General features: G+C 65.3%; 40 protein-coding genes and 1 tRNA gene. 19 read left to right on the top strand and 22 right to left on the bottom strand.

All coding sequences use genetic code 11. The features are described 5' to 3' along the window. Positions 1 to 19 precede the first annotated feature (19 nt). Positions 20 to 1,279, bottom strand: coding sequence for an HD domain-containing protein (locus tag DESFRDRAFT_RS05075; protein ID WP_005991801.1), 1,260 nt, complete (start codon positions 1,277 to 1,279; stop codon positions 20 to 22). Positions 1,280 to 1,436: 157 nt separating this feature from the next. Here DESFRDRAFT_RS05075 and rplM point away from each other — a divergent pair, with 157 nt between their 5' ends. From rplM to DESFRDRAFT_RS05055, 4 genes are all read left to right on the top strand, one after another. Beyond that, entirely contained in the window at positions 1,437 to 1,865 is a 429-nt protein-coding gene (rplM, locus tag DESFRDRAFT_RS05070) for a 50S ribosomal protein L13 (protein WP_005991800.1), read from the top strand. 20 nt (positions 1,866 to 1,885) lie between these two features. Continuing rightward, positions 1,886 to 2,278, top strand: a complete 393-nt coding sequence (rpsI, locus tag DESFRDRAFT_RS05065) for a 30S ribosomal protein S9 (RefSeq protein WP_005991798.1) — start codon at positions 1,886 to 1,888, stop codon at positions 2,276 to 2,278. A 183-nt stretch (positions 2,279 to 2,461) separates the two neighbouring features. Further along, positions 2,462 to 2,893 (top strand): C-GCAxxG-C-C family protein, encoded by a 432-nt coding sequence (locus tag DESFRDRAFT_RS20655; RefSeq protein WP_005991796.1) that lies wholly within the window; start codon positions 2,462 to 2,464, stop codon positions 2,891 to 2,893. Positions 2,894 to 3,048: 155 nt separating this feature from the next. Continuing rightward, the gene (locus tag DESFRDRAFT_RS05055) at positions 3,049 to 4,344 is read left to right on the top strand and encodes a radical SAM protein (protein WP_005991794.1); all 1,296 of its coding nucleotides are present in this window, start codon (positions 3,049 to 3,051) and stop codon (positions 4,342 to 4,344) included. Positions 4,345 to 4,686: 342 nt separating this feature from the next. Here the strand turns inward: DESFRDRAFT_RS05055 and purM are convergent, their stop codons facing one another. Further along, positions 4,687 to 5,748 (bottom strand): phosphoribosylformylglycinamidine cyclo-ligase, encoded by a 1,062-nt coding sequence (gene purM / locus DESFRDRAFT_RS05050; RefSeq protein ID WP_005991783.1) that lies wholly within the window; start codon positions 5,746 to 5,748, stop codon positions 4,687 to 4,689. A gap of 99 nt (positions 5,749 to 5,847) precedes the next feature. On the opposite strand from purM, the gene DESFRDRAFT_RS22650 reads away from it, so the two are divergent. From DESFRDRAFT_RS22650 to DESFRDRAFT_RS05035, 3 genes are all read left to right on the top strand, one after another. Further along, positions 5,848 to 6,354, top strand: a complete 507-nt coding sequence (locus DESFRDRAFT_RS22650; RefSeq protein WP_005991781.1) for a hypothetical protein — start codon at positions 5,848 to 5,850, stop codon at positions 6,352 to 6,354. Between the two features lie 84 nt (positions 6,355 to 6,438). After that, positions 6,439 to 7,455, top strand: a complete 1,017-nt coding sequence (gene amrS / locus DESFRDRAFT_RS05040) for an AmmeMemoRadiSam system radical SAM enzyme (RefSeq protein WP_005991779.1) — start codon at positions 6,439 to 6,441, stop codon at positions 7,453 to 7,455. Between the two features lie 51 nt (positions 7,456 to 7,506). Continuing rightward, positions 7,507 to 7,583: transfer RNA gene (locus DESFRDRAFT_RS05035), tRNA-Pro, on the top strand. A gap of 194 nt (positions 7,584 to 7,777) precedes the next feature. On the opposite strand, the gene DESFRDRAFT_RS05030 is transcribed toward DESFRDRAFT_RS05035, so the two are convergent. From DESFRDRAFT_RS05030 to DESFRDRAFT_RS05020, 3 genes are all read right to left on the bottom strand, one after another. Continuing rightward, positions 7,778 to 8,887: a pyridoxal phosphate-dependent aminotransferase gene (locus tag DESFRDRAFT_RS05030; RefSeq protein WP_005991777.1), complete on the bottom strand. Its 1,110-nt coding sequence runs from the start codon at positions 8,885 to 8,887 to the stop codon at positions 7,778 to 7,780. After that, positions 8,871 to 10,187, bottom strand: coding sequence for a hypothetical protein (locus tag DESFRDRAFT_RS05025; RefSeq protein ID WP_005991774.1), 1,317 nt, complete (start codon positions 10,185 to 10,187; stop codon positions 8,871 to 8,873). Before DESFRDRAFT_RS05025 ends, DESFRDRAFT_RS05030 begins: the two co-directional genes overlap by 17 nt. A gap of 139 nt (positions 10,188 to 10,326) precedes the next feature. After that, a complete protein-coding gene (locus DESFRDRAFT_RS05020; RefSeq protein WP_005991772.1) occupies positions 10,327 to 11,559 on the bottom strand; it encodes a hypothetical protein in 1,233 nt (410 codons plus the stop codon). A 506-nt stretch (positions 11,560 to 12,065) separates the two neighbouring features. Between DESFRDRAFT_RS05020 and DESFRDRAFT_RS05015 the strand changes: the two genes are divergently transcribed. Genes DESFRDRAFT_RS05015 through DESFRDRAFT_RS05005 form a run of 3 tightly spaced genes read left to right on the top strand, consistent with a single transcriptional unit; the run spans position 12,066 to position 15,486 of the window. Further along, positions 12,066 to 13,538: an adenine nucleotide alpha hydrolase family protein gene (locus DESFRDRAFT_RS05015; RefSeq protein WP_005991770.1), complete on the top strand. Its 1,473-nt coding sequence runs from the start codon at positions 12,066 to 12,068 to the stop codon at positions 13,536 to 13,538. Positions 13,539 to 13,540: 2 nt separating this feature from the next. Next, a complete protein-coding gene (locus DESFRDRAFT_RS05010; RefSeq protein WP_005991767.1) occupies positions 13,541 to 14,344 on the top strand; it encodes a ThiF family adenylyltransferase in 804 nt (267 codons plus the stop codon). Between the two features lie 56 nt (positions 14,345 to 14,400). Then, entirely contained in the window at positions 14,401 to 15,486 is a 1,086-nt protein-coding gene (locus DESFRDRAFT_RS05005) for a GNAT family N-acetyltransferase (protein WP_005991765.1), read from the top strand. 346 nt (positions 15,487 to 15,832) lie between these two features. Here DESFRDRAFT_RS05005 and DESFRDRAFT_RS05000 read toward each other — a convergent pair whose 3' ends face one another. From DESFRDRAFT_RS05000 to DESFRDRAFT_RS04985, 4 genes are all read right to left on the bottom strand, one after another. Then, positions 15,833 to 16,099, bottom strand: coding sequence for a hypothetical protein (locus DESFRDRAFT_RS05000; protein WP_005991763.1), 267 nt, complete (start codon positions 16,097 to 16,099; stop codon positions 15,833 to 15,835). A gap of 104 nt (positions 16,100 to 16,203) precedes the next feature. Beyond that, a complete protein-coding gene (locus DESFRDRAFT_RS22000) occupies positions 16,204 to 17,178 on the bottom strand; it encodes a hypothetical protein (protein WP_005991762.1) in 975 nt (324 codons plus the stop codon). Continuing rightward, on the bottom strand, positions 17,162 to 17,827 hold the full coding sequence (locus DESFRDRAFT_RS04990) for a glycogen-binding domain-containing protein (protein ID WP_005991761.1): 666 nt from the start codon (positions 17,825 to 17,827) through the stop codon (positions 17,162 to 17,164). Before DESFRDRAFT_RS04990 ends, DESFRDRAFT_RS22000 begins: the two co-directional genes overlap by 17 nt. Then, positions 17,824 to 18,390 carry an RNA polymerase sigma factor gene (locus DESFRDRAFT_RS04985; RefSeq protein ID WP_005991760.1) on the bottom strand — a complete coding sequence of 189 codons (567 nt, stop codon included), beginning with the start codon at positions 18,388 to 18,390 and terminating at the stop codon, positions 17,824 to 17,826. Before DESFRDRAFT_RS04985 ends, DESFRDRAFT_RS04990 begins: the two co-directional genes overlap by 4 nt. Before the next feature lie 392 nt (positions 18,391 to 18,782). Between DESFRDRAFT_RS04985 and DESFRDRAFT_RS21995 the strand changes: the two genes are divergently transcribed. From DESFRDRAFT_RS21995 to DESFRDRAFT_RS04965, 6 genes are all read left to right on the top strand, one after another. Continuing rightward, a complete protein-coding gene (locus DESFRDRAFT_RS21995; protein ID WP_144004938.1) occupies positions 18,783 to 19,070 on the top strand; it encodes a hypothetical protein in 288 nt (95 codons plus the stop codon). A gap of 8 nt (positions 19,071 to 19,078) precedes the next feature. Beyond that, positions 19,079 to 19,327 (top strand): hypothetical protein, encoded by a 249-nt coding sequence (locus tag DESFRDRAFT_RS04980; protein WP_043793938.1) that lies wholly within the window; start codon positions 19,079 to 19,081, stop codon positions 19,325 to 19,327. 93 nt (positions 19,328 to 19,420) lie between these two features. Then, entirely contained in the window at positions 19,421 to 19,594 is a 174-nt protein-coding gene (locus DESFRDRAFT_RS22645; protein WP_005991758.1) for a hypothetical protein, read from the top strand. A 724-nt stretch (positions 19,595 to 20,318) separates the two neighbouring features. Beyond that, on the top strand, positions 20,319 to 21,407 hold the full coding sequence (locus DESFRDRAFT_RS04975) for an HlyD family secretion protein (RefSeq protein ID WP_005991757.1): 1,089 nt from the start codon (positions 20,319 to 20,321) through the stop codon (positions 21,405 to 21,407). Beyond that, positions 21,404 to 24,148, top strand: coding sequence for a ribosome-associated ATPase/putative transporter RbbA (rbbA, locus tag DESFRDRAFT_RS04970; RefSeq protein WP_005991755.1), 2,745 nt, complete (start codon positions 21,404 to 21,406; stop codon positions 24,146 to 24,148). Before DESFRDRAFT_RS04975 ends, rbbA begins: the two co-directional genes overlap by 4 nt. A 2-nt stretch (positions 24,149 to 24,150) precedes the next feature. Further along, positions 24,151 to 25,275 carry an ABC transporter permease gene (locus DESFRDRAFT_RS04965; protein WP_005991754.1) on the top strand — a complete coding sequence of 375 codons (1,125 nt, stop codon included), beginning with the start codon at positions 24,151 to 24,153 and terminating at the stop codon, positions 25,273 to 25,275. Between the two features lie 39 nt (positions 25,276 to 25,314). Here DESFRDRAFT_RS04965 and DESFRDRAFT_RS20650 read toward each other — a convergent pair whose 3' ends face one another. Genes DESFRDRAFT_RS20650 through DESFRDRAFT_RS04930 form a run of 7 tightly spaced genes read right to left on the bottom strand, consistent with a single transcriptional unit; the run spans position 25,315 to position 31,867 of the window. Next, positions 25,315 to 26,079 (bottom strand): class I SAM-dependent methyltransferase, encoded by a 765-nt coding sequence (locus tag DESFRDRAFT_RS20650; protein ID WP_005991753.1) that lies wholly within the window; start codon positions 26,077 to 26,079, stop codon positions 25,315 to 25,317. 28 nt (positions 26,080 to 26,107) lie between these two features. Next, the gene (locus tag DESFRDRAFT_RS04955) at positions 26,108 to 27,280 is read right to left on the bottom strand and encodes a radical SAM protein (RefSeq protein ID WP_005991752.1); all 1,173 of its coding nucleotides are present in this window, start codon (positions 27,278 to 27,280) and stop codon (positions 26,108 to 26,110) included. Further along, entirely contained in the window at positions 27,277 to 28,170 is an 894-nt protein-coding gene (locus DESFRDRAFT_RS04950; RefSeq protein ID WP_005991751.1) for a radical SAM protein, read from the bottom strand. Before DESFRDRAFT_RS04950 ends, DESFRDRAFT_RS04955 begins: the two co-directional genes overlap by 4 nt. After that, positions 28,167 to 29,312, bottom strand: a complete 1,146-nt coding sequence (locus DESFRDRAFT_RS04945) for a glycosyltransferase family 2 protein (RefSeq protein WP_005991750.1) — start codon at positions 29,310 to 29,312, stop codon at positions 28,167 to 28,169. Before DESFRDRAFT_RS04945 ends, DESFRDRAFT_RS04950 begins: the two co-directional genes overlap by 4 nt. Then, positions 29,309 to 30,019: a hypothetical protein gene (locus tag DESFRDRAFT_RS04940; protein ID WP_005991749.1), complete on the bottom strand. Its 711-nt coding sequence runs from the start codon at positions 30,017 to 30,019 to the stop codon at positions 29,309 to 29,311. Before DESFRDRAFT_RS04940 ends, DESFRDRAFT_RS04945 begins: the two co-directional genes overlap by 4 nt. Next, on the bottom strand, positions 30,016 to 30,723 hold the full coding sequence (locus DESFRDRAFT_RS20645) for a cytidylyltransferase domain-containing protein (protein WP_005991747.1): 708 nt from the start codon (positions 30,721 to 30,723) through the stop codon (positions 30,016 to 30,018). Before DESFRDRAFT_RS20645 ends, DESFRDRAFT_RS04940 begins: the two co-directional genes overlap by 4 nt. Continuing rightward, the gene (locus DESFRDRAFT_RS04930) at positions 30,713 to 31,867 is read right to left on the bottom strand and encodes a glycosyltransferase (protein ID WP_005991745.1); all 1,155 of its coding nucleotides are present in this window, start codon (positions 31,865 to 31,867) and stop codon (positions 30,713 to 30,715) included. The genes DESFRDRAFT_RS20645 and DESFRDRAFT_RS04930 overlap by 11 nt, the downstream gene beginning before the upstream one ends. Before the next feature lie 242 nt (positions 31,868 to 32,109). Between DESFRDRAFT_RS04930 and DESFRDRAFT_RS04925 the strand changes: the two genes are divergently transcribed. Both DESFRDRAFT_RS04925 and DESFRDRAFT_RS04920 read left to right on the top strand, forming a co-directional pair. Further along, entirely contained in the window at positions 32,110 to 32,940 is an 831-nt protein-coding gene (locus tag DESFRDRAFT_RS04925; RefSeq protein ID WP_005991744.1) for a glycosyltransferase family 2 protein, read from the top strand. Beyond that, positions 32,937 to 34,163 (top strand): radical SAM protein, encoded by a 1,227-nt coding sequence (locus DESFRDRAFT_RS04920; protein WP_005991743.1) that lies wholly within the window; start codon positions 32,937 to 32,939, stop codon positions 34,161 to 34,163. The genes DESFRDRAFT_RS04925 and DESFRDRAFT_RS04920 overlap by 4 nt, the downstream gene beginning before the upstream one ends. 156 nt (positions 34,164 to 34,319) lie before the next feature. On the opposite strand, the gene DESFRDRAFT_RS04915 is transcribed toward DESFRDRAFT_RS04920, so the two are convergent. The 6 genes from DESFRDRAFT_RS04915 to DESFRDRAFT_RS20640 all read right to left on the bottom strand — a co-directional run bounded on the left by DESFRDRAFT_RS04915 (position 34,320) and on the right by DESFRDRAFT_RS20640 (position 54,925). After that, entirely contained in the window at positions 34,320 to 36,350 is a 2,031-nt protein-coding gene (locus DESFRDRAFT_RS04915; RefSeq protein WP_005991742.1) for an O-linked N-acetylglucosamine transferase, SPINDLY family protein, read from the bottom strand. Between the two features lie 104 nt (positions 36,351 to 36,454). After that, entirely contained in the window at positions 36,455 to 45,643 is a 9,189-nt protein-coding gene (locus tag DESFRDRAFT_RS04910) for a beta strand repeat-containing protein (protein ID WP_005991740.1), read from the bottom strand. 367 nt (positions 45,644 to 46,010) lie between these two features. Next, on the bottom strand, positions 46,011 to 47,201 hold the full coding sequence (locus DESFRDRAFT_RS04905) for a hybrid sensor histidine kinase/response regulator (protein WP_005991737.1): 1,191 nt from the start codon (positions 47,199 to 47,201) through the stop codon (positions 46,011 to 46,013). Positions 47,202 to 47,212: 11 nt separating this feature from the next. Next, a complete protein-coding gene (locus DESFRDRAFT_RS04900) occupies positions 47,213 to 48,313 on the bottom strand; it encodes a response regulator (protein WP_005991735.1) in 1,101 nt (366 codons plus the stop codon). Beyond that, positions 48,306 to 51,284, bottom strand: coding sequence for a response regulator (locus DESFRDRAFT_RS04895; protein ID WP_005991733.1), 2,979 nt, complete (start codon positions 51,282 to 51,284; stop codon positions 48,306 to 48,308). Before DESFRDRAFT_RS04895 ends, DESFRDRAFT_RS04900 begins: the two co-directional genes overlap by 8 nt. Before the next feature lie 161 nt (positions 51,285 to 51,445). Then, a complete protein-coding gene (locus DESFRDRAFT_RS20640) occupies positions 51,446 to 54,925 on the bottom strand; it encodes a response regulator (RefSeq protein ID WP_456242865.1) in 3,480 nt (1,159 codons plus the stop codon). A gap of 591 nt (positions 54,926 to 55,516) precedes the next feature. Here DESFRDRAFT_RS20640 and DESFRDRAFT_RS04885 point away from each other — a divergent pair. Then, entirely contained in the window at positions 55,517 to 57,481 is a 1,965-nt protein-coding gene (locus DESFRDRAFT_RS04885) for a sigma-54-dependent Fis family transcriptional regulator (protein ID WP_005991728.1), read from the top strand. Positions 57,482 to 57,671 lie beyond the last annotated feature (190 nt).

Here is a 57,671-nt window from a genome sequence, read left to right as displayed (position 1 = left end):
CCCGGGCGTGCCCGGCAGTTCAGTCGAAATCGGCCAGAAGCGCCCCGATGTGCACCCGGTTAAACAGCGTCGTGCCGGAGTACTTGTTGCGCAGCCGCCAGACCGCCTGCTGGAGCTGGTCGGAGGTGATGCCGTTTCGCAGCGCCGTATAGGCCTCGATGAAAGCGGCCAACGAATCGCAGACCTTGAGCAGCTCCCCGTCCTTGGGGTCGAAGCTGTCCAGGTTGCACGCGCCGCCAAGCTCCACGGGCGAAACGCGCCGCGCCCTCCCCGCCTCGTCCCGCACGGACTCGTAGAATTCCGAGCCCACCTCGATGCCGAGCAGATAGGCCAGCCGGTCGGCCAACCCGGCATAACCGCCCCGTTTGAGCACGGAAAACACCCGGCGCTCCAGCTCCTCCCGCTCGTACTCCTTGATCATGCCGCCAAGCTGCACCACCGACTGCTTGACCGGGGAGATGATGTCGCGGGTGAGCAGTTCCGGCATGTCGTGGACCAGGCCGGCGAAAAAGTTGTTGAGCCGCCGGGCCGGGCAGGCGTCGACGGCCAGGCTGAAGAAATAGGCATAGGCCGCGACCAGGAACATATGGCCGAGCACGGACGTTTCCGGGATGCGCGGGGTCTGGGACCAGCGCGTCTGGAAACGCAGTTGGCCGAGCAACCGGCCGAAATGCCCAAGCGGCGTTTTTTGGCCCTCGAAAAGTCCCGCGGCAAGCTCCTTGACCCCGTGCAGATCGGAAAACCGGGCCAGACCGTCGGTAAACGACGATTCGATCTCGAGCAGCTCGTCGTCCCAGGGATTGTCGCGCTTTATAAGGGAATATTCCCAACCGCTGGCATACAGGTGGGCCGCGTCCAGGATGCGCCGGGCCGGCGCGTCCGACTCGGGTACGGCGACATAGGCCGTCAGCCGCGACCAGAAATCCTCGCCCAACTCGCGCACGCGCGGTTCGAGCTGCTCCAGCACCCAGGCCGTAAGCTTTTGGTAATGCTCGGGCTTCGCCTTGATCTTATAGAAGACGGGGGGCTTGATATCGGTGATGATAAGCCGGTACAGGTACTCGAACAGCCCGCCTTCGACGATCTCGAGGCCCAGGGCCAACCGTTCGGGTTCGGCAAGGTGGGTGCCGTTGAGTTCGTAGAGCATCCAGGCCACCATCATCTTGTGGGCCTGCTTGTCGACCTCCACCAGCTCCATGCCGCGATGCTTGTCGTTCCAGCGCTTCATGAACGAACCGGCGAAAAGCAGTTGAAGCAGACTCTTGCGGACGCTGACCATGAAGACTCCTTGGGATTGCGATCGTCGCGAACAGCCTAGCCCGGGGTCGCGCCCAGGGCAAGCCGGCGCCGTCATGGGCGCAGACGAAAAAGGGTGTTGACAAATACATTTTGTCCGCTTACACAATCCGTCTTTCGAGCAACTCAGAGGAGCCGTCATGAAAACGTTTAGCCCGACGCCCAAAGATATCAACCGGAACTGGTTCGTGGTCGATGCCTCGGACAAGATTCTCGGCCGCCTGGCGTCCGCCGTGGCCGTGCGCCTGCGCGGCAAGCACAAGGCGGAATTCGCCCCCCATATGGACACCGGCGATTTCATCGTCGTGGTCAACGCCGCCAAGGTCAAGACCACCGGCCGCAAGCTGGACCAAAAAATGTACTATCGCCATTCCGGCTGGATTGGCGGCCTCAAGGAAACCTCCCTGCGCGACATGCTGGACAAGAAGCCCGAAGAGGTCATCCGCAAGGCCGTGCGGGGCATGCTGCCCAAAAATCGCCTTGGTCGGGCGATGCTGAAAAAACTCAAGGTTTACGCCGGCGAGGCCCATCCCCACGAGGCCCAGAAGCCCGAAACCCTCGACGTGTAAACCGCCTGCGGAGATCAAGCATGAGCGACGAATTCTTCTACGGCACCGGCCGCCGCAAGTCCGCCGTGGCCCGTACCCGCCTGTACAAGGGCAACGGACGCATCCTGGTCAACGACCGTCCTTTCGAGGAATATTTTCCCCGCCCCACCCTGGCGGCCATCGTGCGCCAGGCACTGCTTTTGACCAAGCTCGACGGCCGTGTCGACGTGAAGGTCAATGTGGCCGGCGGCGGCATGACCGGCCAAGCCGAAGCCGTGCGCCACGGCATCTCCCGGGCGCTGTGCACGCTTGATCCCGAACTGCGCGGCGTGCTGAAAAAAGCCGGCCTGCTCACCCGCGATTCCCGCGAGAAGGAACGTAAAAAGTACGGCCAGCGCGGCGCCCGCGCCCGGTTCCAGTACTCGAAGCGTTAATCGCGCGGCGATTACGAGACGATCCGAGGCGGAATCGCGCAAGCGGTTCCGCCTTTTGTCGTTGCCGCAATCCCCTGTTACACAGGCGCTCCCCTTTCCGGCCCGAACATTCTTGCCGTCTTGGCAGGGGGGGCGCGAATCGGAGTGTCAGATACGATCTGCCCCTCGGGCAAGGAGCGACGCATGACACGGCAGGAAGTCGAACAGACCGCGGTTTCAGTCATGTCCACGGGCTACAACTGCGCCGAAACCATCCTGCGCCTGGCAACCGACCACCTCGGCATCCCCGGGGACGGGGCATCCACGCGCATCGCCACCTGCTTCGGCGGCGGCGTGGGACGTTCCCATGCCGAAATCTGCGGGGCGTTGTCCGGCGCGGTCATGGCCCTAGGCCTCGCCTACGGCCGCGACGCGTCCGATATCTCCTGCACCCAGGCCCACGCCCTGGCCTCCGCTTTCCGGCAGCGCTTCATCGAACAATTCGGCTCGAGCTGCTGCGCGACGTTGCGGGAAAGCCTCGGCCGTCATGAGGCCGATCCGGACTGCAAGCGCCTCGTCGCCGATACCGCCGGCCTGCTGCACGAATTCCTCATGGAGCAACGCCAGTCGCATTAGAAAGACCGGCGGCTTGCGGCCCTCACCCAGCCGGGGGGCCGCCCCTTCCCTTGGGGAAAGACACCCCGTATACTCGCCGCTTTGCAACATCCTCCCGGGTGGGCCCCTGCCCCGCAGGCGTCCACCCGGGTTCGCGTTCCCTTCGGAGGTGCCGCGTGGCCGAATACAAACCCCGCCCCATGCTTGTCTTTGCCGACGAGTCCGGCAACATCTACGACCATCCCGAGCTGGAGATGCTGGTGCGCCGGGGCGACCGGCTGGAGCCGCCGCGCCCGGACGAGCTGATCCCCCTGCCGCCGGAGAGCGAGCTGTTCCTGCTGCCCGGCCGGGACGCCCTGGGCTTCGATCCGGATTCCGGGGAGATCGAACGCCTGGAAGAGCGGGCCGTGGCCGCCTTCGTCTGCCCGGGACATACCCTTTCGGCAACGGCCGCCTATGCCGCCCGGCCCGACGCGCCGGTGCTGCCGCTTTTCGCCTACGGCGCGGTGGGATTTTCCGGGGACCGGTTCTTCGTGGCCGCGTCCCGGGTGGATCAGGACCGGCGGCAGGTCTTTTCCGGCATCCCCCAGGAACGCATCGTCAAGGGAGCCAAGGCGCTTCGGAAAAAATACCCCAAGAACAGGCTGATCGAGCACTTAAGCGGCTGCGCCTTGACCTTCTGCTGTCCGGCGGCGCGCAACCTGGCTCTGGGACGCTTCGAAGCCCCCCTGCCCACGGCCCGGGCCTGCAATGCCCGCTGCATCGGCTGCCTGTCGCTCCAGCCGCCGGATTCGGGTTTTCCCTCCACCCAGAACCGCATCGCCTTCGCCCCCGATCCGACCGAGATCGTGGAAATCATGACCGAACACAGCCGCCACGAGCGCCGGCCGATCTATTCCTTCGGCCAGGGCTGCGAAGGCGAACCGCTGACGGAAATCGAGGCCATAAGCGAGGCCGTCAAGCGGTTTCGCGCGGCCGGCGGGCGGGGCACGGTCAACGTCAACACCAACGCCAGCCTGCCGGATGCCGTGGAACGCTTCGCCGCATCCGGCGGTTCTTCGATACGGGTCAGCCTGTCGAGTGCCGACCCGGCCCTCTACGCGGCCTACTACCGCCCCAAAGGCTACGACTTCGCCGATGTGCGCGAGAGCATCGCCCGGGCCAAAGCCGGCGGACTCTTCGTCTCGCTCAATTTCCTCTTCTTCCCGGGCGTCTCGGACACCGAGGCGGAACTGGCCCAGCTTACGGAGCTGATCACCGCATACAAGGTGGATTTCGTACAGCTGCGAAACCTCAACCTGGACCCGCAACTCTACATGAAGGTGGCGGCGGAAAGCGGCGCGCTGACCAATCCGGCCAGACTCGCCTCCATGGGACTCAAAAACTTCCGCAAACGCCTGCGCAAGGCCTGCCCCTGGCTGGGGTTCGGCTATTTCAACCCGTATCGGGAAGAGGGGGGGAAGGAAGAGTAGGGAACCGGGGGAGGGAACCCCACCCTCCCGAAAAACTTTCAAGGGAGGCAAAGGGGGAAGAGTTGTTCTTTCAAGAACAAGAGGAAATTTCTTATTTCGCCCCGAAGGGGCGACGGCGCGGTGGCGGCGGAATTTGTCCGGGACGCGCTTGCCGCGAAGCGGCATGCACCGTCCCGGCGAATTCCGCCGCCATCTTCACCCAACAGCCTGACCGCTTCCCCCCTGCCCTCCCGTCCCGCCAAAGCACACCGGATGGGGGGTCCGGGGGCGCGCCCGCCCCCCGGTGGGGAGGTCCAGGAGGGGCAAAGCCCCTCCTGGCCGCCGGAGGCACACATACCTCGGCTAGCGCGCGTCGGGAAATTCGACGACCACCTGTTCGGCCTCGTCGCCGCCGCGCATTTCGATGCGGCCGATGATCTGAGCGTATTCGTGTAGGGCTTTGAGGCGCTGCATGACGTCCGGAGCGACCTCCGGGGCCACCACCAGCATGAAGCCGACGCCGCAGTTGAAAATCTGGAGCATCTCCGGCCAGCTCATCTTCCCCTGTTCCCGCAGCCAGTCGAAAACCGGCGGCACGTCCCAGGAGCCGAAGCGGAAATGGGCGGCGACGCCGCGCGGCAGGATGCGGTTGACATTGTCGTAGAAGCCGCCGCCGGTGATGTGGACCATGCCCTTGATTTCGAAATCGCGCAGCAGGTTGAGCACGGTCTTCACGTAGATGCGAGTGGGGGCGCACAGCGCCTCGGCCACGGTCTTGCCGGACTCGGGCATGGGGTCGTCGCCTTTAAGCCCCGAGGCGTCGAGCAGCTTTCGGATCAGCGAATAGCCGTTGGAGTGCGGCCCGGAGGATTCGATGCCGATGACCACGTCGCCGACGCCGATGCTCGAACCGTCGATGATGGCGGCGTTGTCCACGATGCCGACACAAAAGCCGGCCAGGTCGTAGACGCCGTCGGGGTAGAAGCCGGGCATCTCCGCCGTTTCGCCGCCCAGAAGCGCGCAACAGGCTTGCTTGCAGCCTTCGGCGATGCCGGTCACGACCCGTTCGGCCAGATCGACCGAAAGCCGGCCCGTGGCGAAATAATCCAGGAAGAAAAGCGGCTTGGCACCCTGAACGAGAATATCGTTGACACACATGGCCACAAGGTCGATACCCACGGTATCATGGCGGTCAAAGTCATGGGCGAGCTTGAGCTTGGTGCCCACGCCGTCGGTGGAGGATACCAGGACGGGCTCGGCGTAGGCTTCGGGGTCGAGCTTGAACAGCCCGCCGAAGCCGCCGATATCGGACACGACGCCCTTGCCGTAGGTGCCGGCCACAATGGATTTGATGCGCGAAACCAGCGTATTGCCGGCTTCGATGTCAACGCCGGCGGCCTTGTAGGGAGCCGATCTGTCGGCCATGGGTTGCTCCTTGGAGGACTGCGAATGAAAACGCTATTCCATAGTATCTTTGCGCCTCGAATTCAAGGGAAGCCTGGCCGGGCCTTTTGCCGGCGGTGCATGTTGGCCGCTGTCGCCCTGGCTCTCGCCGCCTCTCCCCTGCCCCAGGCCCTGGCCGACGGCGGCTCCTCGGAGTACGCCGCGCCCCCTTCCACGTACGGCCCGCCGCCTGAACTGCCGACGGGTTCCCATGTGGACGACGATCCGCCTCGCCGTGACATCCATATGGGCACCGTGGACCACATGCGCATGGGACGCGACGACGAGGGCAACATCATTATGGAAGTGCGGCCCCGCCCGAAAAAGATCGAGCAACAACCGCAGGTGGGGCCCATTTACGTGTACCCGCAGATCGGCGCGCCGGGTCCCTGGCGGGGACAGCCGGGTGTGGGCGGCCAGCCCGGCATGGGGCGGATGGGCGCTCCCGGTAACGGCGGCAATATGATGTGGCAAGGCGGACAGCCCGGCCAGACGCCTTTCCCTCAAAGCGGGCAGACGAACGGCAGGGTGTGGCCCCAGCCTATGACGCCGGCCACCGGCCAGGGCGGCCAGACCACGCCGCAGTAAGCGCAGTGCCTTCCCGCCTCCGGGCAATCCGAGAAGGGGCGGACGAAACGCGGGGGTTAAAACCTTCCGACCAAGGAGGGAACCATGCATCCGGCGCAACTATGGAAAGCCTTGCCCGACGGGCGCGTGTCGTGCCGGCTGTGCGCGCATTTTTGCCGCATCGCCGACGGCGATAGGGGCCTGTGCGGGGTGCGGGTCAACAAGGGCGGCGCGCTTTACACCCTGGCGTACGAACGCGTGGCGGCGGCCCATCTCGATCCGGTGGAGAAAAAACCGCTCTACCACTTCCAGCCGGGCAGCCTCGCCTTTTCCATCGGCACCATGGGCTGCAATCTGTCGTGCGCCTTCTGTCAGAACTATTCGCTGTCCCAGCCGCCGCGCCAGGGACGCCCGGTGACCGGCGAGCGGACCACCCCGGCGGCGCTTGTGGAGGCGGCCAAGGCATCGGGCGCGTCCTCCATCGCCTACACCTATTCCGAGCCCACGGTCTTTTTCGAGCTCATGCGCGACACGGCGGTTCTGGCCCATGAGGCGGGGCTCAAAAACATCATGGTATCCAACGGATTTCAGAGCCCCAAATGTCTCGAGGCCCTGGACGGGCTGATCGACGCGGCCAACATCGACCTCAAGGCCATGAATCCGGATTTCTACGAGCGCGTGTGCGGCGCCAAACTGCGCCCCGTGCTGCAAAATCTCGCGCATATGCGCAAGCTTGGCTGGTGGCTGGAGGTGACGACGCTGCTTATTCCCGGGGGCAACGACGCCGACGGGGAGCTTAAGGAGCTGGCCGCGTTTCTAGTCAAAGAGCTTGGGGTGGACACGCCGTGGCACATTTCGCGCTTCCACCCGGATTTCAACATGCGCGACGCGCCGACAACGCCGCTTTCACGGCTGGAGCGGGCCTGGGAAATCGGCCGTGAGGCCGGCTTGCGCTACGTCTACGTGGGCAATGTGCTCAGCGAGGCGCATAGCGGCACGATCTGCCCGAGCTGCGGGACGGTCGTGCTGGCGCGATCGGGAATGGGACTGCGGGAAGCGCGCCTCACGCGGGGACACTGCGCCTCCTGCGGCGCGGCCATCGCCGGAGTCGGGTTGCCCTAGACGCGCCGGCTTGCCATGGGGCCGCAGTTGCAGTAACCATTCGCCTCCGTTCGGGGCGTGGCGCAGACTGGTAGCGCGCCTGCTTTGGGAGCAGGATGCCGGGTGTTCAAATCACCTCGCCCCGACCAGATATTTCAAGGGGACAGGACTTCGTTTTCTGTCCCCTTTCGCTTTTGGATAACCTGGCTGGATCACCTTTTGGCCAACCACCCGCTTTTCCTCGTAAAAAATACGATAACATTTGGCAGGGACGCTGCCCGCTTCGCACAGGATGGTCGTTGCTCCACCGCGTCCCCTGTGGGACGGGATCACGTCCGGGCGTTCATGCGTGCTCCAGGACCTTGGGCAGGGCCTTGGCGAAGGCTTCCATGGCCTGCTCCCGGCCCAGGGTGACGCGAATCCAGTTGGGGCAGCGAAAGCCGGTCATGGTGCGCACCATCACGCCCTCGCGCATGAGCTTGCGGTAGAGCATGGTGTCGGAGATCGGCGTGCGGACCATGATGAAGTTGCCGGCCTGGCTCACGTATTCCAGCCCCATGGCGTCAAACAGGTCGCGGAGAAAGCACCTGGCTTCGTCCACCATGCGCCGGGTGGCGGCAATGTGCCCGGCGTCGTCGGCCAAGGCCGCCGCGGCCGCGATCTGGCCCAGGATGTTCACCGAATAGGCGATGTGGGTGCGTCGCACGATATCCACCGCCTCCAGGGAGCCGCACAGGTAGCCGATCCGAAAACCGGCCAGGCCGTACATCTTGGAGAAGGTGCGAAAGACCAGGACGTTGGCGTGGCGCTCCATGACCTCCATGCCGTCGGGGAAGTCCGGATCGTCCAGGAACTCGCGGTAGGCCTCGTCGAGCACCACCAGGGCCCGGCCGTCGAGGGCGGTCAGAAAGCGTTCCAGGGTGGCCCGGTTCCACCAGGACCCGGTGGGATTGTTGGGATTGCACACGAAGAGGACCTTGGTGTGCTCCGTGACGGCCGCCAGCATGGCTGCGGATGACAGGGCCCGACCCGCAAGGGGAACCAGCCGGGTTTCGATTCCGGAAAATTGCGCCACCCACTCGTAGACGGCAAAGGTCTTGTCGGCGGTCACAATGGCGTCGCCAGGCCCGCAGAAGGCCCGGATGACGGAGCTGATGACCTCGCAGGAGCCGTTGCCGACCAGGAACCGGTCCGGGGATTTGCCGAAACGGACGGCCAGGGCCTGGCGCAGGTCATAGGCGTCGCCGCTCGGGTAGATGGCGCCCAGCTCGGGCCGGAAGGCGGCAACGGCCTCTTGGGCCAGGAGCGGCGGCCCCAGGGCGTTTTCGTTGTTGTTGAGCCGAAAAAGGTGCTTCACGCCGAACTGGCGCATGAGCACCGGATCGGGCCGGCTGGGAACGTAGCGCTCGAAAGACCGGACATAGTCCGGCACGAGATCAAGCAAGCCGCGCATACTGCCAGATGACCTTGTCCGCCTGCCCGCCCTGGGGAAGGACGGCCATCGGCGCGAAGCCGGCCTCGATCAGGTCGCCGGCCAGGGCCGCTTCCCAGGGAACGGCAAGGTCCATGGAATAGAGGATGGCGTCGATGCCTTTGCGGCGAAAGGCCGCCACATGGGCCGCCAAATTCGCCGTGAGATCCTCGCCGTCGAGAAACGGCTCCAGCTCGGCGAAATTGCGAACCTGGTCATAGGTGGCGCCGAGCAGGGATTCCCGTCGGGGCCGGCCGGTCGGCACCTCCACGGGCAGGATGTCCCGGGGCAAGGCCAGTCGATCATACGTCTGGCGCAGGAATTCCTCCAGCTGCGGCGCGCACCAGACCGCCAGGCCGTTATCCTCGCGCAGATGGCGAAACACCACCGGGTGGGATTCCAAACGACCGTCCGTCATGGACTGGAGAGCCCCCAGGGGCTCGAAAGAGGCCTGGGGGAGATCGGCGGTGGCCCGAAAACTGAGCACGATGCTGTGCGGTCCTCGGGCCACGGCCGACAGGAAGCCGTCGACCAGAAGCCGGGCCACGCCGGCCGTCATTTCCGGTGGGGTAAACACAAAGGGACCGGAAAAATACAGGGCCTGCCCGCTGCACGGGCTCCAGGGCAACAGGCCGGCGATTTGTCCCGTGGCGTCACAGGCCAGGATGCAAGCCACTTGGCCCTCGGCCACCATGTCGGGAAACTTGCCGGGCGTCCGGAAGCTGCTCGGGCACTGCCAGGGAGGATAGGCGGAGATGGCCAGGGTGGCGGCGTGGCTGAGCTGGGCAGGGCTGGGATTCGGGTGGATGGCGAAGGGCGCGCGCAAGCCCTCGGGAAGGCGGACCGGTGCGACCGGCGGATACGATCTGTCCACAGTGGCTTCGAGGAGGAACCGGTCCGCGCCCTGATGCTTGAGATGGAAACGATCCGCGGCCTTGCCGGCCAGGAACAGGCCGATATCCCCGGCTAACGCGTCGTCGGTCGTGCAAAACGAGGCGCGGGATGTGACGTTCAGCGCGCCCAGGGAAAGGTTGCCCGCCTGGAAGGCAAACGAGGCGCACAACTGGTGCCGTTTGCCGGTGAGGCCAAGGGCGAGGGGCCGGCTGCCCTCGGCGAGGCCGGCGAGGCACAGGCAGAATTCCTCGACGGTCAACTGGAAGCGGTAGCGTTCCCTGCGGCCGAAGCCCGCGCGTTCCGCCAGAACGTTGGCCAGCCCGGCAACGGGACAGGCAAAAACGGTTTCCGCCGGAATCTCCAGCGACACGCGGACGTCCTCGGACATAAGGAACTCCCGGCAACAGGCTTGATGGACCTTTGGTCGCTTACCGGCCACAGACAATATCGGATTCCCCTCCGAGCGGCAAACCGACAATGCCTCTGGGCCAAGGAAGCGGCGTCCTCCTCTAGGATACCGTCCGCGTCTATTTGATCTGAAAGAACTGCTGGCGGGACGCGTCGCGATCCGGTATCGGCACGACTCCAGCCTTGCGCATCTCGCGGATGGAGATGAAGTGCGGCTCTTCGTCCTCATCCTCATCATCCTTGTCGGCTTTTTTTCGCGCCGCTGCCTTGCGTGCCTTTTCGTACGCCTCGGCGACCTGCTCCTCGCCAGACTCCAAAGCTTCCTCGAAGGAGGAATCGTCGAGCATGGTGGTTTCCAGATACAGTTGCCGCTTCCCGCCGGGATCAAGCGAAACGCTGACAAGCATGTGTTCGGGCAATGCAACCAGCGCCGTATCCAGACCTATCTTGTAAAAGACCGAAGCCAGCAGGCAACTGCCCTCCACGCAATTGGCCTTCCGGCTGGCCAGCGCCTCGCTGATGAAGCGTACGTGCTGCACGCCGACATCCTTTGGTTTGACCGACGGGGTTTTGATGCTCGAATAGTGGATGCCGCGCCGGCGCAAAGCCTGCCAGATCGCTTTTACCTGTTTGCGCACACCCTCGGCATCCGTTTGATATCCCGGAAACGACGAGACTTCCCCCGTGGCCAGGGCCTCCCGCAAAATCTGCCGCACCACGGGATGGTTCTCATTGACATAGGCGGCATAAAGCCAGTCCGTGTCGTAATCCTCATCGTCATCCTCGAAGCTGTGCACGCAATCGTTGGCTGAAGCGATGGTAACAGGGACAGTTTGCTCGCCTTGAGGAACGCCATCCAGCCACAACCGGGCCGTCATGGTGATTCCAATCGGCTGTTGCACCAAGGTGATCGGATCAGAGAAGGTGAGAAACGGATAGATGTGATAGGCATTACCCTTGCGGGAAAGAGCCACTTCCGCCCTGCCTGGATTGATCAAGGTCGATGAGGCGCTTATCTCCACAGCAGCTTTTGCCCCGGCGCGCGGAGCGATCACTTTGACGCCGAAAAGGCCGTTGCGATCCCCCAGTTCATCATCGTTATGCTGCATGTCCATCTTCATCTTTGCAATGTTTAGCATCAGTGATGGATACAACACGCCCTTGAGACCGACCTTGTCGAACGCCCATGTGGTCGATTTGGACTGCTGGGCCACTTCGTTGATTGGAGGAGCAGCGAGCACCGGCACGGTCAAGGCGGCAGCCAGCACGAGTATACTCGGCAAACCAACGGCATAGGCGGCAAAACGCAACCATGGGAGAAGTGCGTCCCGAAGGCGCGATGACTGGAGCATGCAGTAACCTCCATGACGAAAAAGCAAGCGGGATGTCGCGGCATCCGGCTTGGAGCCCGGAACAAATTCGCCGCTATGATCTGTCGGTAGCACAGCCATGAACATCCAGACAAGATGATCATGGCGCTGCCATCATGCTTTTTTTTGCTCCCCTCCCCTCTCCAGCGAAAGGCGCATGTCCCCGGGCATGAGGCGCTTCCGTGAAAGGCGTTATGGACCGCCGGCAGCCTCATGAGCCTTCAATGCAATAGCATTTCCTTTATCGTGGCAAACCAAGAATGCCGCCCGGGCGTGGTTTGCGCAAAGGCCGCCCTGGACGTGCACACGGAACATTCCGCTCTCGACGTCATCCCATCCATGGCTTACGAAAGCATGCACGTCCAGGCGTCATATGGAACCGAAGCGACACGTCGCCCCCAAACCGGCCGAGGCCGGCCAACGGGGGAGCGGCACAAACCGGGCGCAGGCCGTTCGACCGGTCTTGCATAATGCGAAGCGAGGTCGCCATGCGTTTGCCATCGCATCCCGCACTTCAATACCGCTGGGCGGTGCGTGACAGTCGGGACGGGAAGGTCCTGGTCTATTACGGCCTGCGCAATCCGCCCCGCCACCAGGAAACGGTCCTGCCCGTGCCGGCTGCCCTGGCCGAGGCCTTGGCCGGGCTTGACGGCGCGACGCCCCTGGACAGCCTGCCGGCGGCCGTACGCGAAAGCGAGACCTTCGGCCGACTGGTCGCGCAGGGGATCGTGGTGGACAAGCAGGACCGGCGGCGGCCGTCCACGGCCGATCACAAGCGGACCTGCACCCGATGCGTGGCCGACGACCACCTGCTGCCGGGGCTGGAGTTCGATGCCCGGGGGGTGTGCGCCTTCTGCCAGTGCTACGAGCGGGCCGAACAAACGGGAGGTTCCGCCGGGCCGCGCAATGTCGTGGACGAGGCCGCCTTGCTGTCGATCGCCAAGGGCAACAAGGACTCCCGCTTCGACGTCATGGTCCTTTGCACCGGCGGCAAGGATTCCACCTTTCTGCTGTGGTATCTGGCGAAACAACTCGGGCTGCGCGTCCTGGCCGCGTCCTGGAACATGCCCTATACCAACGACACCTGCCGCGAGAACATCCGCCGGGCCCTCGAACTGCTGCCGGATGTCGAACTGATGGAACGGACCCTGCCGATAAACGCCGTCCGGGACGCCATGCGCGCCCAGTTCGGCCAAGTGGGAGCGCCGTGTCTCTGCCCGACCGTGGCCCATGTCCTTTTCTTTCCGCTCGCCGCCTCGGAACGGATCCCGGTGGTCATGCAGGGGGTCGAGGAAGTCCAGCTCGCGGTCATGAGCCATGTCATGCGCAGCCTGCAATCCGGCAAGGGACCGGCCCGGCCCGAGCCCCTGTCCATCCGCGAGCAGACCCTCCAATTCCTGGGGATGGCGGCCAGCGCGCCCGAACCGCCCGATCCCTTTTCCCTCATGGCGGACTACATCCGCTACCAGCGGTCCATCCGAAGCAGCCTGGACCAGATCTACGGACCTCTCGACCGCCTCCTTGCGCGGGCCAGGGAGGACGAATCCGTTTTCGTGCCGCAATTCCTCCGCCTGAAGACGAATGCGCTCTACGGCTCCTGGAAGGAGGTCGCGACGTTGATGCAAAAGGAAATGGACTGGAAGATGCCCCCGGGCCAGAAGGGGTTGCTGCATACCAGTTGCCGCATCGAAAAAGTCAAGGACTACTGCCAGTACATGCGCTTTCGCAACATGCGAACCACCGCCTTCCCCCAATCCATCGTGGAAGTGAGCGCCGGGGTTTCCTTCGGGCTGCTCTCCCGCGAAGAGGCAGTGCGGGAGGTCGCGGAACTCGGCTACCACCACGAACCGGAAGTCATGGCCGAGTTGCTCGGCGATCTGCGCCTCAGCGACGCCGATCGCCACAGCCACGGCGAAACCGTCTACTCCCTGTGCGACGGCGCGTCGGGATGCCGGGGGTGAGCATGGCCGAGACATTCCTGAACCGGGCGGTGCCCATCTTTACCGAGGAAGGTCTGGCGGTCCTGCGGGGCAAGGTTGTCGCCCTGGCCGGGCTTGGCGGCGTGGGCGGCGGCGCGTTTCTGGCCCTTGTCCGCTGCGGGGTGACGCGTTTCCGGCTGGCGGAAAACGGCGTTTTCGACCCGCCGGACATGAACCGGCAGGCCGGGGCCTTGGGCCAGACCATGGGGCGCCCGAAGCTCGACGTGTATGTGGAGCTGGCCCGGTCCATCAATCCGGCCTTGGAGCTCGAGTGCTTCCCGGAAGGTGTCACCGGCGGCAATCTCGAAGGGTTTCTGGCCGGGGCCGACGTGTACGTCGGCGTTATCGATGTGGAGAAAGGCCACGATATCAAGGCCATGACACCTGCCCTGCTTGAAAAATACGATCTCCCCATGTTCACCTGCGGGGCCATCGGCTTCGGCGCCCTGCTGGTGGCCCACGAGCCGGGCGGTATGATGCCGGAGGCATTCTGGCGGCTGGTGCGGGAGCGGTCCGACGGCAACCAGGGTTTGCTGCCGTCACTTTTCGGGGACTTCTTCAACCGTCCGGTCATGGACCGCATTGCCGGGGGCTGCGCGTCCGGCATCCTGCCCACCACGGCCATCGGCGCTCTGGCGGCGAACACGCTGCTCGCCTGCGAAGTCCTGACCTGCCTGCTGCGGGGAACCGGCCTGGTGGACCGCGAACCGGTCTTTGCCCCGCGATTCACCGTGGTGGATTTCCTCAACCAGAAACTGGCGGTGGGCGATGCGAGCCTTGGGGCATGACCTTCGCTTCCGCTCCCGCCGAGGAAACGGGGCCCCGGGAGCCTGAGGAGATGCGCATGGGACGCGAGGAATTGATCGGAAAACTCCGGGAGTCGCACCGGGTGATCGAGCCCGGCCAGGATGTCGCGATAGAACTTTTCCGTCCCGAGGACGCCCCGGGCGTCGCCATGGCCTATTATGAGACCTACGGCGACACCTTTCCGCTGGAGCATGTCTACGATCCCGAGGAGATCGTCCGCCGCAACGCCACGAACGATCAATATACCGTGGTCGCCCGGACGCCGCGCGGCGAGGTTGTCGGGCTGTTCGGACTGTTTCGCCACGCCCCCAACCCCGACGTCTACGAAGCCGGCCAGCTCATGGTCCTTGGGAGTTATCGGAAAAGGCACCTCAGCACGGAATTCAGCAAGGTGGCCCTCGAAAGCCTGCCCAGGCGGCTGGGGATCCCCGTGGTTTTTCTCGAGGCCGTAAGCAACCATACGGTTTCCCAGCTTATCGCTCTGCCCTGGGGCCTGACATTCACCGGACTCGAGGTGGAATGCCTGCCGTCCGGAAGCCGCGCCAAGGAGAACGACGCGTCCCGCAACACCTCCCTTTTCCTGATGTTCAAGGCGTTCGAAAAGCCCTCCTGCGCGGTGTCCTTGCCCGAGCCATACCGGGCGTTTTGCGAGACGCTGTACGCGGAACTGGCCCTCCCCCGCGTGTGTTCTTCCGCGGCGGCGCTGACGGGCGAGACACTGGCCAGCCATTTCTTTCTCCAGGAGACCGGCTTGCTGCGCCTGACCGTAACCCGGGCCGGCAGGGATTTCGACGAGGCCGTTTCCACGGCCGAAGCCAAGGCCGGGCCTCGAGGCATGGTCCAGATATTCCTCAACCTTGGCGACGCGGCTGCCCCCCCCGCCGTGGAGTTGCTGCGGGCCAGGGGGTATTTTCTGGCCGGTTTGCTGCCGTACTGGTTCGGCGCGGACGGCCTGCTCCTGCAGAAGGTCGGCCGGGAACCGGACTGGGACGCCATCCAGGGCGCTGACCAGAGGGCGGCCGCCCTCCGCGACATGGTCCGCGAGGAGTTTAAACGCGCCTGGCGCGGGGAAACAGGTCTGCCGGATCCGGCGGAAGACCGTGACGGGCTCCCGGGCGGCTAACCTCCGGAGAACCGCCTGAGGCCGGGGCTGCGTCATTTTAACCGGGAAATGTCATCTCCCCCTAGTAAATATGTAATTATTTCAATATAAAAACTTCGTCTTTGCTCCTTTGGGAGCAGGATGCCGGGTGTTCAACCCACCTCGCCCCGACCATAGATTTCAACGGCTTGCGGTGAAAATCGCAGGCCGTTTTTTGTGCAAGTTTTCGGGTACAATCCAACGGCTTAACCATTTGAAATAATGACGGATAGTTGAAAACATCAGGCCAGGGTGCACCTCTGCGGCATAACGAAAAATCCCCCCGCAGCCGGCAAGGACGCGGAGGGATTTATTGCGGATGGGGATGCTATCGATTTATCGGCGCGCCAAAACCCGTTCCGTCCTGAGGCATCGGCTCCGTTCCATCCCCAAAGCCGAGCATGAGGCCAAGGCCGAGCCCAAGGCCCGTGCCATCGTCCAACTGACAGATACCGTTCCCGCCTCCCCCTGCACTACCGGCGAATTGCCCCTGGGGATTGCCTGCATTGAAGCCAAAACCATTCTGTGCAAAGGCGGTTGTGGACAGAAATCCGAAACAACACATCGCGACGACGACCATCATTTTCTTCAACATGGGTTTCTCCTTTTCTCTACTTATAGAGATATACGGAGGGAGACGTGAATTGGTCACTTTGATTTCACTTTTTTTTGCCTCAATATTTTTTGGAAGAGCAACGGTTAATTGCGGCCGCCACCGTGGCCGCCGCCACCACCGGAACCACCACCACTGCCGCCACCACCGGAACCACCACCGCCGCCTCCGCCGCCACCGGAACCTCCTCCGCCGCCAGAACCACTTCCGCCAGATCCACCGCCGCTGCTTCCGCCTGAACCGCTCCTCTGGCCCGACCCTTTGCCCGAACCGGCACTGGCGCCAGCGGACCTGCCTTGGGCGCTCCCCGTGCTTGACGCCGCCTCGGGGGAAGCCAGGCCCAACGCGTGACGCGCCTGCGAAAGGCTCATGTCTCCCGTGATCACCTTGGCCGCATCTTCCGCCACCACGGCATCGGGATTGCCGCCCTGTTTCGCATCGCGAACGAACCTCGCTATCTCCAAAAGCGCGAAGGGAAAATCCTTGGCTCCAAGCACTTGTGCGACCAGACTGTTCGCAAGGGCGGGAGGGAGTCCGGCTTGACGCACCGCTGCCATGAATTCCGCGGTCAAAACGACCTGCCGCGCCGTATGATCAGGGTGCGAGAGACAGATCTCAATATCGCCCCGCGAGAGCCCCATGCGTAATGTCTGCGCCAGACGCTCGTTCAAAGCGGCTGTTACGCCAGGACGGTTTGCCAGTTGGCGCTGTGCGAAAGCGAAATCCCCGAGCTGCTTTCGTACGGCCTCCTCAATGCGGGAAATCGGGACATGCTTAGCCAACCCCTCTTCAATCTTGTCTATCACGAAAGCCGTATTGCCGCCCGAGGACGAAGCCTTGCCCCCGATCTCCAGAAACGCCGCCGTATCGGATTCGCTTAACCCAAAGCGGTAGCCAAACCCCAAGACACGATCGATAGCGCCTTGCGAGAGGCCGGCGGTCCTCGCGGCCTCCATCGCTGCGACAAGTCCCACGCGGTTTTCCGACAAGCCCGTGGAGGGCCATAGACAGGTCATGGCAAGGACAAATCCCGCGATCAAAAAATTAAAGCGGACGAGCATGACGTCCCCCTGCCTGTTGCCGGCCGTTGTCATCCTCAATGATAAGGACGGAATTGGTATGGCCAAACCCGTCGTCTTCCTGAAGCAAGGCGCTGGAATCCGGCTTCAGGATCGTGCCGTCCACAAGGAAAGCGTACACATACCGCCCGGCCGGCAAGTGGACTGTCAGTGTAAAGACATCGCTTCCCGGGGCCTTGTGCATGACGTGCCGCCCAGGCATCCAGTCATTGAAGGAGCCGATCACGGCCACTTGCCGCGCGCCGGGGATACGCGCCACAAAAGTGACGTCCTTTGCTTGTCCGGCGCCGCCGCCGGCAAGTCGCCATCCGGTCGATTCCGACGCCAAGCCCTTCACAGACGACGAAGGGGGTTGAGACGCATGACGCATGAACGGGCCTGCCGACCAGAGCAGCATGGCCACGGCAAAAGCGGCCAGGCCGCCAATGGCGACGCCCCGGATGGCGGCGCGACGCGACAACCGCTGCACCCATCTCCAGATTCGGCGCGAAAGAGACGGTTTCTTGGGCCCGATGCGGGCCATGATCTGCGGCAGAAGCCGTTCCGGGACTTCCGGGCGCGGCAGGCCGGCAATGGCGCCGGCCAAGCGTTGTAAGTCCCGCGCCGCTTGTTCCTCATGCTTCTTGTTCATGCTTCTTGCCCGCCTCTGGGAACCACAAACATTGCGCGCAATCGTTCAAGCCCCCGGGAAATGCGCATTTTGACAGCGCTCACCGATATTTTCAGGGCATCCGCGATATCTTGAATGGACAATCCCTCTTGGTAACGCAGGATCAACACTTCCCTGGTCTCCAGGCCAAGAGCCTCCATTGCGGCGAAAAGCTTTTCACTATCAATCTTTTCGATCAGAGCATCATCCGCTGTTTCATCCTGTATGTTCTCCATGAAACCATCATGTAACGCCGACGCCGGTATTTCCACGCGCCCCTGCTTGCGGAGATGGTCGCGCGCGATATTGAGACTGAGCGTGTAAAGCCAGGGGAAAAACCGCGCCCCAACCTTGAATTTTTCGAGTTTTTCGTACGCCACGACAAAGGCTTCCTGGGTCAGGTCGCTGGCATCTGCGGGATTGCGGCACATGCGCGACATGAGTCCATGAATCGGCGACTGGTAACGACGGACCAGCACGGCGTATGCGGCGGCCTCCCCATCAAGGATGTCTTCGATAAGCTGTGTCTCGTCATCGTGGTTCATAAATTGCCTGGAGCTCTTTTATCCCTATACGTTTGCCAGAGGATTTTTGTCACAAGGATCACGCAAATAATTTGCCCAGAATGCTCTGCCCCGCCCCGCTTCCCCGGAAAGGGGACATTGCCCCCAACTGGCCGCAGGGGTATCCTGAGAAAATTCGCGACCCGCCATCGCCTTTGATCGTGGGGAGGCCGCCGGGGCATTGCCGAAGTCCGGGAGATCCCCGACGCCCTCGCTTCCGGAGTCCCCAGGAGAAAGGCAACGTCCAGGACATCGCCCTTCAAACCCTGGCGGAACGGTCGCCTCTCTGCTATTTCAAGAACATTAACGCGCAGAGGGTCAAGACGTACCGGGCGCGGCACGATCCAAAGCGACTTCACAAGCAGGAAAGGCATATGAAGACTTTTATCTTCTTGTTTGCATTCATTATTCTTTCGGCAGCCGCTTCGTTTGCCGAAAATCCATCTCATGATACGCAACGCAACGATACCGCCGCGAAAACAACCGCCAAGGCATCAGAATACAAGTCTTCCCCCCGCTTAAGCTACCATAGCAACAAACCGAGCAAAGAGGACCTGAATCTTGAAGGGATCAAACCAATGTTAAATCAAGCTCTTGGGAACAATCAAAACGGTTCCGCAGGTGGTGCGCTTATGCCAACTGCCGGAACGTACAGCTTTTAATGTGCCGCATGAAAAAGGAAAGCCCGAAGCGGGCCACCCTGGCTGACATGAAGGCCGACGCGAAAGAGCTGTGCCTGGCCCGGCTGCGGTCCGTGCCACGGGAAAAGCGGGACGCTGTTGCCGACGCGATCCTGGCCCTTGCCGATCCTGAATGGTGGGAGCGGCGGCAAAAAGGCGCGGAGGTGTTCCTGCTCATCCTGGAGTCGCGCAAGGCCGAGACAATGAAAATCATCCAGGACGCCACCCATAAAGTCTAACAGTTTGTTAAAAAAGTCTTTTTTCGCAGGCGACCTTCCTGGCCCCTTCGCATCCGTGGATGACACGCGCCATCTCCTCTGCTAGTAAAGAGCATGGAATGGATCTTTATCAGCCTCGCCGTGGGCCTTATCGCCCTGGTAGCCATGTTCGCCATAGCGGCCAATCGCTATGACGGTGCGACCGTCCCCGGTCATTTCGACTTCGACCGATACAAGCGAAACGAACTCTCCCAGCGAGGGCTCTTCGACAAGACGAAATGGCGATGAGCGCTTGCCCCTGGCTCCCGGCTGCGCCGGGTATAAATCCTTGTCCCCTTTTCGTGGCCATTCCCGGCAGGGTAAAGGATTCTGTACGCCACGCAGGGCCGGTCCCCGCAGGCCAGCGACCGACAAGCATCCCTAACACACCGAGAAATCATACGAAGACGGCCCCCAAAACCGATCGTCGCCTTTTGGCACGCTCCCTGCTTTAGAGGAAATATCCTTCCTCTGAACAAACCATTTTTGAAAAAGGCTTTTTGGGTGGCTCCCAGAAAGCCTTTTTCATTTTACGTTTGTCCCCATCGCCGCGGATCGAGCGTTTCCGCGCCCTTCGCGGGGCTAGCCCCCTCCCGCGGCCGCCCGCGAGATTCGCCAAATGTCGCGAAATTCTTCCATCCGCCCCTTTGCGGCGGGTATAAAATCCTGCACCCGGCCTCCAAAAGCGCAGGCCGGCGGCCTCGACTCCGTCATCCCGCGCCGCACCCTGGGCCTACCACCGCAGGCACGGCAACGAAAACACGGTCCGCTCCGCGAAGGACGCGGGGGCGCGGCAGGCCGGACTCCCATGAGCGGGCAAAGGACTCCTCCGATCCATTTTTCCCGGGATTCTTGAACATTGCTTCGAGATACGTATTATAGTAACTTTTAAACAATGCTGCATGGCTGTCCCAGGGCATTGTCCTTGGAACGACTGGCAGCCTTTCCGGGACGATGCCGACGGAGTACAACCATGTCGCAAAAAAAGTCCCAACGCTGGCTCGTCTTTCTCCTGCTCCCGCTCCTCGCCGCCGGGGGCGTCTTCACCTGGTACAAGCTCAAGCCCCGCGACCTCGCCGGCGCTTTCGCCGTGGGCAACGGTCGTATCGAGGCCACGGAAGTGGATATCGCCACCAAGCTGGCCGGACGCCTGACCGCCGTGACCGTGCGGGAAGGCGACGACGTCACGGTGGGACAGGTGCTGGCCAGAATCGACACCAAGGTCCTCGACGCCGACCTGCGCGAGGCCCAGGCGGCCATCCTCCAGGCCGCGCACAAAAAGGCCAGCGCCGCGGCCTCCGTGGCCCAGCGCCAAAACGAAATCGCCGCCGCCGAGGCCCTGGTGGCCCAGCGGGCCAGCCAGCTCCAACTGGCCGAAATCGAACTGCGCCGCACCAAGGTGCTGCATACCGGCGGCATCGTGGCCCGCGAAAAGCTCGACGTGGACCAGACCGCCCGGGAGACCAGCAACGCCCTGCTCGAGGCGGCCAAGGCCCAGCTTTTCGCCGCCAAATCCGCCCTGGAAGCCGCCGCAGCCGGCGTCGAGGAGGCCCAGGCGGCCATCGAGGCGGCCAGGGCCAAGGCCGAAACGATCCGGGCCGACATCGCGGACTGCACCCTGACCGCGCCCATCGACGGCCGGGTGCTCTACCGGCTGGCCGAGCCCGGGGAGGTCCTCGGCGTGGGCGGCCATGTCGTCACCCTGCTCGACCTTGCCGACGTCTACATGACCCTTTTTCTGCCCACCTCCCAGGTGGGACGCACGGCCCTCGACGCCGAGGCGCGCATCGTGCTCGACGCCCGGCCGGATCTGTCCATCCCCGGGCGGGTGACCTTCGTCTCGCCCCAGGCCCAGTTCACGCCCAAGGCCGTGGAGACACGCACCGAGCGCGAAAAGCTGATGTTTCGCATCAAGATCAACATCCTGCCCGAGCTGCTGCGGCGCTACGCCAAGCTGGTGAAGACGGGCCTGCCCGGCGTGGCCTACGTGCGTCTCGATCCCGCCGCCCCCTGGCCGCGCGAGGTGCCGCCCGTGGTAAAAGTGAGGGAGCCCGCGCCATGACCCCGACGGGCGCGGTCCGGCTCACCGGCGTGGGACTGCGCTACGGCAAGGTCGTGGCCCTGGACGCCGTGGACCTCGACATCCCGGCCGGGCGCATGATCGGGCTCATCGGCCCGGACGGGGTGGGGAAATCGAGCCTGCTCGCCCTGGCGTCCGGGGCGAGGCGCATCCAGCGGGGGACGGTGGAGGTCCTTGGCGGCGACATGGCCGACGCCAAGCACCGGGACGCGGTCTGCCCGCGCATCGCCTACATGCCCCAGGGGCTTGGCAAAAACCTGTACATGACCCTTTCCGTGCGCGAAAACGTGGACTTTTTCGCCCGGCTTTTCGGCCTGGGCCCGCGCGAACGCCGCCAACGCATCGACCGGTTGCTTTTAAGCACCGGCCTTGCCCCCTTCGGCGACCGGGCCGCCGGCAAGCTCTCCGGGGGCATGAAGCAAAAGCTCGGGCTGTGTTGCGCCCTGATCCACGACCCGGACCTGCTTCTGCTCGACGAACCGACCACCGGGGTGGACCCGCTTTCCCGCCGCCAGTTCTGGCGGCTTATCGACGGCATCCGCGCCGGCCGTCCGGGCATGAGCGTGCTGGTGGCCACGGCCTACATGGAGGAGGCCCAGGGCTTCGACTGGCTGGCGGCCATGGATGCCGGCCGCATCCTGGCCACGGGGACGCCGGCCGAGATGCTTTCCCGTACCGGCGCGCCGGACCTGGACACGGCCTTTATCCGTCTGCTGCCCGAATCCAGGCGGCAAGGGCACAAGAGGCTGGTGGTGCCGCCCCTCGCCTCCCGGGAAGACGAGCCGCCGGCCATCGTGGCCGAGGGGCTGACCATGCGTTTCGGATCGTTTACCGCCGTGGACCACGTGAATTTCGAGATCCGCCGGGGCGAAATCTTCGGCTTTCTCGGCTCCAACGGCTGCGGCAAGACCACCACCATGAAGATGCTGACCGGGCTGTTGCCGCCGACCGAGGGCCGGGCGCTCCTTTTCGGCAAGGCGGTCGATACCCGGGACATGGCGACGCGCAAGCGCGTGGGCTACATGACCCAGTCCTTTTCCCTCTACGAAGAACTGACCGTGCGCCACAACCTCACCCTGCACGCCCAGCTCTTCCAGATGCCCCGGGCCGAGATTCCGGCCCGCGTGGGCGAGATGCTCACGCGGTTCAACCTCACCGCCTACGCCGACGAGCGGCCCGAGCGCCTGCCGCTCGGCATCCGCCAACGCCTGTCCCTGGCCGTGGCCGTGATCCACGGCCCGGAGATGCTGATTCTCGACGAGCCCACCTCGGGTGTGGACCCCGTGGCCCGGGACGGCTTCTGGGAACTGCTCGTCGATTTGTCGCGCAACCAGGGCGTGACCATCTTCGTGTCCACCCACTTCATGAACGAAGGCGAGCGCTGCGACCGCATCTCGCTCATGCACGCGGGCAAGGTCCTGGCCAGCGACGCGCCGGCGACCCTGGCCAGACTTCGCGGCAAGGCCACCCTGGAAGAGGCCTTCATCGACTACCTCGAGGAAGCCTCGGGGATGACCGGCCCCGGCTCCCCGGACAAGGCTGACGCCGCTCCCCTGCCCCAACCGGAGCCGGAGAAAGCCGGACCGGCCCGCATCCCGGGACTAAGCCTCATGCGCCTTTCCGCATACGCCGGCCGGGAGTTTCGGGAAATCCTGCGCGACCCGGTGCGGCTGCTCATCTCGCTTATGGGTTCGGTGATCCTGCTCGCCATCCTCGGCTACGGCATCACCTTCGATGTGGAGAACCTGCATTTCGCGGTCCTCGACCGGGACCAGTCGCCCGAGAGCCGGGACTACATCCGCAATTTCAGCGGCTCGCGGTATTTCAAGGAACTCCCCCCCCTGGCCGACACGCGGGACATGGACCGGCGCATGGCCACGGGCGATCTGAGCGTGGCCCTGGAGATTCCCCCGGATTTCGGCCGGGACGTGCGGCGCGGGCGCAAGGCGACCATCGGCGTCTGGGTGGACGGGGCCATGCCCTTTCGCGGCGAGACCATACGCGGCTACGTGGAGGGCGTGCACGGCCTGTATCTGGCAAACCTGGCCCGCCAAAGCGGCGCGGCATCCGCACAGGCCGCGTCCGGCGTCCAGGTGCGCTACCGCTACAACCAGGATTTCAAGAGTCTCTACGCCATGGTCCCTGCCGTCATCCCGCTCCTTCTGGTCTTCATCCCGGCCATCATGACAGCCCTCGGCGTGGTGCGGGAAAAGGAGCTGGGCTCCATCGTCAACCTCTACGTCACGCCGGTGACCCGGGTGGAATTTTTGCTCGGCAAGCAACTGCCCTACGCGGCCGTGAGCATGGTCAGCTTTTTCGGCATGTGCGCTCTGGCCGTTTTCGCCTTCCACGTGCCCGTCAAGGGCAGCTTCGCCGCCCTGACGCTCACCGGCCTGGCCTTCGTCATGGTGACCACGGGCATCGGGCTGCTGGTCTCCGCCTTCACCCGGACCCAGATCGCCGCCCTGGCCGTGGCCGCCATCACGACGCTTCTGGCCACCATCACCTTTTCCGGACTGACCACCCCGGTCGCGGCGCTGCAAGGACCGGGGGCCTTTATCGGCACCGTGTATCCGGCCACCTACTTCCTCAACATCAGCCGGGGCATTTTCACCAAGGCCCTGTCGCTGCGCGATCTTATGCCGGATTTCCTGGTCCTTTGCGCCTATGTGCCGGCGCTGACCGGCGTCAGCGTCTGGCTGCTGCCCAAGCAGGAGAAATGACCATGCGTCGCCTGCGCAACGTATACCGCCTCGGGATCAAGGAGCTGTGGGGATTGTGGCACGACAAGGTGCTGCTGGTGGTCATCGTCTGGGTCTTTACCGGCGGCATCTACGTGGTGGCCCGGGCCACCTCGCAGGAGCTGCACAACGCGCCCATCGCCATTGTCGACGAGGACGACTCGTCGCTGTCCGTGCGCATCACCCAGTCGTTTTACGGGCCGTATTTCAAGACGCCGCGCCGCATCGCGTCCTACGAGATGGACCCGGCGCTTAACGCCGGGCGCTTCATCTTCGTGCTCGATATCCCGCCGGACTTCGAACACGACGTCCTGGCCGGCCGGCAACCGGACATCCAGGTCAACATCGACGCCACCATGATGTCGCAAGCCTACATCGGCGCAAGCTACATCCAGAACATCATCGCCGGCGCGGTGCGCGAATTCGTCCAGCGCCGGCGCGGCGCGGCGGCAACGCCCGTGGAGCTTGCCGTGCGGGTCAAGTTCAACCCCAACCTGACCAGTTCCTGGTTCGGCAGCGTGATGGAGATCATCAACAACATCACCCTGCTCTCCATTCTCCTGGCCGGCGCGGCGCTGGTGCGCGAACGCGAGCGCGGCACCCTGGAGCATCTGCTGGTCATGCCGATTGCGGCCGTGGAGATCCTGGTGGCCAAGATATGGTCCATGGGCTTCGTGGTGGTGACCGCCGTGGCCTTGTCGCTGGCCTTCGTGGTACGCGGGGCGCTCGGCGTGCCGCTGGCCGGATCGGTGCCGCTTTTCCTTAGCGGCGCGCTGCTCCAGTTTTACGCCACGTCCTGCATCGGCGTCTTTCTGGGCACCATTTCCCGCAACATGCCCCAGCTCGGGCTGTCCATGATCCTGGTCATCCTGCCGCTGGAAATCCTCTCCGGCAGCATCAGCCCCCGGGAGAGCATGCCGGAGCTCGTCCAGGACATCATGCAGCTGGCCCCGACCACGCATTTCGTGAGCCTGGCCCAGGCGATCCTCTATCGCGGGGCGGGATTTTCGCTGGTCTGGCCCAACTTCGTCGCCATGGCCGCCATCGGCGCGGGCTTTTTCCTGCTTGCCCTGGCCCTTTTCCGACGAAGCCTGGCCAAGGCGCGGTAGCGCCACACCCCAAAAAAACGTCAGGGACCGGGAAAAGGCTCAAGCGGGATTGGAACCGACCAGCACGGCCTTGTGCTCCTTGCGGCCGGGCCGGTCCTCGGCAACGACGGTCAGACGGTAATCGTACAGGTGGGTCCGGGCCAGCCGCGTCAGCGAGGCGCGGGAGAAAAAATGCAGCCCGACGGGGTCGACGCGGGAGCTCTCGCCCACGGGGAAGATGCAGAAGATCCGGCCGCCCGGGGCGAGCAGGCGCATCCACGAGGCGAACGCTGTCTGCGGGCACGGTTCGTATTGGAGCACGAAATAGACCAGCACCACGTCGAAAGCCCCAAGCGGCGGCGCGCAGCGGCCCACCGTGCCGGTGCGGATGTCCCGGCCGAAAGCCCTCCTCCCCCGCCGGGTCATGGTCTCGTTGATGTCGCAGGCGGCGACCGCATGCCCCCGGCGGGCCAGCGCGTCGACAAGCCGCCCCTCCAGGCAGCCCACCTCGAACACCCGGCGCGGCGGCCCGGAGGCGAGCCCCGCCTCGGGAATGTACCACTCCAGCTCGTCGAAACGCCCGGCCAGCCAGCCTTCCCACTGGGCATCGTCTTCCAGGGAGAAAATCCCCTGCCGGTTGTAGTTGTCGGCAAAGTAGGACTCGCCCTGGAACCAGGCGAAAAGCGCCTCCCGGGACGGCGGATTCTGCACGAAGGCGTGGCGGCAGTCCCGGCAGCGGGCAATGCGCCGCATGTGGGAACTGACGGCCACGATATCGAAGGCGCCGCCGCAGATGGGGCACGCGTTGTGGGTGACGCCGGTCATGACCTGCCTGTCCTTTGCCGCCGCGTCCTCAATCGACGATCTTGTCCTGGGCGTCGATATAGTGCTTCGGATCGGTGATGGGCGCGGGCGTTTCGATGGGCGCGGCCTCGCCAAAGCCGAAAAACGAGGCGTAATCGCCGTGGAAGCCGTCGCAGATGCCCCGCGCGCCGCAGGCCTCGCAGGCCGGGGCGTACCTGTAGCCGCAGTGCTCCACGGCCCGGATGCGGGCGTTTTCCCGGTAGAGCTCCTCGGTCGTGAAACGCTCGGACACTTCGGCCGGGATGGCCCGGTACAGGGGCGAACGCAGGTTGGCCTCACGCAGGGTTATAAGCGGCGACAGCCCGCCGTCGCGCATGCGCTGGGGCTTCATGTCCGTCCAGGACCAGGAGGCGTAGTCCCACTCGTGGGAGTCGTAGGGGAGCTGCTGGAAATCGTAGATGTTTTTCCGATAGGCGTCCGGCACCTGGCACAGGGGGAAATAGCGCACGTTGGCCTCGATGCCGGCGCGCTCCAGGCTGTCCAGGGCCTTGACCAGGGGCGGCGTGACCTCGCCGTAGGCCGGCACGTCCTTGCGGGAACGCTCGCCGGTTTGCTGGTCCTCGAAGGGATTGAAGGCGATGAAATTGACCACCCGCGCCCCGACCTCGGCGGCAAGGGCGGCCACGGCGACAAGCTGCGGCAGGGCGGAACGCGTCAGCACGCAATTAAACCGCACCGGCAGCCCCACATCCAGGCAATTGGACAAGGCCTCCATCTGCTTCTTGTGCGCCCCGGGCACGCCGACCACGTCGTCGTAACTGTCCCCCAGGCCGTGGACGCTGACGAGCAGATCGCGCACGCCGGCCTCGACCAGACGCCGGCAGGACTGCCTATTGGCCAGGGCCAGACCGTTGGTGATGAGCGTCGGCGTCAGCCCGATGCCCGCGCAGTGCTCGCAGAGGCGCTCGATGCCCGGGAAAATGGTGGGTTCGCCGCCCTGGATGTCGATGGCCCGATTGTCGTAATGCCCGCGCAGCGTGTCGGCGATGGCGATCGCTTTTTCCAGGCTCATGAAAGGATGTTCGGGATGGTCCTTGGCTTCGATGCGCGTCTGGAAATAGCAGAACCGGCAGCGCAGGTTGCAGGTCTGGCCCAGCCAGACCACGCCGCGCCTGGTCAGGGAGCGCTGTTTCGTCGTGGGGAGGCGTGCCGGCGCGTTCATGTCCGGTCCTCCGTCGCCCCGGCCGCCTCCCCAGCCTCGAGACGCCGGGCGATGCGCGCCCGGCAGGCCAGTTCCTCGCCGCGCTCGATGTCGGACATGTACCAGTTGGGCCCCGGGTGCCAGTCGGCTTCCAGGCCGCCGTGGAAGACCTCCACCTTGCCGGCCGCCACCTTGGGCGAACCAAGGGCCGTGAGCCGGCGCAGGTTCCCCGGGCTCACGTCGTCGATGCCCTGCGCGCTCGGCCGGCGCGGCAGCGCGATGGCGCAGCCGCAATGCGGGCAGGCCTGCCGCATCTGCTCGTCGTAATCCCCGGGAACGCGCTTCCACCAGCCGGGCTCGACGGGCCAGCCGCCCGGGCCGCCGAAAAGCATGTCCAGGCTTGCGGCCACTTCGCAAAAAAAGGCGCCCTTGGGCGTGATGGAAGCCGACCAGTAGCGCTGCACCCAGCAGTCGTCGATGAGCCGCCACATTTTCTTGGGATCGGCGACGACTTCCCGCGCCGCCACCAGCACGGGCTGGTGCAGGATCTTGTCCAGGCTGTGGTCGTTAAACGACTGGTAGCCGAACACCTCGCGGATCAGCGTTCCGTATTTTTGGCCCAAGGCCTTCGGCACGGTGGACCACAAGCCCCGGCGTTTGCGGTCCGGGACGACCGAAGCCAGATATTCGGCCATGGCGGCGAAGTCCGGGTGCATAAGCGGTTCGCCGCCGATCATGCCGACGACGCCGGGAAAATCGGCCAGCGAATCAACGGCGCGCCGAAACGTGTCCATGTCCATGAAAAACGGCTCGCGATGATGCCCGACCAGCCGCGTGCAATTGGAGCAGCGGTTGTGACAGGCATTGGTCACGTCGATCTGGATGATCTGCATCCGCGAAAGGGGAATCATGTCGCCTGCCTCCCATCCGGTTGGGCTGTGCCGGGCCTGTCGCCCCGCGCCGCCGCGACCGGCAGAATCTTGAATTTCTCGCTGACCGGCGTGCGTGAGCGCGCCCAGGCGGCCCGCGTCGCCTGCCACAGGTAATGGGCTGTCGCGCGGGGAAAAATCTCGGGATACCGGGCCACCAGCTCCGGCAGCTCGGCGGGCCTTGCCAGACGCAAAAGGAACCGGACCAGTCCCTTGCCCATGAAGATGGGATAGAACAGGTCTCTGTTGTCGCACACGTGGCGGATGATGGTCTGCCGGAAAAGGTCGTGGGGCGGATGCTTGTCCAGATCGCCCACGCTGTTGATGTTGCCGAGCACCGGGTTGGAGCCGAAATTGTTTTTTCCGTGCCGGCGGTAGCAGCCGTGGATGGTGGGCACGAGGAGCGAATCGCCGAGCAGATGGCAGAAATGGGCGATGTAATAGTCCGCGCAGATGCGGAATGTGGTCCCGTCCCGGGGCATGACGCGCTCCACGGTGCTGCGCCGGAATACCATGGAGCTGGACGTGGCCCAGACCCAGAAGCCCTTCTGGAAGCTCGTCTGGCGCACGTGGCGGAAATAACCCTTGGACTGGTGGTCCATGTGCTGCCCGGCGATCACCTCGCCCGCGCCGTTTATCTGGTACTGGTTGGTGCTGGTCATGGCCACCGTGGCCACGGCGAGGTGCGCCCGCATGTGGGCGGTCAGGAAATCGGGCAACAGCACGTCGTCGGCGTCGAGCATGACCACGAAACTGCCCGTGGCCCGGGCCAGGCCGTGGCGGAAGGCCTCCATCTGGCCGCCGTTGGCCGGGCGCTCGATGAACCTGAAGCGTTCGGGCGCGGCGGCGCTGGCCAGAAACGCCCGCACCCGGGCCACGGAATCGTCCGTGGAGGCGTCGTCGACCACGATGCATTCCCAGTTGTCGTAGTCCTGGCCGGCCACGGAAGCCAGGCAGTCGGTGATATAGCGGCCGTAATTGTAGCTGGTGAGAACGAAGCTCACCCGGGGGCGCGTCACCGGGACGGCAAAAAGACGCGGATCCTCCAACGCCCCAGGTTGGACAACGGGCGACCCGGCCTCATCGGCATCGCGCGCGGCCGCGATCCTGTCGTGGATGTTCATCGCGCCGACTCCCCATCCCGGCCCCCTTGGCCCAATCGGTAGTCTTCCAGAAACGCGGCCAGGGAAACGTCCGCCTCCTCCCGCACCCGGAAACAGAAGATCTTGTCGCCGGGAAGCCCCGCCACCTTGGGGATGCCGGCAAAAGCCCGGCTCCAGTGGGTCAGGCAGGCCGGGGCCGGCCGGTGCAGTTGCGGGATCAGCTGGCGGTCCACGGTCTTGTGCAACCAGATCGGGAAAAACTCCCCGCCGCCGGCAACGTGGGCCATGAGCTGCGGATCGACGGGCCGCATAGGCAAAAGCCGCGCCGTCAGCGGGTCCTCGAGCAAAATATGGTACATCTTTTCCAGCATCCGTCCGCCTAAAAAGGGCATGTTCCAGGGCAAAAAAAAGGTCAGGTCGGCCTGGGTCCCGATTTCCAGGGTCAGGTCGAATTCCCGGGCCAGGTTCTGGCCCTCGATATTGAGAAAATTGAAGGGATGCCCCCGGAAAAACTCCGGGCAGGCCATGGTCCTGGCCCCGATCGCCTCCCCCGCCGCCGCGATCGCCGGCACGTCGGTGAGCACGCACAGCGCGTCCACGACCCCGCTTTCCCGGCAATGCCGCGCCGCCCGGGAAAGGATTCCCTCCCCGGCGAGTTGCCGGTCCCAGAGCGCGGCAAGGCCCGGCTCGAGCCAGGACAGGGCCAAAATGACGGCGGACGTATTCATGACGCCCCCTCTTCCCGCGCCCGGTCGGCCAGGTAATGCAGGGCAAAGGGGATGTCGTCCGCGTGCTGGAAGTCGAACCCCTCCCGGGGCGACACCTCGTGGTAGCGGGTGGCGATGTCGCCGGCATTGGGCATGGCCCGGTCGACCACGGCCGCGCCGACCATGCGGAAAAGCGGCGGGTTGGCGTCCGGCGTCCGGTCCGTGTCGTTCCAGACCGGAAAAAGCCGGCCGTTGGCGGGATGCTCCAGGCACAGCCCTCCGGCCACACGGCTGACGGCCTGGACGCGAAACACACGGCCCCGGCTCCGGCGCAAAAGATCGTACATGGTCCGCAGGCTCTCCGGCCGCAGGCACACGCAATTGCAATTGAGCGGCACCACAATGTCGTACGGCCGGCCCAGATGATCCGCGATCTGCCGGTCCTGGGTGCGGCTCCACTCGCCGGCGGTCCAGCTGCCGCCGAAATAATGCACCATGTCCTTGGGGCGCGGCAGGGCCACGGCCCCGGCCTCCCGGGCGATGGCCGCCAGTTCCGCATCCTCGGTCCAGACGAAGACCGTGTCGACAAAGCCCGCCCGCCGCAGGATGTCGATGGCCCAGGCCAGGACCGGCTTCCCGTGGAGCCGGAAAGCGTTTTTCCGGTAGAGGGTGGAGCCGCCGCCCCGGGCCATGATAAGCCCCACCACCAACGGATCAACTTCCATGGCGACAAGCCTCCGGTGTCGGTTGCGCTCCCGCGAAAAGCGTCCCCAGCCAATGGCGCAGCCGGCCGAGCCAGATGCGGCCCGGAACGGGCGGCGGCGGCACAAAGGCGGTCTGGGGCGGATCGATGACCATGAGCCGCGCGTCAAAGGGGCTGCGGTCATAGGCGAAGCGCGTCAGGCGAAACCGGACGTAGCGGCGCAAAAGCCCCCGGCCGCAGGGCGCGAACTTGTCCCCGTGCTCCGCCAGGATGCGGCGCATCTCGTCGTAGCGGGCCAGCCGGTAGAGCATGACCAGCAGGCCCTGGGGCCCGAAAATGGGTTTGAACCTGTCGTAATGGGCCAGCACATGGGCGATGATGGCCTGGCGAAAGGCGTCGTGGGGCGGATGCTTCGACACGTCGCCCAGGGCGTTTACGGCCCCGACCAGGGGGTTGGCGCTGAAATTGTTCTCCCCGTGGCGGCGGTAGCAACCGTGAATGGTGGGGATAAGGATGGAATTGCCGACCTGCTGGCAGAAGTGGGCGATGTAGTAATCGGCGCAGATGGGAAAGGATACGCCGGGCTCGGGCATGATCAGTTCGAGGGTGGCCCGCCGAAAGACCATGGAGCTGGCCGTGGCCCAGATCCACCAGGTTTTCTGGAAATCCTGCTGGGGCACGTAGCGGTAGAACCCCTTGGCCAGATGGTCGGGGTGGTCTCCGGCGATGACCGCGCCGGAGGCGTCGATCTGGTACTGGTTGCTGCTGGTAAAGGCCACGGCCTTGGTCCCGAGGTGCACGGCCATGTGGGTTTCCAGGAAATCGGGCAGCAACGCGTCGTCGGCGTCGCACATCATGACGAAGGGCCCCTTGGCCAGGGCCAAGCCGTCGCGGAAGGCCTCCATCTGCCCGCCGTTGCCGTCCCGCCGAACGTAGCGAAAGGGCGCCCCGCTCCCCGGCCCGGCCAGATAGGCGGTCAGGACCGCATGCGTGTCGTCCGTGGAGGCGTCGTCCACGATGATGCACTCCCAGGCCGTGTAGGTCTGGCCGCGCACGGACTCCAGGCAGGCGACGATGAACCGGGCGTAGTTGTGGCTGGTGACGATGATGGAAACGAGCGGCCGGACGACGCCGACGGCTTCCAATCTGGGATCGCATGCGAACATGTTTTCTTCCGGCTCTCCGACAAATACCCCGCGCCTTGCCCGGCGCGAAAATTTCCTTGCCCAAACATACGCCAGCCGGCTTCAGGGCGTAAAGCGCCGGCGGCCCTCCCCTGGACCACACCCCGCTTTATCCCGTACATCCGGGGAGGCGTCCGGCCCGCTACCGGGAAAAAACGGCCGTAATCCAAACCGCATGCGTCGATCATGCCAAACTTTCACCGGCCTTGCGAGGTGGCCGCCCCATGCCGCAACACGCCCCCTTTCCCACGGTGTCCGTGGTCGTGCCGGCCTACAACCAGGCCCGCTACCTGCGCCCCTGCCTGGATTCCCTGTGGTTCCAGGACTATCCGGCCCTTGAAATCGTGGTCGTGGACGACGGTTCCACGGACGACACCCCGGAGGAACTGGCGCACTTCCAGGACGACCTGGGAAATCTCCGGACCTCGTTCGCCAGCCGTTACGACGCGGACCGCGACGTCATCGAGCGGACCCGGCACCCGGTCTACCCCGCAGCAGGCCGCGCCTTGCGCCTCGTGCGCCACGAGCGCAACCAGGGCCTCGGCCAGACGCTCAATACCGGCATCGCCGCCTGCACGGGCGAGTACTGCACCTACGTGCCCTGCGACGACCTGGCCTATCCCCACATGCTGGCGAGCCTCGTCGCGGCGCTTACGGAAAGCGGCGCGGACTTCGCCTACGGCGACATGCACATCGTGGACGACGCCATGCGGGTGCTGCGCCGCTTCGCCCTGCCGGACTACGGCTTTACGGCCTGCTTCGGAAACTGGTACCTGCTTGGCGTGTGCAAGCTCTACGCGCGCGCCCTGCATGACCGCTGCGGCCTCTACGACCCGGCCCTCCTCGCCCACGACCACGACATGTTCCAGCGCTTCGCCCTGGCCGGGGCGCGCTTCGTCCACGTGCCGCAAGCGCTCATGGCCGTGCGGGACCATCCCCAAAGCCGGCGGGTGGATATCCACGCCCCGGACAACTGGGCCAGGCTTCTGGAAGAGTCCAAGGAACTCGTGCGCCAAGCCCGGGCGGCCGTGGACAAGGGGGATGTCGCGCCATGACCTTTCCCGGCGTCGCCTTCCATACGCCAGGGCGCCTCGGCCGAGGCGCGGTGCTTGACCTGGGGCTTGCCTGCCCCCACTCCTGCGCCTTCTGCTATTACAGTTTTCTCGACGGCGGGCCGGAACAATTTGCCGCCCTGCGCCGGGCCAGGATGCGCGATACCGCCTCGTGCATCGCCATCGTCCGGGCCATTGCCGCCAATGGGCTGACCCATCTCGACATCACCGGCGGCGAGCCGACCGTACACAAGGGACTCGTGGAGATCGTGTCCGAAGCCGTTGCCGCCGGGCTGGCCGTGCGCTGCATCACCCTCGGGCAGTTCCTTTTGCGCAAGCGCGACGGGCGCAGGCTCCTCGACCGGCTTCTCGAAGCGGGCCTGACCGACCTGCTCTTTTCGCTCCATGCCGCCGACGCGGACGCCTTTGCCGCCACCTGCGGCGGGTCCCTGCCCACCCTGCTTGCGGCCATGGACGCCCTGGACGCGCGCGGCTTCCAGTACGCCTGCAACACGGTCATGCTGGAGCGAAACCGCCGCACCCTCCCGGCCATCGCCCGGCTGGCCGTCTCCCGGGGCGTCTACGCCGTCAACTTCATCGCGTTCAACGCCTACCATGCCTGGCGCGGCATGGAGCAAGCCGCCGCCCTGGCCGCATCGTACACGAAAATCAGCCCCTATCTGGAAGAAGCCGTGGCGATCCTGACCGAAGGCCGGGTCGCGGCCAACATCCGCTACGTGCCGCTGTGCGCCTTTCCGTCCCTGGCGGCGCATGTGGTCGGGGTCCTCGGCGTGCCCTACGACCCCTACGAATGGCGCAACCGCTGCCTCAACCACGACCGGCCGCCGGCCTACTGCGCCGAGCCCTTGCCAATTCCGGAAGAAGGCGTGCGCCCGGTCCATGCCTTCTCCCCGCTCGCCGAAAAACTCCCCGACGGCACCGCGCTTTGCGGCATGCGCGGCGACCGCTTCAAGCTCTTCCCGGCCCAGTGCGCCGACTGCCCGGCCCGAAACGCCTGCGACGGCGTGGACCCGGTGTACCTGGCCCGCCACGGCGCCTCGGAACTCGCGCCCATCCCCGAAACAACCGCCGGGCCGCTGCTCAAAAAACGCCTGGGCTACCGCCCCGCCTTTCTGGTCAAGACCAGCCCCGACGCCGACATGCGCGGGGCTATGGGAGAGGAATGGGGGGGAGGAAAAAAGGGACCTGGGGGGAAACCTTTCTGAAGAAAGGTTCTCCCCCCAGGTCCCCCTTCCAAAGACTTTCAATAGAATTCAGTTTTTACGGTGAAATACATCCCCGTTAAGAAATTTAGGAAGGGGAGAGCGCGAGAGGGGAGAACCCTTTTTAAAGGGTTTCCCCTCTCGCACCCTCTTCCCTACCTAATGCTCTTCAATTCCCGGGAATTTCTCAACATCGGTAACGAGTCTACGGTCGCGGGCAAGGGGGCGCAGCCGGTGGCGTTTGGCGAGCTGTTCCGACCACCAGCCGTGGTAGTCCCCGAGGGATTGCACATCCTGGGCTTCGTGGTCCATGCGGGTGGCGACTTCCAGGTAGGCGTCGAGATTGGTCAGGTCCGGTCGCGGCAGCCGGTCGGCTGTAAACGCCTCGAAGGCCTGGGCGTAGAGCTCTTCGAGCTTGCTTACAAGCAGCGGCATGTCGAAGAGCACGCAGGAGTCATGGACGTCGCCCAGCTTTTCCCGCACGGCCCGCAGGGATTGCGGGTCCTTGCCGAAGGCCACGGCCCGCTCGACGAAGGCTTCGGGCGTTTCGCACACCATCTCCGGCAATCCGGCCGCGCGCACCAGGCTGCCGCAGACCCGGGAGGCGAACGACCGGCCGCTTAAGGTCAGGACCGGCACGCCCATCCAGAGCGCGTCCGAGGCGGTGGTATGCGCGCCGTAGGGCGTGGTGTCCAAAAAGAGGTCCGCCAGGGGATAGCGGGCCAGGTGGTTCGGATTTTTGACCTTGGGCGCGAAAACGATCCGCTCCCCGGCGATGCCGCGCCCGGCGGCGTAGTCGCGCAGCCGTTTCTCCACCGTCTCGGAACTGCCGAGCAGCCACAGCACGCTTCCCGGCACTCCGGCCAGGATTGAAAGCCAGCGGTCGAAGGTGAACCGGTGCACCTTGTGCAGGCCGTTGAAGCAGCAATAGACCATGCCCTCTTCGGGCAGCCCCGCTTCCGCCCGGGTGGGACGCTCCGGGGCGACGGTCCTTGTCCGGTTGCTCGGCTGGTAGCACGGCAGGCGCAGGACCTTCTCCGTATAGTAGAGTTCGTGATTTTCCGGGATGATCCAGTCGTCGGCGATGATGTAGTGATGGTACGGGCTGGCCATGGTGCCGGGATAGCCGAGCCAGTTGATGATGACCGGCGCGGGGCGCAGGGCCACGAGCTTCAGGCGCGCGTCCCGGGTATAGCCGTTGCAATCGACAAGAACCTGGATGCCGTCGTCCACGATCTTCCGGGCCGCCGCGGCGTCGTCCATCTGGCTGATAGAGGTCCAATGGTCGGCGTCGCTCTTGTATTTCCCGTGCAGGCCGTCGTTCGTCTCGATGCCGCAGTAGTAGGCGTGGACCTCCACCTTGCTCCTGTCGTGGAGCCCGAAGATTTCGGTCATGAGGTAGCCCATGGCGTGTTCGCGCATGTCCGAGGAAAGGTAGCCGATGCGCAACTTCCCGGTCTTCTCCATGGCCTTGGGCCAGGAAAAATGCGCCCCTTCGGGCAGGCCGACGTCGAGCAGGTTGTACCTGGCGGCGACGGCCAGTTGCAGGATGGGGTCGTCGGCAAAGGCCCCGGCGGAAAGGGGCGACATGCCTTCGAGGAGCAGCGTGGGGTCCACCCGTTCCGAGGGCAAAAGCACCGGCCATTCGCATTGCCGCTGCCTAAGCGCGATCAGATGCTGGACGACCTCCCGCTGTTGGCGGTCGAGCTGCAGGCTTTCGCGCAGCATGTTTTCCGCGCTCTCGTCCTGGTTGAGCGCTTCGAGCGCCCGGGCGCTCTGGTTGAGGGCCGTGGTCTTGTGCATGACCGCCGTGCCGGTCACGGCCCCCATCTTGGCCAAACCGGCCGACCATTGGATGACGGCCAGGCCGATCTTGCCCTGCCGCTCGTAGATGCGCCCGAGATTGATATAGGCCGGCATGAACTCCGGGTGCAGGGCGATGGCCTGTTCGAGGCTCTCCTGGGCCGCGTCCAGTTTGCCGACGTCCTGGAGCGCGACGGAATAGTTGAAGAGCACCGCGTAACGCAGCGGATCGTCGGGATGATGCCCCAGCCAGGCGGCGTAGACCGTCTCGATCGAGGCCGTCTGTCCGCTGTGCTTGAGGGTTTCCGCCGTCTTGATGAGGTCGGTGACGCTAAACGAGGCCGCCATGGAGGTCAGGAGCGCCGGAGAAAGAATATCGTTGGTCATGATGATGCCGCCTGCATGCTTGCGAGGTGTAGGGTGATGCCGTCAGCCCCGATGCGGGCGACGCCGTCCGAAGTAACGGCGTCGCGTCATGCCGGGACCGTTGTTTAAGCCTTGGCGTTTTCCACCGCTTCAAGCTGTGCTTCCGTCATAGAAGCCAATTGCGTCGTCGTAAAGGCATTGAGCTGGGTTGCGTTGAGCGCGTCGATCTCCTCCGTGGTCAGGGCCGCGATGGTCGTGGTCGAGAGCCTGGAGATGGTGGTCGTGGTCAGGCCGCCGAGCTGCACCCCGGACAGGGAGCCGATCTGGGTCGCGGTCAGGGAACCGAACTGTTCGGCGCCCATGGCCCCGATCTGGGTGGAGCTGAGGATGGCCAGCTGGGCCGCCGTGAGGTTCCGCATTTCGGTGGCGGTCAGGCTGGAGATCTGGGTTTCGTCCATGGATGCGACCTGGGTCGTGCTGAGCGCTTGCAACTGCTCGGTGCTCAGCGACCGCAGCTGCACGCGGTTGAAGCCGTCGATCTGGGTCGTGGTCAGGGCCGCCATCCGCGTGGTCGACAGACTGTCGATCTCGGTGGTGGTCAGCGCCCCGATCTGGGTGGAGGTCAGCGCCGCGAACTGGGTGGTGGACATGTCCGCGATCTGCGTTTCGGTCAGTCCCTTGATGCCGTAGATCGACAGGGCCGCGATCTGGCTGACGGACAGGGCCGCGAACTGGGTATCGGTCAGCGCCCCCACCTGGGTCGCGGTCAGGCCGCCCATCTCGGTCGTGGTCAGCATCTTCACCTGCTCGGTGGTCAGGCTGGCCAGCTGGGTGGCGGAGAGGCCGGAGACGCCGGTTTCGGAGAGGCTCTTGAACTGGGTCGCGGTCAGGCTGGACAGCTGCGTCGTGCTGAAGCCGGCGATGGCCGTGGCGGCAATGGCCCCGATCTGCTCGGTGGAGAGCGCCGCCAGCTGGCTGGTGGACAGGCTGGACAGCTGGGTCGCGGTCAGGCCGGAGATGCCCGTGGTCGAAAGCGCCGCCAGCTGCCTGGTGGTCAGTTCGTCGATCTGGGTCGTGGACAGAGCCGCGACCTGCGAGGACGTGAGCCCCGAGAGTTCCGTGGTGGTCAGGACCGCAAGCTGCTTGGCCGTCAGGCTGGCGATGGCCGTGGTCGACAGCGCCCCCATACCGGTGGCCGAAAGGCCGCTTAACTGGGTGGTGGACAGGGCCGCGATGCCCGTGGCCGTGAGTCCCGAAAGCGCCGTGGTCGAAAGCGCCGCCATTTGCGTGGTCGAAAGCGCCGCCAGCTGCTGCGGGGACAGGGACGCGATCTGGTCGGCGGTCAGGCCGGAAACGCCCGTGCTCGACAGGTCCGCGATCTGGGTCGGGGTCAGCGCCGAAAGCTGGGTCGTGGACAGGGCCGCGATCTCGGAGGACGTCAGGCTCGCGACCTGGGTCGTGGAGAGCGCCGCCAGGCGGGTCGCGGACAGGGAGCCGACCTGGGTCGGGGTCAGCGCGCCGATCTGGGCCGCGGTCAGGGCCGCGAACTGCTTGGAGTCGAGCGCCTCAAGCTCGGTCGCGGTCAGGCCCGAAACGGCCGTGGTGGAGAGGTGCGCGACCTGGGTCGTGGTCAGCGCCGAAAGCTGCGTCGCGGTCATCGTCGCCAGCTGGGTCGCGGTCAGGCCCGAAACCTGGGTGGTGGTCAGAGCCGCCGTCTGCGTGGTCGAAAGCGCCGCCAACTGGGTTTCGGTCAGCGCGCCGATCTGGGTCGTGGTCAGCCCGGCCAGCTGGGTCGCGGTCAGCCCGCTTATCCGCGCGGCGCCAAGGGCCGCGACCTGGGTCGTGGTCAGCCCGGCCAGCTCGGTCGTGGTGAGCGCCGCGAACTGGCTTTCGGACAACCCGGCCAGCTGGGTCGCGGTCAGCCCGGCCATGGCCGAGGCGGCAAGGGACGCCACCTGGGTGGTGGAAAGCGCGGCAAGCTGGGTCGTGGTCAGCGCGGCCAGCTGGGTGGAGGTGAGCCCGCCCATCTCGGTGGCCGTCAGCTGTCCCAACCGGGTGGTGGTCAGGGACGAAAGCTGGGTCGTGGTCAACGCGCCGATCTGGGTCGTGGTCAGCGCCGCCAACTGCCGGGTGGTCAGGGAGTCCAGCTCGGTCGGCGTGAGCCCGGCCACGGCCGTGGTGGAAAGCGCCGCCACCTGCCTGGTGGACAGGGCGGCGAGCTGCTCGGCGCCGAGCGCCCGCACCGCGTCGCTGGTCAGCGCCCCGACCTGGGTGGTGGTCAAGGCCGCCGTCTGGGTGGCGGAAAGCGAGGCGATCTGGGTCGCGGTCATGGCCGCGATGGCGGTCGTGGTCAGCGCCGCCAGCTGCGCCACGTCCAGGACGTCCAGCTGGGTCGTGGTCAGGGCCGCGGCCTGGGTGGCGGTCAGACCGCCGATCTGGGTCGCGGTCAGCGAGGCCAGAAGCGTGGTGGAAAGCGAGGCGATGTCCTCGGCCGAAAGCCCCCGCACGGCGGCCACGGAGAGCGCGGTCAACTGGCTTTCCGACAGGGCGGCCAGCTGGTCGGCGGTCAGGGCCGTGATCTGGGTGGCGGAGAGGCCGCCGATCTGGGTCAGGCTCAACTGGGAGATCTGGGTCGCGGACAGCGCCTGCATCTGGGATTCGGTGAGCCCCGCGATCTGGGTCGAGGTCAGGGCCGAAAGCTGTTCCGGGCTCAACGCCGCCAGTTCGGTCGTCGTCAGGCCGCTTATGGCCGTCTCGGAGAGCGCCGCCATCTGCGTGGCGGACAGGGCGGCCAGCTGCGTCGTGGACAGGGAAGCCAGCTGGCTTCCGGTCAGGGCGGAAATCTCGGTGCCGGTCAGGGCGGCCATCTGGGTCGCCGCAAGCCCGGCCAGGGCGGTGGTGGTCAGGGCGCCGATGGCCGTTTCGGAAAGGGCCGCCACCTGTTCCGTGGAAAGCCCGGCCAACTGGGTCGAAGTCAGGGACGCCGCCTGGGAGGCCGTCAACCCGGCCATGGCCGTGGCGGTCAGGCTCCCCCACTGGGTCGCGGCCAGGGAATCAAGCTGCGTGGTGGAGAGCGCCGCCAGCTGCGCGGCAGTCAAGGCCGCCAGCTGCCTGGGCGAAAGCGCCGCGATCTCCGTTTCCGTCAGGCCGCTTATGGCCGTGGTGGAAAGCGCCGCCACCTGGCTGCCGGTCAGCCGTTCCAGCTGGGTTTCCCGCAACGCGCGCACCTGGCTCGAGGTGAGGCTGGCCATGGCGGTCGTGGTGAAGGCGTCGATCTGCGTCGTGGTCAGGGCCGCGATCTGGCGGGTGGTCAGGTCGCCGATCTGGGTCATGGAAAGCGCCCGGATCTGGCTCGTGGTCAGGGCTTCGATCTGGGTTTGCGTCAGCGAGGCGATCTGGCTGTCGCTTAACGCCGCGATCTCGGTGGAGGAAAGCGCCGCCACCTGTTCCGTGGAAAGCGAGGCCACCTGGGTGGTGGTCAGGCCGTGTATGGCCGCGGCGGAAAGCGCCGCCACCTGCTCGGTGGAAAGCGAAGCCAGCTGGTCGGCGGTCATGGCCCCGAGCTGGGTCGCGGCCAGGCCGGCCAGGGTGGTGGTCGAAAGCGCGGCCAGCTCGGTCGTGGTCAGGGACGCGATCTGGCTGGTGGTCAGGGCCGAAAACTGGGTGGACGTCAGCGCGGAAAGCTGGGTGCCGGACAGGGAGGCCATCTGCGTGGCGGACAGGGCCCTCAGCGTGGTCGTGGACAATCCCGCGATCTGCGTGGAGGAAAGCGCCGCCAGCTGCTGCGGGGACAAGGCGGCGAATTCGTCGGCCGTCAGGCCGGCCATGGCGGTCGCGCTCAGGGCGGCCAGTTGCGTTGTGGCGAGCGAGGCGATCTGGTCCGTGCCCAGGGCGGCCAGCTGCGTGGAGGACAAAGAGGCCAACTGGGTCCTGGTCAGGGCCGAAAGCTGCGTCGCGTCGAGGCCGGTAAGCGCCGAGGCGACAAACGCGCTGATCTGCGCCTCGGTCAGGGCCGCGATCTGCTTCGTGGTGAATTCGCCGAGATCGGTGCTGGAAAGCGAGGCGACCTGGGTCGTGGAAAGCGAGGCGATCTGGGTCGTGGTCAGCCTGGCGATCTGGGTCGCGTCGAGGCCGGAGACGCCGTCGCCGCTCAAGGCCGCGAGCTGGGTGGTGGAAAGCGAAGCCAGCTGGGTGGTGGTCAAGGCCGCCGCTTCGGTGGTGGTGAAGGCTGCCAGCTGGGTGGCGGTCAGGCCCCGAAGCTGGCTGGTCGCCAGCGAGGCGATCTGGGTCTCGGAAAGGCCGGCAAAGGCCTTCGTGGTCAGCGCCCCGATCTGGGTGGAGGAAAACCCCGAAAGCTGGGTGGCGGAAAAAGCGGCCATGTCCGTCGCTTCAAGGCCGCTTACGGCGTCGGCGGAAAGCGCGGCCAGTTGGGTGGAGGAAAGGGCCGCAAGCTGGGTGCTTTCCAGGGCCGCGATTTCCTCGCCGGTGAGCCCCCCGAGCTGGGTGGTGGTCAGGGCGGCCATCTGCGTGACGGCCAGCCCTTCCAGAGCGGTTTCGGAGAGCGCCGCGAACTGGGTCGGGGTCAGGGCCGCAAGCTCGGTCAGGGTCAGTTCGGATACATCCGTGCTGGTGAAGCCGGCGATCTGGGTGGCGGTCAGCGCGGCCAACTGGGATGAGGTCAGGGCCGCGACCTGGGTCCGGGTGAGGGAACTGACGCCGGTGCTGGAAAGCGACGCGATCTGGGTGGTGGTCAGGGAGGCCAGCTGCGTGTCCGTCAGCGAGGCAAGCGTGGTCGTTGTCAGCGCGTTGAGCTGGGTCGCGGCCAGCCCGCGAAGCTGGGAGGTTTCAAGCGAGGCGATCTGGGTCGCGTCGAGTCCGGTCAGGGCGCTCGTGGTCAGGGCCGCGATCTGGCTGGAGGAAAGCCCGTCAAGCTGGGTCGTGGTCAGCGCGGCGAGCTCGGTCTTGCTGAGGCCGCCGATGGCTTCGGTGGAAAGCGCCGAAAGCTGGGTGGAGGAAAGCGCCGAAAGCTGGGTCGTGGAAAGGGCCGCGATCTCCGTGGCGGTCAGCCCCGAAAGCTGGGTGGACGTCAGGGCCGCAAGCTGGGTCGCGGTCAACCCTTTCACGGCCTCTTCGGACAGGGCCGCGAGCTGGGTGGACGTCAGGGCCGCCAGTTCGGTCAGGCTCAGCTCGGACACGTCCGTGCTGGTGAGCCCGTTTACCTGGGCCAGGGAAAGCCCGGCCAACTGCCGCTCGCTCAAGGAGGCGATCTGGGTGGACGTCAGGGCGCTGACCGCCGTTGCGGTCAGTCCCCGCAGCTGGGTGCTGGTCAGGGCGGAAAGCTGCTCGCCAGTCAGGGCCCGGACTTCCGTTTCGGTCAGCGCGCCCATCTGGGTCTGGCTCAGGCCGTGTAGCTGGGTGGTGGCGAGGGAGGCGATCTGGGTCTCGGAAAGGCCGGCCAGGGCGGTTGTGGAAAGCGCGGACATCTGCCCGGCCGTCAACCCGGCCAACTGCTCCGTGGTCAGCGCGGCAAGCGCGTCGCGGCTAAGCCCGCTTATCGCGCTGGTCGCAAGCGACGCCACCTGGGTGGTGGAAAGCGCGGCCAGTTGCGACGTCTCCAGGGAATTGAGCTGGGTCGCGGTCAGGCCCTTGGCCTGCCTGGCGGTCAGCGCCGCGATCTCTTCCGTGGTCAGCCCCTGCAGGGCGTCGGTGGAAAGCGCGGACAGCTGGGTGGAGGAAAGCGACGCAAGCTCGGTCAGGGTCAGTTCGGCCACGTCCGTGCTGGTCAGCCCGCTGATCTGGGTGGGGGTCAGGGCCGAGAGCTGGGTTTCGGACAGGGCCGCCATCTGCGTCGACGTCAACACGCTCAGATTCGTGCCGCTTAAGGCCTTGGTCTGGGCCAGGGTCAGGGCCGCGAGCTGCTCCGTGGACAGCGCGGCGGCCACCGTGGTCGTAAGGCCGGCCACCTGGGTCGTGGTCAGGGCGCGCAGCTGGGTCGTGGAAAGAGCCGCGATCTGCTCCGAGGCCAGACCGTGAAGCGCCGTGGTGGTCAGGGAGGCAAGTTGGGTCGTGGTCAACGCCGCCAGTTGGGTGTCGGCCAGCGCCCGCATCTGGGTCGCGGTCAGGCCGCTTGCGGCGGTGGTCGAAAGGGCCGTGAGCTGAGTGGTGGTGAGCGAGGCGAGCTGCGTGGCGGAAAGCGCCTCGCTCTGGGTCTTGCCCAGGCCCCGCAGCTGGGTCGTGGTCAGCGCGGCCAGCTGCTCGCTCGAAAGCGCCTCAATGGCCTCCGCGCTCAGGGCGCCGATCTGGGTGGACGTGAGGGCGGAAAGCACCGTGAGGGTCAGTTCCTTCATGTCCGTGGCCGAAAGTCCGCTTATCTGGGTGGCGGAAAGGGCCGCGATCTGGGTGGACGTCAGGGTGGCGAGCTGGGTGGCGGTCAGTTCGCTTACGCCCGTGCTGCTCAGTCCCCTGATCTGCGTCACGGTCAGGGAGGCAAGCTGTTCGGCGGTCAGGTCGCCCACCGCCGTGGAGCTGATCGCCGCGAGCTGGGTGGCGGTCAACCGGGAAAACTGGGTCACGGAAAGGCTCGAAAGCTGGGTGCCGTCCAGGGCCGCGATTTGCGTGGTCTTGAGGGCCGAAATCTGCGTGGTGGCCAGCATGGCCAGTTGCGATTCAGAGAGCGAATGGATCTGGTCGGCGGTCAGGGCCGCGATCTGGGTCGTGCGAAGCGATCCCATCTGCTCGGCGGAAAGCGCCTCGAGCTGATCCTCGCCAAGGGCCCGGATGGCCGTTGTGGTAAGGCTTCGCAGCTGGGTGGAGCTCATCGCCGCCAACTGGGCGTCGGTCAGGGCGGCCGCCTGCGTGGCCGTCAGGGCCTCGATCTCCGTGGTGGACAGCGCCGCGATCTGCGTGGTCGTCAACTGCGCGATCTGGTCCTCGCCAAGCCCCTTGATGCCGGCGGCGGAAAGCCCCGCGAGCTGGGTGGTGGTCAGGGCCGCGAGCTGCTCGTCCGTGAACCCGGACACGGCCGAGGCGGTCAGGGCGGAAAGCTGCGTCGCCGAGAGCGCGGCCAGCACGGTCAGGCTCAATTCACTGATGTCGGTGCTGGTGAGGGCTCGCAGCTGGGTGGTGGTCAGGCTGGCCAGCTGGGTTGCGGTCAGCGCCTCGAGCTGCGTCGTATCGAGCTGGCTTATGGCCGCGCCGGTCAGTGCCTTGAGCTGGTTGAGGCTCAGCGACGCCAGTTGGGTTTCGTCCAGGGATTCGATGACGGTCCGCGAAAGCGACGCGATCTGCACCGTGCTCAGGCCGTCGATCTGGGTGGTGCTCATGACCTCGATTTCGGCGGCGGTCAGGCCCTTCAGTTGGACCGTGCTCATGGCGCCGAGCTGGGTGGAGCTCAGGGCGGCGAATTGCTCGGTGGACAGATTGCCGATGTCCGTGCTGCTGAGGCCCCGAATCTGGGTCGTGGTCAGCCCGGCGATCTGGGTGGTGGTCAGGGCGGCGAGCTGCGTGTCGGCCAGCGCCCCGATCTGTGCGCTGGTAAGCCCGGCCATCTGGGTGGCCGAAAGCAGGGCCACCTGCTCTTCGCTCAGCCCGGCCAGGGCGGCGGCGGTGATGTACTTGATCTGGGTCGCGGTCAGCGCCGCCAGCTGGGCCAGACTCAGTTCGCTGATGTCGGTGCTGGTCAGCGCCCTGATCTGGAGGGTGGTCAGGGCGGCCACCTGGGCGATGGACAGGACCGTGAACTGCTCGCCGCTCAGGCTGCTGATGGATGCGCCGGTGAGCCCCCGCAGCTGGGTGGTGGTGAGCGAGGCGAGTTGGGTTTCGGTCAGGGCCGTGGCGGCCGTGGTCGTCAGGGAAGCCAGCTGGGTCGGGGTCAGCACGCCGGTCTGGGTCGTGGACAGATACCGGATCTGATCCTCGGTCAGGCCGCGCAACTGCGCGCCTTGGATAACCGACAGCTGCCCGGTGGTCAGGGCCTGTATCTGGGCCGTGGACAGATACGAAATACCCGTGGCCGTCAGCCCGACGAAGGCCGTGGGGCTGATGGCGGCGATCTGGGTGGTGGACAGGGCCGCGATCTGCGTTTCGGCGAGGGAGGCAAGTTCCGCCTTCGTCAACCCGGCGATCTGGGTTTCGGTCAACGACGCGATCTGCTCCTCGCTCAAGCCCTTGATGGCCTCCGCGTTCAGGGACGCGAGCTGCGTCGACGATAACACGGCCAGGTCCTCCGGGGACAACTCGGCGATATCGGTTCTCGTCAACCCGCTGATCTGCTTTTGCGTCAGCGCCGCGAGCTGGGTTTCGCTCAAGGCCTCGAACTGCGTCATGGTCAGCACGCTGACGCACTTGCTGTTGAGGCCCTGGATCTGGGTCTCAGTCAGCGACGCCAACTGGGTTTCCGTCAAGACGGCGGCCTGGGTCGTTTGCAGGTATGCCAGCTGGGTCGCGGAGAGGCCGGCCAGCTGGGTCGTGGTCAGGGACGCCACCTGTTCCGTGGTCAGATACTTGATCTGCGCGTTGGTCAACGTCCCGATCTGGGCCTGGGACAAGGCGGCGATCTGGGTATCGGCCAGACTGGTGACGATTTCCCGCGTGAGCCACTTCAGGGACGTAAGGTCCAGGGCGGCGATATTTTCCGCCGACAGAAACGCCAGCTGGGTCGTCGTCAGGGAGGCGAGCTCGGTCATGGTCAAGGCGGCCGCCTGGCTGACGGACAGACTCGCGATCTGCTCGGTGGTGAGGCACTTGAACTGGTAGCCGGTCAGGGAGGCGATCTGCGTCGTGGAAAGCGCGGCGACCTGGGTGGTGGAGAGCGACGCGACGCACGTGGTGGAAAGGTAGGCGATCTGCTTCGGGGTCAGCGCGCCAAGCTGCGTCGCATCCAGGGCGGCGACCTGCGTCGTGGCGAGGGAGGCGATCTGGGTCGCGCGCAGGGCGGAAAGCTGCGTGGAGCTCAAGGAGGCGATCTGCGTGGGCGTGAACGCCGCGACCTGGGCCCGCGTCAGTTCGGTGATGTCGGTTTCGGTCAGCCCGGCAAGCTGCGTGGAGGTCAGGGAGGCGATTTCCGTGGTGGTGAAGGTCGACACCTGGGCCCGGCCCAGGCCGGAAAACTGCTCGGCGCTCATGAACATGATCTGGTCCACGGTCAAGGCGGCGGCCTGGGCCGCTGTCAGCCAGGACATTTCCGTCGTGGTCAGGGCCGCGACCTGGGTCGCCAGCAGCGAGGAAAAACCGGTGGCGGACAGGCTGCGAAGCGCGGTCCTGGACAGATGCGAGATTTCCTCTGCGCTGTACGAAGAGATCAGTGATACAGTCACGTTGGATTTCTCCTTGCCTTTCGTATTTCCCGACGGCGATGCGCCGCCCGACTTGCCTTGTTGCCGCCATGGCCTTGGATGCCCAAAGCCGACACGCAGGAAAATTCTTCCCTTCGAAGGTTACAATGCAAACATCAATCCATATATTGTTAAATAAAATTATATAGTTGTAACTACAGCAAAACGGTCGGGCTGCAAAAATTGCCGATTGGTAAGGTTCGCCGTGGGCGGCGGCAGAAAAAATGAAAGGAAAGGGAAGGAAACGCGTCACGACCGGATCGCGGCCAGTATCCCGTCGCCGACGCCTCCTGAAAGGGCGGTCATTTCGCGGCCGGGAGTCGCTACGGAAATATCCGGCCGGAAAAACTCAACTCGCCTCGAAAGGCAGTTCCAGGCAAAAGCGGCTGCCGACGCCGGGCGCGCTTTCCACCGTGACGCGGCCGCCATGGAGCGCGGCAAGTTCCTTTGCGATGCACAACCCCAGGCCGGCCCCGCCGAACTCCTTGCTCAAAAAGTCTTCGGCGATAACGAAGCTGCGGAAAATATTGGCCAGTTTGTCCTGGGCGATCCCCACCCCCGTGTCGTGCACGCAAAAACGCAGCCATCTGCGCCAGGGCGTGCGCTCCTCGGGGAATGCCCGGACGTCCGCCGGCGGGTCCATGGGGCCCGCGGCCAGGACCACCCCGCCCCGGGGGGTGAATTTGACCGCGTTTTCCAAGAGATTGACCAACGCCTGGACCAGCGCGGCCCGGTCGCCGACCACGAGCCGGGGCATGTCCGTGGCCATGTCCGCCCGGAACGAAAGCCCCTTGGCCGCGGCCTTGCGGGAGAACGCCGCCGTCAGCGCCTCCAGGGTTTCGGACAGGTCGTAGGGCGCCGGCGCGAGGACCATGCCGCCGGCATCCAGGCGGGAGAGTTCCATAAGGGAGGTCAGAAGCGCCAAAAGGCGGTTGGCGGACCCTCTGAGATAGTCGGCGAATTCCCGCTGCTGGGCGTCGAGCCCGCTTTCGGCCAGGAGTTCGATCATGCCGTGGATGCCGTTAAGCGGCGTGCGCAGTTCATGGCTCATGTTGGCCAAAAACGCGGTCTTGGCACGGTTGGCCGCTTCCGCCTCCTCCTTGGCCCGCAACAATTCGGCCGTGCGCGCCGCGACCATGCCCTCGAGCACCCGCTGCTGTCGGTGGAGTCGCAGGTGGGTCCTGACCCGGGCCGCGACCACCGAGGGCTTGAACGGCTTGGTGATGTAGTCCACGGCCCCCAGGCGCAACCCCCGCTCCTCGTCCTCGCCGGCGCTCAAGGCCGTCACGAAGATCACGGGCGTATCCCCGCGCCGGGTATCCTCCTTGAGGCGTCGGCAGACCTCGTAGCCGTCGAGGTCGGGCATCATGACATCGAGCAGGATGAGATCCACGACCAGGGAAGAGGCGAGCAGCTCCAAGGCGTCGAGCCCGCCAAGCGAGATGCTCACATCGTATTCTTCGCGCAGGATCTCGTTTAACATCATGAGGTTGTATTCCTCGTCATCCACCACCAAAATCCGAAAACGCGACTCTGACATGAAACAACTCCTTACAGGGGAACATCCGGGGCCAGGGCCTGGCGTTCCGCGTCGCAGTCGGCATGGGCGCGGGCGATTTCACGAATCCGATCTTCCTGGTCGAGGAAAATAGCGACAATGGCCGGGTCGAAATGGGTTCCCCCGCCCCCCGCGATGATTTCCAGCGCCTTCGCATGGGGTATCGGGTCCTTGTAAACACGCTTGCTGATAAGCGCGTCATAGACGTCCACCACAGCCATGACGCGCCCGGGGATGGGGATGGCCTCGGCGGCCAGCCCCTCGGGATAACCGGTCCCGTCCCAGTGTTCGTGGTGGGTGTAGGCGATGTCGCGGGCCTGGCGCAGAAACGAATCGTGACCCAGAAATTTTTCGGCCCGGGCCAGGATATCGCGGCCGTGCACCGTATGCAGCTTCATAATTTCGAATTCCTCGGGCGTGAGCTTGCCGGGCTTGAGCAGGATGTTGTCGGGAGTGGCCACCTTGCCCACGTCGTGCAGCGGAATGGACTTGTAGAGGACGTCGATGGACGTGGCGCGGAAGAAATCGGCATAGGCGGGCAACAGTTCCATCTTCCTGGCCAAAAGCCGGGCCACGCGCTGGGTGCGCTGAAAGTGGCCGGCCAGTTCGTTGTCCCGCGATTCGGCCAGGGCGGCCAGACTCAGGATGGCCACGTCCTGGGTGCGCACCACCTCCCTGGTCCGCCGCCGCACTTCCCGCTCCAGGCCGTCCTGATACGCTTTGAGGCGCAGGTGGGTGCGCACCCGGGCCAGCACCACGGGGGGGCGCACCGGCTTGGTGATGAAGTCCACGGCCCCGAGTTCCAGGCCCCGGGTCTCGTCGCGGACGTCGTCGAGGGTGGTCACGAACAGCACAGGGATACGCCGCGTGATGTCCATGGCCTTGAGCCGGCGGCAGACCTCGTACCCGTCCATGCCCGGCATGAGGACGTCGAGCAGGATGCAGTCCGGCCGAGGCACGTTCGTGGCGACCTCCAGGGCCTCGGGACCGTTCCGCGCCGCCAGCACGGTGAATTCCGGCGCGAGGATCTCCCGCAGGATGAAGATGTTGTCCGGGGTGTCGTCGACCACGAGAACACTTTTTTTCTCACTCATGCGATACACCCGGAGCGCGCAGCGACACGCGCAATTCCTCGCCCAGGCGTCTGGCTTCGCGGAAATCGAACTGGCGCAGGGCCACGCCCAAGGCGGCGGCCTCGTCCGGGGCAAGCCCGCCCAGGACGCCGGCCAAGCGTTCGTAGGTGGCCAGGGCCTGGGTGTCGTTGCGGGCCAGAAGCCCCAGAAGCGCGTCCAGTCCCGACGCGACATCCGTGGGGCGCGGGTCCGGCCCCTCCCCTGTCGGGCGCTCCGCGCCGACCGGGGCGGCCAGTATTTGCTCGATGCGCGCGTTGACCGCCGTCAAGGCGCGCTGGCACCGCTCGCCGGCGTCCCGGCAATCCGCCAGAGGGCTGCGCAGGCAGTCCTCCAGCTCCTGGGCGGCGGCATAGAGGGCCTTGGCCCCGATGTTGCCGGCCACGCCTTTGAGGCTATGGGCCTCCCGGCGCGCTTCCGAGAGTTGCCCGTCGACCGGCCCTTTTTGCACAGCTCCCGAGATTTCGCTGAATTTCTTCGTAAATTGCCGCAGCAGCCGGCGATAGAGCGCTTCGTTGCCGCGCACCCGCGACAAGCCCAGACGCGTATCGAGCAGAACAGCCGCATCCTCCGGCCCGTCCGGCGGGGGCGCGGCCACGGCGGACGACGGACCGCTCCCGGCCGTGTCTCCGCCCGGGGCCATCCAGCGGGCCAGGACTGCGTACAGCTCCCGGGGATCGACCGGCTTGCCGATATGGTCGTTCATGCCCGCCGCCAGGGAGGCCTCACGATCCCGCGCCAGGGCGTGGGCGGTCATGGCGATGACCGGCAGGTCGGCGAAGGCCGGGTCGGACCGGATGCGGCGGGCGGTTTCCAGACCGTCCATCACCGGCATCTGCACGTCCATGAGCACCGCCGCATAGCGTTCGCGGGCAAGCAGACGCAGGGCATGTTCCCCGTCGCCGGCCACGTCGACGGAGAGCCCGGCCTGTTCGAGCAGTTCGCGCGCCACCTGCTGGTTGATGGCATTGTCCTCCACCACGAGCACCCGCCGGCCGCGCAGGACCTCGGGTAGCGGCTCCCGCTCCCCCGCCGCCCCTCCGGTCTTGAGCATATCCGCCGGGCCGACGGTCATGGCGATGGTGTCGAAAAGCACGGAACGCCCCACGGGCTTGAGCAGAAAACCGTCCACGCCGGCGTTTTCCGCGTTGTGCCGGATCTCCTCCCGCCCGTAGGCCGTCACGATAATGACCGCCGGCGGCCTGGGCAGCGCCAGGGCCCGGATGCGCCGGGCGCACTCCATGCCGTCCATGCCGGGCATCTTCCAGTCGAGCAGCACGATGCGGACATCCGATTCCGCCCCCTCGAGCAGGCGCAGGGCTTCCTCGCCGCCCGTCGCCGTGGTCACGGAAAAACGCATGGACCGCAGCATGTCGGCGAGAATGCGGAGCGAAGTGGGGTTGTCGTCCACCACCATGATCCCCATGCCGGCCAGGGCGGCGGCGTCGGACTGGAACGGTTTGGCCCGGACCTCGGAGAGCGGCAGGTCGAGGCTGAAGAAAAATTCGCTACCCTCCCCGGGCACGCTTCGCACCTCGAGGTCGCCGCCCATGAGCGCCACCAGCCGCTGGCTGATGCTGAGCCCCAGGCCCGTGCCGCCGTAGCGGCGCGAAATCGATTCGTCGGCCTGGGAAAACGGACGGAACAGGCCTTCCTGCTGTTCCGCCGTAAGCCCTACCCCCGTGTCGCGCACGGCAAAGCGCAGCCGCGCGTTTTGGGAGGTGGAGGGCTGCCGCCGCACCTCCAGAAGCACCTCCCCGGATTCGGTGAACTTGACGGCGTTGCCGACGAGGTTGAGCAACACCTGTCCCAGGCGCAACGGATCGCCCACCAGACCGAAGGGGACGTCGTCCTCCACGGACAGCAGGAATTCGAGCTGCTTTTCCGCCGCCCCGAGGCTCATGATGTTGACCACGTCGCCGAGCACGGTTTCGAGGTCAAAGGGAATGCGTTCTATGGTCAGGCCGCCGGCCTCGATCTTGGAAAAATCCAGGATGTCGTTGATGACCCGCAACAAGGTGTCGGCGGAGGAACGGATCTTGGCGAGATAATCCTCCTGCTTGGGCGTAAGCCTGGTTTTGAGCAGCAAATGGCTCATGCCGATGACGGCATTGAGCGGCGTGCGTATCTCGTGGCTCATGCGGGCCAGAAACTCGCTTTTGGCCTTGTCGGCGGCCTTGGCCAGTTCGGCGAGGCGGATCGACTCGTCAAGGGAGTCGCGCAGCTTGGCGTTGGCCTCCCGCAACTGCTCGCCCTGGCGTCGCAGGGCGGTCAGCATGCCTGTCATGCGCCCGACCGTCGGACGGAAAACGAGCAGGTATTCCAGAAAAAGCACGAGCAGGCCGCAGCCCAGAACCACCAGCTCCAGGCGTTGCAGGAACCGGATGCGCTGGGAGGCTTCCGCGTCGAAGCGGAAGGTGATGGTGTCCATGAGCGAGAGGAAATACGGCTCGTCGGCCAACATGGAGGCGGCCGTCTCCCGCGCGCGTTGCGGCGTGAGCCCATGAGCCTCGGCGGCCCGCAGCAACCCTTCGGCGGCGGCCACCATGCGCTCGTGGTACGGGGTGATCTGCCGAAACAAGGCTTGGATGACGGCGGAATTCTCCCTGGCCGGAAGCCCCAGCCGCGCATCGCCGTACTGCAGGCCCGCCTGGGCCGTCGTCCATTCCTCCACGGCTTGGCGCAACTGGGCGACGTACTGGTCGTTAGTCCCGTCCCCATCGGGCAGGCCCATGGCCAGGACGCATTTCGTGATGCGCTGGCTCAGCATGCGCTGCCGCCCGGACAGGTTGATGATCCGGGAATCGCTTTGCTCCAGGCTGATGGCATGCTGCAACAGCAAAGAGGAAGCGATGAGGGTCAGGGCGACAAATCCCAGGGCCAGGGCGTAAATCCATTTGATGCGGTGGAGCTTGTCTTCTGTAATGGCGGGCATGGCCCCTCCCGGAAGTCCTCGCGACGGCGCGCGTCCCGCCTCCGCCCCGATACGGGCCACGGGATATCCACGACGCACCCGCGCCGACGGGCTACGACCAACAGATACTATGCTTCATTTTTTTGCTCACAACCATACACCGGTTTTCGAATTGCGCAACGCTAGGACGCGTCGCCCCGTTCCTTTGCCTCCAGCCGGTCCCGCAGCCTGTCGGCGTCGGTCCGGGCGGCCTTGAAATCGAGCTTGCGCAAATCCTCGGACAAGGCGGCGGCCGTGTCGGGGTCGATGCGGCGGGCTTCGGGCGCCAAGGCGGCAAACACATCCAGGGCCTTGGTGTCGCTATGGGCCAGGGCGTCGCGCAACTCCCCGACCAGATCACGCAAGGCGTCCCGGGACAACGGTTCGTCGTTCGCCTCCAAAACGTCCTGCGGCGGCTTCGTGTCGAGGTACTCGGCGATTTCTCCCACCGTCGCGGCGAGTTCCCTGTCGAGCCCCTCGATCAGGTCGGCGCATTGCTCGGGCCTGTCCCGCACGCAGGCCTCGACGTCCGCGGCGACGGCATAAAGCGCCATGGCCCCGATATTGCCGGCAACGCCCTTGAGGGTATGGGCCTCCCGGCGCGCCACGGCCGTATCCCCCGCCTGCAGGCGCTCGCTGATCGCGGCGGCGATGCCGCTGCATTTCTCCGGAAATTCCCCAAGGAGCTTGCGGTACAGGCGTTCGTTGGACCGCACGCGCGAAAGCCCCAGGCGCGCGTCGAGGCGGGGCCGTTCGTCCGCGTTCGCCGGCAACGGCGCTTCCGGAGCCGGCCGCGCCGGCTCCGCCCCGGCGGCATCGCCCGCCGGGAGCAGCCAGCGGGCCAGGGTGGCATAGAGTTCCGCCGGATCGATGGGCTTGCCGATATGGTCGTTCATGCCCGCGTCCAGGGTCTTGCGGCGATCCTGGTCCATGGCGTGGGCGGTCATGGCGATGATCGGCAGGGTCGCATGGGCGGGGTTGGCGCGGATACGGCGGGTGGCTTCCAACCCGTCCATCACCGGCATCTGCACGTCCATGAGCACGGCCGCGTAAGCGCCGGCCTCCACCATGGCCACGGCCCGCTCCCCGTCCTCGGCCACCGCGACCTCCAGGCCGCCCCCTTCGAGCAGCTCCCGCGCCACCTGCTGGTTGATCTCGTTGTCCTCCACCAAAAGAATCCGCGCCCCACGCGCGGCCGCCAGCCGTTCGGCCCCGTCCGCCGAGGCGTCGAACGGCCGTACGCGACAGGGGCCGTCACGGGCGGCGACCCCGACCACGGCGGCCAGGGTGTTGAACAGCACGGAACGGCCCACGGGCTTGAGCAAAAAGGCGTCGACGCCGACGTTCTCGGCCTCGCGCCGCACCTCCTCGCGCCCGAAGGCTGTCACCATGACGATGGCCGGCCGGCGCGGCAGCGACATGGCCCGGATGTGCCTGGCGCAGGCGGTGCCGTCCATGCCAGGCATCTTCCAGTCGAGCAGGACCACCCGGATGTTCTGGTCTTCGCGCGCAAGCGCGCGCAACGCTTCCTCGCCGCTTCCCGCCGTGGTCACGCTGAAACGCAGCGAAAGCAGGATATCGCTGAAGATCTGGCGCGAACTGGCGTTGTCGTCCACAACGAGCACGTGCATTCCGGCCAGGGCCTCGTCGTTGTCCGTGCACCCCGTTTTTCCTTCCTGGGACACCGGCAAGGTGAGGCTGAAATAAAACTCGCTGCCCTGGCCGGAAACGCTCTCCACGGCCAGGTTGCCGCCCATGAGTTCGACCAGCCGGTGGCAGATGCTGAGTCCCAGCCCCGTGCCGCCGTACCGGCGCGAAATCGAACCGTCCGCCTGGGCAAACGGGCGAAACAGGTTATGTTTCTGCTCCGGCGTCATGCCGATGCCCGTGTCGCGCACGGCAAAACGCAAGCGCGCCGCATCGGCCACCGCCTTCTCCAGGCGCACCTCCACGAGGACTTCGCCGGAGTCGGTGAACTTGACGGCGTTGCCGACGAGGTTGAGCAGCACCTGGCCCAGGCGCAACGGGTCGCCGACCAGCCAGGACGGCACGTCGTCGCCCACGGACAGCAGGAATTCGAGCTGCTTTTCGGCGGCCCCCGGGCCCATGATGTCGACGACGTTGCCGAGCACGGCGTCGAGGTCGAAGGGGATGCGCTCGATGACGAACCGCCCGGCCTCGATCTTGGAATAATCCAGGATGTCGTTGATGACGGCGAGCAGGGTGTCGGCGGAGGAGCGGATTTTGGTCAGGTAGTCCTCCTGCCTGGGCGTCAGCTCGGTTTTGAGCGCCAAGTGGCTCATGCCGATGACGGCGTTGAGCGGCGTGCGGATTTCGTGGCTCATGCGGGCCAGGAATTCGCTTTTGGCCTGGTTGGCCCGCACCGCCTCCTGCCGGGCCGCATCGAGGAGGCACTGGGCGTTTTTGCGTTCGGTGATGTCCCGGGCCACGCCCCTGCGGCCGAGCGCCTCGCCCTCGGGCGTGCGTCTGGGCACGCAGCTGACCTCGAGCGCCTTCCCGCCGCCCTCCCCCGCACCGGGAAGCGTCGCCTCCCAGGTCTCGGGCGTGTCCTCCGGGGCGTCGCCGGCGGGAGGAATGAACTGCGCCATTTTCTTGCCCACGAGCGCATTCGGGGGCTCGCCGAAAAGTTCGGCCGCGCGCGGACTGGCGTAGGTGACCACGCCGTCCATATCCGTTTCCCAGATCAGATCGGGCGAAGTTTCGACCAGGCCGCGAAAACGCGCCTCGCTGACGGCGAGGGCCTGCGCGGCGTCCTGCCGCTCCAGCATGCGGCTGGCGTGCAGATAGGCCCCGATGACGGCCAAAAGCAGCACCAGCGCCGAGGCGCTGGCGTACAGGGGCCACTGCCTCCAGCGGACCTGGGCCAGAACGGCGTTCGGCGTCAGGGACACCACTTTCCAGGTCTGCCGGTATTGCTCGGGCACCTCGCCACGATGGACATCGGAACCCGGCAGCCTGTCCGGCGTGAGCACGATGGTGGCGAAGGTGTAAAGGCCGTCCGGTCCCAATACCTGGCCCGAGGGCGTGGCATTGATGACGCGCCACAGTTCGGGGTGGCTGGCCTCGAAGGTGTGGGCGACGCGTTCCGGAAACATGAAGGCCCAGTCGTTTTCCCCGCCGCCGTGCAGCCAGTAACCGTCCTGGTTGAGCAGCATCACGGTCTGCCCGGCGAATTCCAGTCGGTTGTGCAGTTTTTTGAGCAGCACGTCGCCCAGGTAATTGAGAACCAACACAGCATCCACTTCGCCTTTGGCATTGCGAAGCGGCGCGGCGAGCCGCAACATGGGCTTGTACGGCAACTCCAGTTTTCCGAATTCCATATTCAGATCGAGGGGAGACGTATAGATCTTGCCTAGGGAGAGATCGACGGAATTCTTGAAATAGAACCGGTCGGATTTTATTTGAAGTTCGTTGCCAGGAACGATCCACGGTTGTCCATCCTTGTTGTTGATGCGCAGTATCTCCTGACCTTCCTTGGTGAGCAGACGCAATTGATCGTATTGCGGATTGTCCTTGGCAAAAAGCAGATAAGACGCTTTGACTTCATTGAGCGTTTCAACATCAGGTTTCTCCAAGAAATGGACAACCGTCCTCCTATGCATCAGCTCATAAAAATCCTTGAAAAGCGTCCCCATCTCGTAGGAAACTATATCAGCTATATATTTCAGTTTTATTTGTTCAACTTGTTTGAACAGCTTCTCCCTATTCGACATGTCAATATAGATCACGAAAGAGAGAATAGCGACAGCCACTGTTGAGAGTGGAAGAAATCGCATTAAAAACGGCTTCACGACATCTCTGGAAAATTTCATGCGGTCCCCCTGGCTCGACGGGATCCGGCGGCCGGAAACGCACGCTTCCCGGCCCGCGGCATGTCCGATGCTCCGCACCGGAGGAAATACCCATTTTTCAAATATAGGATATTTGTAACCAACCCACAACACATTCCGGAAATCACGCGCCCCCCAGGCCACGGCCACGGCCACGGCCACGGTACGGGAAGCGGCGCCAGCCCATCACGGACGATACATGCGGGCGGACGCGGGGGCGAAGCGGCAAGCCCGCCGACCTTACCTTTCCACCGCTTTTTTGGTAGGCTGCCTTACGGATTTCTCCGGCGTCGGGCGGCTCCCGTTTGGGAGCGGACAGAAAATGCGCCGGACAGGCCGGAGCGAATCGCCAGGAACATGCCTATGGAACGCACCGTCTATCCCCCCCTGTCCCAAAACCACATGGACAGCATCACGTCGCAATGGCGGCGCTTCCAGGCCGGCGATCCGGTCGACGCGAAAATGGTGCGGCCCATGATCCACGCCTCGTGGCGACGCTGCCGGGACCGGCGTCTTCCGGCCGGGGACATGCCGCTTTGCCCCATCGACGCCATGTCCCTGACGCTTGCCTCGGCCCGAAACCGCGACCTGGTGGAAAGCGCCAAACACCTCATGGACAAGCTCGTGCTGTCCATCCACATGTCCAAAAGCGTGGTGACCCTGGTCGACACCGAGGGGCTGGTGCTGCACGCCTCGGCCACGAGCCAGGACCTGGAGAACGTGCCTTACGGCGTGCCGGGACGGCGCTGCGACGAGGAAACCATCGGCACCAACGGCATGGGCCTTTGCATCATCGAAAAACGCCCCGTCCACGTCATCGCCTCGGAGCATTACAACGCCTCGCTGCATTACCTGAGCTGCGCCGCCGCGCCCATCCGGGGCGTTGCCGGGGAGCTTGTCGGCGCGCTGAACCTGGCCATCAACACCGAGAACTTCCACCAGCACACCCTGGGGCTGGTGGAAGCCGCCGCCCACGCCATTGAGGAGCACCTGCGGCTGCGAAGCCTGGTGCGCAACCAGAAGGTCATCCTGGAGCTGCTCGACGACGGCGTCATCGTGCTCGGCAGCGACGGGACCATCGCCAGCGTCAACCGGCAGGCCTGCGACATGCTCGGCCTGGACGACAGCCGGGCGGCCGGCGGCAACATCCGCGACTATCTGGCCGACGGCGCGGTCCTGGACTCCATCCTGACCTGCCGCACGCCCTTCTACGACCGGGAAATCACCTTCCAACTCAAGGAAGGCCGGCTGTCCTGCGCCCTTTCCTGCGCCCCCTTCGGCGATTTCGGCGTGATCCTGACCCTGCGCGAGGCCCGGCGCATGCGCAAATATGCCGCCCGGGTGGCCGGGGCCAAGGCGGTCTATACGTTCGAAAACATCGTGGGCAACGCCGCGCCCCTGCACGAGGCCCTACGCCTGGCCAGGGTCGCGTCCCAGAGCGAGGCCACGACGCTTTTGCTCGGCGAATCCGGCACCGGCAAGGAACTCTTCGCCCAGGCCATCCACAACGCCAGCAGCCGGCGCAAAGGTCCCTTCGTGGTGGTCAACTGCGGCGCGCTGCCGCGAAACCTGGTGCAAAGCGAGCTGTTCGGCTACGTGGCCGGGGCGTTTTCCGGGGCGCTCAAGGAAGGCAGCCCCGGCAAGTTCGAGCTGGCCGACGGCGGCACGCTCTTTCTCGACGAGATCGGGGAAATGCCGCTCGAAGCCCAGGTGAGCCTCTTGCGCCTGCTCCAGGAAAGCGAGGTCACCCGCCTTGGCGGCAAGCAGGCCAAGCGCATCGACGTGCGCATCATCGCCGCCACCAACAAGGACCTGCCCACGGCCGTGCGCGACAAGGCCTTTCGCGGCGACCTCTATTACCGCCTCAACGTGCTGACCATAAGCATCCCCCCGCTGCGCCAGCGCCCGGGAGACGCGGCGCTTCTGACCCGGGTGTTTCTGGAAAAATTCGCCGCGACGCTGGGCAAAAACCACATCCGGATTTCCCGGGAAGCCCTGGACGCCCTGGAAGCCTACCCCTGGCCGGGCAATGTCCGGGAGCTCGAAAACTGCATCGAGCGGCTGGTCAATATCGCCCCAAGCGACTGCATCGACATCGCCGACCTGCCCCAGAACATCTGGGCCGACATGGCCCGCGGGCCGCGCGGCAAATCCGGCGAAGCCTCCATGTCCTTGAAGCGCATGCAAAAGGCCCTGATCCTCGAGACCCTGCGCGAAACCGGAGGCAACTTCCGCCGCACCTCCTCCATCCTCAACATCTCCCGCACCACGCTCTACACCAAGCTCAAGCAGTACGGCATCGCGGCGGACACCTTTCGGGCGTCCTAAGGGAGGGGAAGAGGAATGCCTCCGGCGGCCAGAGGGAAACTTTTTGAAAAACGTTTCCCGGTGGCCACCCCCTTCAAAAACTTTCAATAGGGGGAAGCCGATATGGCGTGGAAGGCTTTTTCATCAGGAATGCAAGAAGCCGGTTCTTGTCTCTTTGGAGCGTGGCGGCCGAGTTCGTCCTGAACCAGTG

It is taken from the genome of Solidesulfovibrio fructosivorans JJ], from assembly GCF_000179555.1.
Lineage (GTDB): Bacteria > Desulfobacterota > Desulfovibrionia > Desulfovibrionales > Desulfovibrionaceae > Solidesulfovibrio > Solidesulfovibrio fructosivorans.
Note: the sequence above shows the minus strand (reverse complement) of the source record. Positions and strands in the feature narration are given on the sequence as shown.

Excerpts from the sequence above, each read along its gene's own strand:
- DESFRDRAFT_RS05075 (WP_005991801.1), bottom strand. The coding sequence starts at position 1,279 with ATGGTCAGCGTCCGCAAGAGTCTGCTTCAACTGCTTTTCGCCGGTTCG.
- rplM (WP_005991800.1), top strand. The coding sequence starts at position 1,437 with ATGAAAACGTTTAGCCCGACGCCCAAAGATATCAACCGGAACTGGTTC.
- rpsI (WP_005991798.1), top strand. The coding sequence starts at position 1,886 with ATGAGCGACGAATTCTTCTACGGCACCGGCCGCCGCAAGTCCGCCGTG.
- DESFRDRAFT_RS20655 (WP_005991796.1), top strand. The coding sequence starts at position 2,462 with ATGACACGGCAGGAAGTCGAACAGACCGCGGTTTCAGTCATGTCCACG.
- purM (WP_005991783.1), bottom strand. The coding sequence starts at position 5,748 with ATGGCCGACAGATCGGCTCCCTACAAGGCCGCCGGCGTTGACATCGAA.
- DESFRDRAFT_RS22650 (WP_005991781.1), top strand. The coding sequence starts at position 5,848 with ATGTTGGCCGCTGTCGCCCTGGCTCTCGCCGCCTCTCCCCTGCCCCAG.
- amrS (WP_005991779.1), top strand. The coding sequence starts at position 6,439 with ATGCATCCGGCGCAACTATGGAAAGCCTTGCCCGACGGGCGCGTGTCG.
- DESFRDRAFT_RS05030 (WP_005991777.1), bottom strand. The coding sequence starts at position 8,887 with ATGCGCGGCTTGCTTGATCTCGTGCCGGACTATGTCCGGTCTTTCGAG.
- DESFRDRAFT_RS05025 (WP_005991774.1), bottom strand. The coding sequence starts at position 10,187 with ATGTCCGAGGACGTCCGCGTGTCGCTGGAGATTCCGGCGGAAACCGTT.
- DESFRDRAFT_RS05020 (WP_005991772.1), bottom strand. The coding sequence starts at position 11,559 with ATGCTCCAGTCATCGCGCCTTCGGGACGCACTTCTCCCATGGTTGCGT.
- DESFRDRAFT_RS05015 (WP_005991770.1), top strand. The coding sequence starts at position 12,066 with ATGCGTTTGCCATCGCATCCCGCACTTCAATACCGCTGGGCGGTGCGT.
- DESFRDRAFT_RS05010 (WP_005991767.1), top strand. The coding sequence starts at position 13,541 with ATGGCCGAGACATTCCTGAACCGGGCGGTGCCCATCTTTACCGAGGAA.
- DESFRDRAFT_RS05005 (WP_005991765.1), top strand. The coding sequence starts at position 14,401 with ATGGGACGCGAGGAATTGATCGGAAAACTCCGGGAGTCGCACCGGGTG.
- DESFRDRAFT_RS05000 (WP_005991763.1), bottom strand. The coding sequence starts at position 16,099 with ATGTTGAAGAAAATGATGGTCGTCGTCGCGATGTGTTGTTTCGGATTT.
- DESFRDRAFT_RS22000 (WP_005991762.1), bottom strand. The coding sequence starts at position 17,178 with ATGCTCGTCCGCTTTAATTTTTTGATCGCGGGATTTGTCCTTGCCATG.
- DESFRDRAFT_RS04990 (WP_005991761.1), bottom strand. The coding sequence starts at position 17,827 with ATGAACAAGAAGCATGAGGAACAAGCGGCGCGGGACTTACAACGCTTG.
- DESFRDRAFT_RS04985 (WP_005991760.1), bottom strand. The coding sequence starts at position 18,390 with ATGAACCACGATGACGAGACACAGCTTATCGAAGACATCCTTGATGGG.
- DESFRDRAFT_RS21995 (WP_144004938.1), top strand. The coding sequence starts at position 18,783 with ATGAAGACTTTTATCTTCTTGTTTGCATTCATTATTCTTTCGGCAGCC.
- DESFRDRAFT_RS04980 (WP_043793938.1), top strand. The coding sequence starts at position 19,079 with ATGAAAAAGGAAAGCCCGAAGCGGGCCACCCTGGCTGACATGAAGGCC.
- DESFRDRAFT_RS22645 (WP_005991758.1), top strand. The coding sequence starts at position 19,421 with ATGGAATGGATCTTTATCAGCCTCGCCGTGGGCCTTATCGCCCTGGTA.
- DESFRDRAFT_RS04975 (WP_005991757.1), top strand. The coding sequence starts at position 20,319 with ATGTCGCAAAAAAAGTCCCAACGCTGGCTCGTCTTTCTCCTGCTCCCG.
- rbbA (WP_005991755.1), top strand. The coding sequence starts at position 21,404 with ATGACCCCGACGGGCGCGGTCCGGCTCACCGGCGTGGGACTGCGCTAC.
- DESFRDRAFT_RS04965 (WP_005991754.1), top strand. The coding sequence starts at position 24,151 with ATGCGTCGCCTGCGCAACGTATACCGCCTCGGGATCAAGGAGCTGTGG.
- DESFRDRAFT_RS20650 (WP_005991753.1), bottom strand. The coding sequence starts at position 26,079 with ATGACCGGCGTCACCCACAACGCGTGCCCCATCTGCGGCGGCGCCTTC.
- DESFRDRAFT_RS04955 (WP_005991752.1), bottom strand. The coding sequence starts at position 27,280 with ATGAACGCGCCGGCACGCCTCCCCACGACGAAACAGCGCTCCCTGACC.
- DESFRDRAFT_RS04950 (WP_005991751.1), bottom strand. The coding sequence starts at position 28,170 with ATGATTCCCCTTTCGCGGATGCAGATCATCCAGATCGACGTGACCAAT.
- DESFRDRAFT_RS04945 (WP_005991750.1), bottom strand. The coding sequence starts at position 29,312 with ATGAACATCCACGACAGGATCGCGGCCGCGCGCGATGCCGATGAGGCC.
- DESFRDRAFT_RS04940 (WP_005991749.1), bottom strand. The coding sequence starts at position 30,019 with ATGAATACGTCCGCCGTCATTTTGGCCCTGTCCTGGCTCGAGCCGGGC.
- DESFRDRAFT_RS20645 (WP_005991747.1), bottom strand. The coding sequence starts at position 30,723 with ATGGAAGTTGATCCGTTGGTGGTGGGGCTTATCATGGCCCGGGGCGGC.
- DESFRDRAFT_RS04930 (WP_005991745.1), bottom strand. The coding sequence starts at position 31,867 with ATGTTCGCATGCGATCCCAGATTGGAAGCCGTCGGCGTCGTCCGGCCG.
- DESFRDRAFT_RS04925 (WP_005991744.1), top strand. The coding sequence starts at position 32,110 with ATGCCGCAACACGCCCCCTTTCCCACGGTGTCCGTGGTCGTGCCGGCC.
- DESFRDRAFT_RS04920 (WP_005991743.1), top strand. The coding sequence starts at position 32,937 with ATGACCTTTCCCGGCGTCGCCTTCCATACGCCAGGGCGCCTCGGCCGA.
- DESFRDRAFT_RS04915 (WP_005991742.1), bottom strand. The coding sequence starts at position 36,350 with ATGACCAACGATATTCTTTCTCCGGCGCTCCTGACCTCCATGGCGGCC.
- DESFRDRAFT_RS04905 (WP_005991737.1), bottom strand. The coding sequence starts at position 47,201 with ATGTCAGAGTCGCGTTTTCGGATTTTGGTGGTGGATGACGAGGAATAC.
- DESFRDRAFT_RS04900 (WP_005991735.1), bottom strand. The coding sequence starts at position 48,313 with ATGAGTGAGAAAAAAAGTGTTCTCGTGGTCGACGACACCCCGGACAAC.
- DESFRDRAFT_RS04895 (WP_005991733.1), bottom strand. The coding sequence starts at position 51,284 with ATGCCCGCCATTACAGAAGACAAGCTCCACCGCATCAAATGGATTTAC.
- DESFRDRAFT_RS20640 (WP_456242865.1), bottom strand. The coding sequence starts at position 54,925 with ATGCATAGGAGGACGGTTGTCCATTTCTTGGAGAAACCTGATGTTGAA.
- DESFRDRAFT_RS04885 (WP_005991728.1), top strand. The coding sequence starts at position 55,517 with ATGGAACGCACCGTCTATCCCCCCCTGTCCCAAAACCACATGGACAGC.